Here is a 57,671-nt window from a genome sequence, read left to right on the forward strand (position 1 = left end):
AGTTCCGCGAAAACTCTGGTGATTTCATACATCGGTATGAAGACTCAAGAAGTGGTAATCAAACCGAGCGTAAAAGTGGTTATGATGCCTGATACAGAGATACTTGATGAAGTAACAGTAGTGGCTTATGGCACTAAACGCAAACAAGATTTGGTGGGCTCTATCAGCAGTGTAAAGAATGAGATTATCAGTAATTCACAAGCTACATCCGTGTCCAATGCACTAGAAGGAGCTGTGGCCGGTTTGCAGGTTGTAAGCTCTTCCGGCCAGCCGGGACAAGATGCCAATATCGTATTGCGCGGTATCGGTTCTATTTCAGCCAGCAACAATGCGCTGATTGTAGTAGATGGTGTGCCCTTCAACGGTAAGTTGTCGGACATCAACCCTACGGACATTGCTTCAGTGAACGTGTCGAAAGATGCTGTATCCAACTCTTTGTATGGTTCCCGCGCAGCTGGTGGTGTGGTCATGATTACTACCAAGACCGGACGCAAAGACAAGGTGGCCATCAACTTTAACGGTACCTGGGGTGTGGCACAGCGTGCGTACAAAGATTATGATATGGCTACTGATCCGGAAGAGTTCTATCGTTTGTCTTGGTATGGTCTTCGTAATACCTATTGGGCGGCTGGAAAATCCATTGAAGACTCTAATTTAGCAGCCAGTCAGGATTTACTGGGCGAACTGGGTAATTACAATGCATATATCATCCCGCAAGGAGAATATTTAGTAACACCTGATGGAAAACTTAACCCCAATGCACGTTTGCGTTATAATGATTCGTTTGCCGATGCCTTGTTCGACAATGCCTTCCGCCAAGAATACAATGTATCTGCATCGGGTGGTAATGACCGTACAGATTTTTATGTATCTATGGGCTTTCTGGATAATGACTCTTATGTGTTAGGTTCTTCTTATGAGCGTTTTACAGCTCGTGCCAACGTTAACTCCCAGTTGAAATCCTGGTTGAAGGTAGGTACCAATGTAGGATATTCCAAAGCAACTCAGAATGGTGTACAAGAGAATGCCGGAGCTGCCTCCAATCCTTTCGAAGTAGCACGTTCTTGGGCTCCTATCTTTCCGGTTCATGCCTATGATGCAGAAGGTAACATGAAATATTATGAGGATGGAAGCCCCATGTATGATGCCGGAAATGGTGAAACAGACGGTACATCTAAACGTCCTACGGCTACTAACCAGAATGTGATAGCCAATATGAAAGAGGATATTCGTGAAACTGTGTACAATAATCTGACTTCACGCTCGTATCTGGAAATCTCGTTCTTGAAGAATTTCAAGTTTACAGCAAACTATAGTTATGATTTCACGAACAGTAGCCAGACAGTATTCTACACTCCGCTCATCGGTGACGGACAGTCTTTCGGTGGTCGTGGTACAAAAGGAAGCTACAACACTACGACTACCAACTTCAACCAGATTCTGGCTTACAGCAATGTATTTGGCGATAACCACCACCTGTCGGCCAAGATAGGTCACGAGTACTACAAGTATGAATATCAGTATTTGGCAGGACAGAAGACCAACTTCTTTAATCCGAACAATCCGGAACTGGACAACGGTGGACAAATGCAATACATCAATAGCTACACGGCAAACCATAACATCGAGGGTTATTTCGGTATGGCAGACTACGACTATAGCAATAAATATTACGTTTCTGCCGCTTTCCGTCGCGACGGTACTTCCCGCTTTTTGGACCGTTGGGGTAATTTCTGGTCGGTAGGTGCTGCTTGGCGTATTTCCAACGAAGCATTCATGGAAGGTACAAATTCTTGGTTGAACGACTTGAAACTGCGTGCATCTTATGGTACCCAGGGTAATGAAAGCATCCTTTCGGAATATGACTATGCCTATGTGTACACGCCTTATCAAGACCAATACACAGTTACTTGGAATGGTTCAGAGCTGGGTTATTCACCGGAATTCTACGGTAATCCGGACTTGACCTGGGAAAAGCAGAAGACTTTTGACGTGGGAGTAGATTTCCGTCTCTTCGATAGAGTATACGGTTCATTCGAATATTTTTATCGTCGTACGGACGATATGCTTTTCAAGCGTCCCGTAGCTTTCTCTACAGCCGGACGGCCGTATAACTGGGAAAATCTGGGTGCGATGAAGAACACTGGTATAGAGTTTGAAGTGAATGTGGATATCTTCAATCAGTCTGACCTGAAGTGGACGGTATCGCTCGTAGGCTCCCACTACAAGAACCGTATTGTGACATTACCCGAAGAAAACCGTGAAAATGGTATCACTTCCGGTCCGTTCAACCTGCGCGAAGGTAAGAGCCGCTTTGAATACTATACTTATATGTATGCCGGCATGGACGAAAAAGGAAATGCCATGTGGTACATGGATGAGACAAACGAGAAAGGGGAAGTGACAGGCCGTACTACCACCACCACTTATGCAGACGCAACCCGCTACTTCATTGGAAAATCTGCGCTGCCCGATTTCAACGGTGGTTTGAGCACTACTTTCTCTTACAAGGGAATTGACCTTTCTATAGCAACGGCTTTCCAGATTGGTGGCTATGCTTATGACTACTCTTATCTGTCCGGCATGAGCTCTTCATTCTACGTAGGTCATAATAAGGATATGTGGAAAACATTCAACCCTGAGACCGGTCAAGGTTCACTTCCTATTTGGAATGCCGACAATGCTTCCAACTCTTTCACTCAGCAATCAGACCTCAATCTGGTAAAGGCCAGCTACTTCAGCATCCGTAACATCACTTTGGGCTACACATTGCCGAAGAACTTGATGCAGAAATTGGGTGTTGAGAAACTGCGTATCTATGCTACGGCAGATAATCTCGGCTTGTGGTCCAAACGTCAGGGATTTGACCCTCGTGTGGCAATGGCTGGTTCTGATAATGAATATGGAGGCTATTCTCCGATGCGTGTGATTTCCGGAGGTATCAACCTTACATTCTAAACTAAAAAATAAAATTGTATATGAAGATAATGAAATATATGATGCAGGTGCTTCTTGTCGGGGGCCTGCTTACATCTTGCATTGAAGATGCTGATGTTACCGCTTATTTGACTGAAGACCAACTGGGCAATGTGGCTCAGGAAGATCCTGATAAGGCTTTTTCAGCTGCTGTGGCAGGTATGTATACTGATATGCAACAGTATGTTGACGTCAATATGAGTCACAACTATTTCGGTCAAAAGAGTTTTGATTACTTAACATCGCTGATGGGCAACGATATGATTATGACCGGACGTTTCGCTATGAGTATGTATCATTATTTGCTGGATTACTGGCAACAGAACTATACTCCGACCAACAACCGTTGGAAAGAGTACTATCGTGTCATAGCCAATGCCAACAACATCCTCAAGCTGATTGACCCCAGCAGTGAAGATCCCGCCAATTTGAAATATCGTGCCATCGCCCTTGGTTTCCGTGGCTACGCCTACTTACAACTGACTTACTTATACCAGCATTCCTACTATACCGGTGCGGATGGAACGAAATGGGGCCGTGGAGAGAAATATGACTTCTCCCAGTCTCCGTGTGTACCGCTTATTACAGAGGATACGGAAGGTGACCAGCCACGTGCTACTGTAGCCCAAATCTATGAACAAATCAAGAGTGACCTTACCACTGCTTTCGACTTGTTCAAGAATTTGGATATGACGCGTACTTCCTCACCCACTGATATGGATGGCTGCGTGGTAGCTATGCATTTGGCTCGTGCGAACATGGTTATCCATGAATGGGATGAGGCGATAAAGTATGCGCAGGTGGTGATTGATAATTTCCCTATATTGCAGAGTGAAGACCAGATACTCCAAGGATTCAGTAATATCAGCTTGCCGGATGTAGTATTCGGTAGCGATGTTACAGCAGACAATAGTACAACTTATATGTCTTTCTTCTCGCAGATGGATACTTATGGCGATGGTTATGCCGGCATCGGTGTATGGCGCGCTGCCTTTAAGCCATTAGTAGACCGTATCGCGGATACTGATATCCGTCTGCAATGGTTCTGCTGCGACCGTTCTACAGGTGTAACAGATGATTCCGGTAATCGTATAACATTGATTCGTGACACTCAGTCTCCAGTTGCCGTGGAATACCAAGCCGTAAAATTTATCGGTACAGGTCGTGATAACATCAAGGCCGGTGTGTTCAGCGGATGGGAACTGGGAGATTATATTTACCTGCGTTCAGAAGAAGCTTACATGATAAAAATGGAAGCTTTGGCTCACAAGGGTTCTGCTGAAGCAGTGACTGAACTGAATAGCTTTATGAAGACCCGCCAGCCCGATTATAATTACACTTTCACGAACAAGGCTGACCTGATAGAGGAAATCATTTATCAGAAACGTGTAGAGTTCTGGGGTGAAGGTTTGGAATATATTGATAATCGTCGTTTGAATATTCCTGTAGATCGTACAGACGAAACTTGGGGTGCAGAAAATAATAATCACTTCTCTGCCGGTAAGTTCCGTTATAACCAGGAAGATAGGCCGTTCCTTTACCAATTACCTCTCTCTGAAATAGAGAATAATTCTCAGCTTTCTCCGAGCGACCAGAATTAATACTTCAAAGGACGTGTTATACGGAAAAATGACACAGAAGCGCTATCTGTACAGACTAATCAAGCTGCATTAGCCCAACAATAATAATGCGGCAATTATGATGATCCATCCGGTTGAACATACCGGAATTTCATAATAAAGTGTTTTTAAGAAGCCACTCATTGCGAAATGGGTGGCTTTTCTTCAATATCCCCCAATCTATCCGCTCAGGATTGTGTTTAATTTCCACCAATTCATAAAATGAAAAAATACAATATCGGTCTTTCATCCATTGACTTCAATAAAAGTGAGGTCTTACCGATGCGCCTTCTTCCTACTAAAACAGGCAATATAAACGGTTATTTTTTTCAATTGTTTGCATTATTCTTCATAGCTTAAAACAACTCGATAAATAGTAATTTTGTAACAAAGGCAAACCCGAGGAGGCAAGACGGCTGAACTGGGAACTGGAGAACATCAAGGCTCAGATCGGCAAGACGAAAGCCCAAAGCACCTACCGGGTGTCAATAGAGTCTGTTGCCGGTTTAATCCACGGCGCTTTCTCCACATCAGCAAGAGTAACCTTATATCCCGACACGTATGCGGCAATCATCCGCTTACGTTCCTCTTCAGACAAGTGCTTCATCAATTCTACAACCGACTTTCCACCCAGGCTGAATCCTGCCAGAATAAACGGACGAGCTTGGTTATAATTTATGAGGAAGTGGAGAAAGCTGCTGTTGCATCTTTGAAAGACACATCCATATATCTGCACGTCATGGTATCTTCATTGAGTGTAGCCTATAAATCAAGGGTAATATGCCTATAATGAGGAGAATAGAAGTTGTTTCCCAATGCCATATATTCAGCTACCTTGGCCATTTCGGTTTCCATGTGTACACGATGTTCGGGTAAAGACGGGTCTGCATAGTGAGAAACAAAGCTGTCAGATGTTTTCCAGTCAAACTTCCAAGCAGAAGGAATGTAAAACACATCAACGCCGTCGCCTTGGTCGTTGCGTTCGACATACCACATTTTCGATTCATTATAATCGGGAGCAGCCGGAACAAAGACTGCTACTTTCCTGCTTCCTGTATGTACCTTGTCACATCCGCAAACGAAGCAAACAAGAAGTAAAATGCACTGCAAATTACCTGTTTCATAGACTATTTCTTACGATCGTAAATATCGCGAAACTCTCCCTTAATATTCTCGCCTGCTTCCGGATCGAGGGTTTCATCCGAGTAGAGATATTTAAGACAGTTTCTTGCTTTATACAATTATATAAGATATATGAAATTAACAAATTTATTCTCCCGGATATTGACTGGGATGTGTTTGGCGGTCTGCTTAACAGCCTGTGAGAAGAATTATTATATTGAGGTTATGGAAGATGCTGATAACGAAGAAATTTCAATGAGAGATTTGCATGTAGAAGCATTATCGCAGAGTTGGGCCGCATTTAGGGGATATGATTATATCTCGCCACTTTTTGCTTATCCGGCTCCAAGTATCAGTAAATATTATAAAATGGGAAACCGGTTTGAAGATATGGTACTTGTCTTTGATAATCCGGCTGCCGGGCAAGAAATCCATGTGACAACGAAAGCTTCAGCCCTCAATGAAGAGAGAACGGTATCCATGCTGACAACTGGAGACGAGCGTATCGAAATGTTTTTTCCTATCAAATGGAAATATGAAAAATTTTCTTCCATAAAGTCAGCAATGCCTATTACGATGGAATGGGAGATCAGAATGAAAGGAAATATAATTTGTCAATATTCCAAACAATTTAATGTATCCCCCTTTCAAGAAGATATATACTCTTTTTATTGGGAGCTGGATAATCAAGATGATAAGGATTATGTTGCTTATTTGAAAACGTTCGATTGAGGTGAATATCCTATTAGAGAAGGTGATGAAATATGCTATTTGTCTTTTGAGCCTTTTTTCTTTGGTCATGTTTCACCCAATAATCCTATGGTAAATAAGCTGAAACTGGAAGCAATAAATGATATCCCAAACATAAGAGATGGATTTTTGGGTTATCAGTGGGGAAATGAATATGTCAAGGAGCAATTGGCTGCATTTTATTGGTTGATGAATAAATATGGAGTAGTATATTCTTTTGAGGGAACGCACCTGTCTACTTTTGCCGAAATGTTTAATAAAGGCCAGTTTTTTTGTACCACACAAACTTGTGCAATGGCAAGCCTTTGCCTGAGCGTAGGACTAAGTATTGAATTAGTAAAGATACCCGGGCACATGTATCTTGTGGTTCTCGATCAGGAAGGTAATCCTTTATATCCTATGGATTGTACTGCTATTTGGAAACTGGACAAAACTTTACCTTTTGACAAACAAATAGAGATGAGCCGTAAAGATTTTGAATATATGCTGGAACTGAGCACGGCAGTGTATGAAGAGAATTTTCCTTTTATAGAAGCGCAGAATTCTAGCTATTTTGTTCTTCCCATGACATCTATGGAATATAATAATAGTGGATTCCTTCCATTGACATGCCTTACATTTCCGGCAATGCACGTGGCATTAACGAGAATGTTCGTGTGACTTGCCACAAAGCAGTGGATCGTCCGGCAATCCCCATTGGAGTAAAGAGAGTTTGTTTCCCATAAAGCTTGCTTATGATTACGCACAAGGTACCAATGATGTTCTTTGGGACAGACGCTCAAACAACGGCGCTCCGGATGGTGCCATGCAGCGTATTGTCAATCGTAATGACCAGCTGAATACACAAACCCAGCTCTCTTACATCAACTCTTTCGAAACCCGGACCTGAAATGGGAAAAGAACAAAACATGGAATATCGGTCTCGACTTTTCATTCATTGACCGTATCTCCGTAACATTCGACTACTATCAGCGCAAAACCAGTGACCTTATATACGACCTCCCCGTATCACAAGTCGGCAGATATTATGATGGCGATTACGGATATACCACTCCGCAAAACATCGGTTCACTGAAGAACTATGGTTTTGAGTTGACCATTACATCATGAGAGGGGAAGATATCCAATATGAATATAACGGTGGAAGTGGAAGAGCAAACTTCTACTACTATATGGAATATACAACTGCCGACAATTTCACCACCTCAACAGCCGTATGGCAGATGACTTATGTAGTCATAGCACGCACCAACCGTCTGATTCAGGCAGCAGAAAGTGGCAACCTGACCGACGCGGCAGACATCCGTAACGACATATAAGCGCTCCCGTTGATTCCCGTCGGTGAAATCAATGCCAATCCGAACATGGAACAAAATCCAGGCTATTAATCAATAGTAGCCTAAAGAAACTTGGGAATTCTCCCAATGTGTTTTTATAAATAAAGTGTTTAGAGGAGGTGTGCCAGTGATGGTATGCCTCCTTCTTTCAATATATCCACCAATATCGGTTTCACTCCGCTGACAAAACACTCAACGGCAATAACCATCAAGATAAGTCCCATCAAGCGCATCATCACATTGTTTCCCGTCTCACCCAAGATTTTGACCAACCGCGTGGAAGCACGCAATATGAAAAAGGTAATCAGATAAATAAAGGCAATCATTCCTATAAGAACTCCTTTCATCTGAATGGTATGGGCATCCTGCATCAGCACAATGGCATTGGCTATGGCACCGGGACCACAAAGCATCGGAATTCCAAGAGGAGTAATGGAAATATCATCGGCATAAGTCTTGATTTCCTCGTCTTTCAGCTTCATTGGGGTATAACGGGCTTGCAGCATATCGAAGCCAATCTTAAAGATAATAACTCCACCGGCAATACGGAAACCATTGGTAGAGATACCGAAGAACTTAAAGAGGAACTGCCCTGCAAACGTAAAGACCATAATTGTTATAAAGGCAACCAACGTGGCGCGCGATACTACCGACTGCCGTTCACGGTCCGTCATTCCATGCGTCATGGTCAAAAACACCGGCATGGTGCCGAGAGGGTTTGTCAACGTAAAGAAGGAGGTAAAACAAAGTAGAGCGAAAGGTAAGATTGTGTCCATAGCTGTATAATATACGTTTCTGCAGACAAAAGTACAATTAAAAATTTCAATGTCACAAAATCTGCATCAATTCTTTCAGATTACTGATATGATAAGTCGGTTGAAAAGGCAGTTCTTCCTTCCCGGTTACATTATAAAACACTTGGTGCATACCCACTCCTTTGGCTCCTGCCACATCATTCTCCCAACTATCGCCTATCATCAAAGAATCACGTACCTCGGATTGTGTGGCAGAAAGTGCAAAATGAAAGATTTCGGGCCAGGGCTTCAAGATACCGATGTCATCAGAGAGAACAATCTTCTTAAAAAAGCGGTCGATACCTGCCGAACGCATCTTATGACATTGCAGCTCCTGGAAGCCGTTGGAAAGAATATAGAGGTTATATTTCCCCGCCAAATATTCCAGCACCTCATAAGCATGCGGCATCAGCCGACTTTTTGTGGGAATGACCGAAAAGAAATCATCAGAAAAAGCCTCGGCCAAAGCAGCATCCCCCGCCCCTACTGCCTCCAGAGGATATAGAAAACGCTGGCGGTTCAACTCTTCCTTGCTGACCTGCCCTCTGCCGTATTCTTCCCACAGCTCTACATTGCGATGCTGATAAAGCGTATAGAAATGCTGGAAAGACCGGAAGAAACGGTCATAATCATACTTGTGATACATCTCTTCGAATGTATCGCGTGCATTAAGGGAAAATGCCCAAAGCGTATCGTCCAGGTCAAAAAACAGGTTCTTATATTGGGATGCCATAATTTAAAGGAAAGGGATATATAAAAATAGACGCAGATTATCAATTCCAATAACCTGCGTCCGTTCTGTATCAGTCTATAACAGTGTTATTTTACCTGAATTACCAAATACTTGGACACACTCCAGAAGTCTTTCGGATTTGTAATCTTCAAAGTCAGCTGTCCTTTATCATCCTTCTCCAACGCATAAGAGCCAGCAGGATGAGTGGTCAAGATATCAGCATCTTTGGAGTATAGTTTAATCTCTTTTGTCGTACGGATATCCACTTGTGTAAAGTAGTCCTTGTTGATATCAGAATCTTTCAGCACCTGGCCTTTTTTGAAAAGCCCGGTATTTGTCAATATCTTCTGGTCTTTCAGCTCCTTCTTTGTGCCAAACACAAACCAAGCTGTGTTAAGTGCCTTATCTTGCTCGGCAACGGTTTTGGCCTTCGCCTCATTTTCGGCAGTCAATTCCTCCTTCTCACTAGACAAGCCGGTCACGGCAGCATCCAGTTCCTGGATACGGATATTCTTGGAAGCCAGCTCAACCTGCAATTCTTCAATACGCTGGGTCTTTGCCACCAACTCCTGAGTCAAAGATTCTACAGCTCTCTTCAACTGGACAGAGTTGTTTTTACTGTTCTTCAACATAGATTGCAGTTTGGCAATCTGCTCCTTGTTCTCTTCCATCTGTTTACGGATAAATTCAATGTCCGACGCAATCTGCTGCTTGGCATTCAAAGAGCCTTCTGCCACAGCGCCACGTTGCAAATCCACACGGCTCTCCGCTGCATTAATTTGGCGGAATCCCTCTGAAATATCATTGAAAGTACCCATCATCTCGTCCAATTCAGCATTACGCTGAGTCAGTTCCATCAATAAAGAATCATTTTCAGCTTTTAGCTGGTTCTTACTGCCACCAGAGAAGCTGTCACACGAAGCCATTACAGCCGCGCATACAATTAAAACTGCTAACTTTTTCATACGCTTTCGTTTTACGTTTGGTTAATGAAGTTATTTAATCGTCTATTCCTGCTACTACAATCACAATTTCACCGCGCGGTTCGTTCGCCGTGAAATGTTCTATTAATTCTGTAAGCGTTCCACGCACCGTTTCTTCGTGCACCTTTGAGATTTCCCGCGAAACAGATGCCTGACGTCCGGCACCGAAATGTTCGGCAAACTGCGTCAAAGCTTTTACCAATCTGTGGGGAGACTCATAGAACACCATGGTACGACGCTCCTCGGCCAACGCCTTCAGGCGGGTCATCCTTCCTTTCTTCTGTGGAAGAAAACCTTCAAAACAGAACTTCTCATTCGGCAGTCCGGAAGCCACCAATGCCGGTACAAAGGCTGTCGCTCCCGGCAGGCATTGCACTTCGATACCGTTGCGCACACACTCTCTGACCACCAGAAAGCCCGGGTCGGATATACCCGGTGTACCTGCATCCGAAATCAAAGCTACAGTTTCTCCCCCCTTTATTCTATTAACAACACTTTCAACCGTTTTATGTTCATTAAATTTATGGTGAGATTGCATCACATTCTTTATTTCGAAGTGTTTCAGCAATATGCCGGAAGTACGTGTATCCTCAGCCAATATTAAATCCACTTCTTTCAGAATCCGGATAGCACGGAATGTCATATCTTCCAAATTCCCTACCGGGGTAGGCACTACATAAAGTTTTCCCATACTTATCGGTTGTTTAGCTGAAATATTTTTTGAGGAGTTCCATAAAATCGACGGCGGCTTCATTCTCTTCATCCGGCTGCACTTCCGAAACGAAAATATCCATAGCCTTGTCCAAAGAAGGGGCCTCACCCAAACGTCGTACCACTTCATTCATCCGTGCAGTATCGCCTGCGAACAGCTCGCGGACAAAACGGAATGAATCGTTCAGACTGATGGCATGTCTCAAATCCTTGGCAGGCTTGATACGTTCTGCCAAAATAGGAGATGCCGAAGTTACAACAGTCTGGAGCGCTTCAGCCGTATGAACTGTTTCCGGTTCCTCACATACCATCTTCATTGTATCAGGGACGACCGGTACAACCGGAGAAACCGGTCCGGCCAAAGGAGCAGTAACAGCAGGGATTTCCTCCAGGGGCGGCACAACAGCCGTTGGCGCCTCCTCAAGCAGTTCTTGCAACGCCTCCAAGCGTACCTTCATCTGCTGGATATTCCGTTTTGCCACAATCCTCAATGTCGGATTGGTATCACTTGAAATGGCTTGCATCAAACATTTCAATTCCTGAATATCTAATTCTATGTCATTTAATAAGGTTTGCATATCCTTTACACAGTCCGTGTTAACGCTACAAATGTAGAAATAAATAATGAAAAAATATCGGAAAGCAAACAAAAGTGTTACTTTTGCGCTTAAATATAACACTCGAAAGCATGGTATTATTCTCAGAAGATCATATACAGGAAACCAAACGCAGGGGAAGAATTGAGGTCATTTGCGGTTCTATGTTCTCCGGCAAAACCGAAGAGCTGATAAGGAGACTGAAACGGGCAAAATTTGCCAAACAACGCGTAGAGATATTCAAGCCCGCCATAGACACCCGTTATTCCGAAGCCGATGTAGTATCGCATGACAGTCATTCTATAGCCTCCACTCCCATCGACTCGTCTGCCAGCATTCTGCTCTTCACTTCAGAGATAGATGTAGTGGGCATTGACGAAGCCCAGTTCTTTGACAGCGGCCTGATTGATGTATGCAACCAGCTTGCCAACAATGGTATACGCGTCATTGTAGCCGGACTGGATATGGACTTCCGCGGTATTCCATTCGGTCCTATGCCGGGACTGTGTGCCATTGCAGACGAAGTTTCCAAAGTACATGCCATCTGTGTGAAATGCGGACAACTCGCCTCTTTCTCCCACCGCACCGTCAAGAACGACAAACAAGTACTGCTGGGGGAAACCGAAGAGTATGAACCGCTATGCCGGGAGTGCTATCAGCAAGCCATCCAAGCCGACCAAAAGGAAAGCGGTCATTAACGAATACAAAAAACAGAGCATTATGGAACGCAAAAAGATTACATTCGACAGTTTTATCCGCGGTGTCATACTCGGTGTCATTATTATCGGCATCCTTATGCTCTTCAAGCGTCTGAGCGGCGTATTGCTGCCATTCTTCATCGCATGGCTCATAGCCTATCTGATATACCCCCTGGTCACCTTCTTCCAGTACAGATTAAGACTCAAGAACCGGGTCATATCCATCTTCTGCGCCTTGTTCAGTATTCTGATTGCAGGAGGAGCCGCGTTCTATCTGCTCGTGCCTCCCATGATGGACGAATTCGTCAGGGTAAAAGATTTGGTAATAGACTACTTTTCCAACGGAACCCACGACGGCAATGTGCCCAAAACACTCTCTGAATTCCTTCGTGAGAACATAGACACCCAGTTCGTCACCCAATTGTTCAAGGAAGAGAATATGCTGAACGCCATCAAGGAAACCGTTCCCCGGCTCTGGTCCTTGTTGTCAGAATCCGTCAATCTGCTGTTCAGTTTCTTCACTTTCTTCCTCATTCTTCTCTATATAGTTTTCATATTGCTGGATTACGAAAGCATTTCCGAAGGGTGGACCCACCTGGTACCACAGAAATACCGGCCCTTCGTAATCAATGTAATGAACGATGTGAAAGACGGCATGAACAGATACTTCCGCGGACAAGCATTCGTGGCATTGTGTGTCGGTATTCTGTTCAGTATAGGCTTTCTGATTATTGATTTCCCACTGGCCATTGGACTCGGCTTGTTCATCGGCGCTTTAAACCTAGTACCTTATTTGCAGATTATCGGCTTTATACCTACCATCGTGCTGGCCATACTGAAAGCAGCGGATACGGGAGGAAACTTCTGGATTATCATTGCATCGGCCCTTGCGGTATTCATCATAGCACAAGCCATTCAAGACGGATTCATCGTACCGCGTGTCATGGGGAAAATTACGGGCCTGAACCCTGCCATCATCCTACTGTCTTTATCGATTTGGGGCTCATTGATGGGGATGCTGGGTATGATTATAGCACTTCCGCTCACCACCCTTATGCTCTCCTACTATCAACGTTTCATCATAAACAGAGAAAAAATTCATAAGTTTGAACAGACTGATAATCAACGAGAAGAGTAAAAACAAAAGTCGTTATCAAAACTTTTTTCCCTTAATCCATTTGTTTTTTAAACAAAAGTATCTATCTTTGCACCCGCTTAACAGCAATAAGGTCTGAATCGCTAGCTCAGCAGGTAGAGCACAACACTTTTAATGTTGGGGTCTTGGGTTCGAGCCCCAAGCGGTTCACCAAAGAAAAGCAGTTATCTGAAATAGATAATTGCTTTTTTCTTTTAAAGGCATCTGCTACGTAATGAGTTGGTTGGAAAGTTTATAATCATACCGATACTTCAGAACACAAAACAGAAGCACAATGAAAATGATTGGTTTTACCCAGTCATCTTATCCGGTATTTTTACGCCCCTCCGATGAGGATTACAAAACTCTTTTGGTTTTCTAATTCGCGTGCAAAAGAGAAACTTATTTTTCAAGTATCCCAATATTCATGATTTCTTTCACTGAAAAACTGTAAGACATGAACATTATCCACTGCCATATCACTCTTTTGAAGGTACATACACAGCCAATGAAAGACTATTTATCAGTTTTTCATCACTCAAATATAGTTTTTTAGTCCACTGAGTAAATGACAGTTAGATATGCGCACTATTGTGGTACTGCTTCTCCACAAGCATGAAGAAGCCGTACCACAATAGTGAAGAAACTGCATCACAACCGTGCACAATAGTCATTAATAAGCTTTTAGTAGAAGAAAGAGCCGTTCTTTGCGGAAAGAAGACCAGCCATTTGCACAAGAAAAAACAGCATGCAAGCAAAGTTTGCCTACATACTTGCATAGCGTCTGCTTACATACCGTAAAACGCGGTATAACAAACAATTAGAAAGCGCCATGCAAGCATGTAAGCAAAATGTGTGGTAAACCTATTGTATATCTTTTCATTTTGCGACGACTCCATAGTAAACCATGTTATCAATACGCTTCTGATAAATCTGGTTATTCTGCAGCAGATACCCCAAGGCCAAACACAAATCCACATCCCTGAACTTCGTCAGTTTCTGTAATTCAAAGATTGTACACTTCTTAAGATTGCACAGAATGGAATATACCATTTTCATATTATTGGTCGCCTTCTCAATATTCTTCATATTATTATCTTATTATTAGTTCCTTTCTTAAAATGATATCCTATATTATCTACTCAAATATAAGATAAAGACAGAGCAATGACAAACATTGCCCATTCTTTTCATTTCAGATAACATTCTTTGAACTACATATACCTAAAATCTGCAAAAAATATAGAACTTTATAAATATCAGCACTTTATAGAAAGGTATATTCACATTATACTATATCCGGAAACGATTATGCTGGTATAATCAAGGTACTATTATATGCTTGCCTTCGGGAGTGACTACTACCGAGCCCATTTTGATGTAATGTTTCCCTTCCGGCGAAACTATTACCTTTGTTTCGCTACTCTTGTCGGAAGATTCTTTTTTCTCGTCCATGAAACTCTTGTCCCGTGAAGTGGTAACCGGATAAGTATCATCCAGATAGCTCTTCATTTCGTCCACTTTTCCGTCTTTGAACCACACCTTGACAGCCGACCACCCCGCAGGAGTATAAGCACGGAATGTCCAAGCCTCTCCCTCCTTATTCAAATCTCTAAATGCAGGCTCTCCTAAAATGGTACACACCTCTTTAAAGCTCATACCACGTTCAATGCTGCTCAACTGCTTATAATCAAACCCGTAGCTCTCATAAATGCCACAGCCCGTCACCAAGACAGCGAGTAACAAGCCTAAAACAACTGACATCTTTTTCATAATAGAAAGTTTTAGTATTTATCCATACAGCAAATGTAGTATGATAAAAACCTCCTTTTCCGTGATTCTCTCTATTTATACATAGGGATTTCCCTATCTTCGAAGTTTATTCCTATCTTTACAACCTATGTACAAAGAATATCATCCCAGCCCCCTGCTCTCCCCCTATATTGACAAATATTGGGAGTTTAAAGGACAACCCGGATACGGCATGCATATCAACATCCTGCCGGACGGATGCACAGACTTTATATTCACGTTGGGTGAAGCCCCTAAGGCCGTACACGACAGCCTCGTTATGCAGCCCTACCATACCTACTTCATTGGAGCCATGACCAAATATTCCGAATTAGTGACCCATACGGTAACAGTCCATATGCTGGGAATCCGTTTTCTGCCTTGCGGAATACTTCGTTTCATGGACCTCCCTTTGCAGGAGCTCACCAACTTGCGGTTAAACGCCGATGAGCTTACAAGCCTCTTTACCCACTCTTTTGCAGAGAGACTGGGCGAACTGGGAACCATTCAAGAGCACCTGGTCTTTATTGAAAACTTCCTGTTTCAAGCCTTATGCCGATACAGTCCAAAAGCAGAACGGAGCATGCTGTTCGCCATACAACAAATCAACCGATGCAAGGGTGACTTGTCACTCCTCCGGTTAGCGGAGGAGACTTGCCTATGCCAACGCCATTTCGAACGGAAATTCAAGCAGCACACCGGACTTACACCCAAAGAGTACAGTCGGATTATGAAGTTCAAACATGTTGTAGACTTGTTGCGGAGTACCTCTTTCGACAATCTGCTGTCCGTTGCCATCAAAGCAGGATATTATGATGTCTCCCATCTCTCAAAAGAAATCAAGAAGATGTCCGGCAACACGCCAAGCCAGCTTCTCACTTCCGCTCCATTGGAAGAAGGGACTTTGAGTTATGTGAAAACATAAAAGTCGATTTTTTACAATAGCTCTTCCTATTACCATGCCTATATTTGCAGCAATCAAATCAATAAAAACATCCAATATGGCAACATTAATCGAGAAAGCAGCAGAAATCTTGGCAAGATGCGAAACCGTCGTCATCACTTCCATCAACCAAGAGGGATATCCCCGCCCCGTTCCAATGAGCAACATCAAGTCGGAAGGGGCCACCACCGTATGGTTGGCAACCGGCAAAGATAGTCTTAAAACAAAGGAGTTTGCAGCCAATCCGAAAGCTGGTTTGTGCTTTCAGGAAAAAGGAAACAGCGTAGTGCTCACCGGTGAAGTGGAGATTATAGAAGACGAAGCCACCAAGCAGGAAATGTGGCAAGAGTGGTTCAGCGCACACTTCAGCAAAGGCCCGACAGATCCCAATTATGTATTACTGAAATTCAAAGGGCACCATGCCACCATTTGGATTGACGGACATTTTGTACGCAGAAATCTTTAAGAAGAGCATTCTGTTCCTCATCTGATGTCTTGCATGGGGGAATTAGAACTATAACCCCTTCGTTATCACCGGCAATCCGAAAGCTCCTTTCTGCAAAGTCAAGACTTTCGGTTTGTCTTTTCGTGCTTTGTTGTATGTGGCTGTGGAAACATGCAAGGTCTCTATCGCTCCATCCTCGAAAGCCACCTTTAAGTAATACTCCTTACGTACTCCGTCCGACACATAACGATGCTTGCCTACTTTACGTCTCTTTTCATGTTCTTTTATCAGCTTCTCAAGTACGGTGACCGTCACCTCCTTTGTCGAAGCAGGAGCCGCCATCTGATAATTTCCTACCAGAAAAAGCGAACAACTGATGACACCCACGCACACCACATGACACAATATATTCACTGCCTTTTGCTCCATCGTTGTCAGCCATATCCATTTTTTATATAGAGGAAGTGTAACGACTGCCACCACAAGTCCTACCCCTACGGGTATCCACACAGCAGCCAACGTATCTTCATAGATGTTATATCCGATGCAGCCCAAAGCTACGACCAGTACAAACATCAGAAAACGGAGTATTTTTATAAACAATTCTTTCATTGCCGCGTTTATATTTTTTGCAAATATAGGAAAAATATCATTCGACCGACTGTCAAATCTGTTCAATCTACATGAACTAACTTGCTTGATAGAATGTTATAACTACAATAACTAAAACAGAAAATATCATGGAAAAGAGCTTAATTCATAGTAATGAACTGCATTTTATCAGTAAGAAACGCATTCATCAAGCAGTAGAGAAAATGGTTGAGTCATTGGATTTGGCTGCGGGTTCCACAACCGGCTTCAACATCTATGCAGTAGTGGAGAGCTATTTCACGGATTTGGAAAAACGAAAAGAAATCAATCAGCTGCTCAACCTGGAACAAGATGTCTGCGAAGAAATAGAGGCAGAATTAAGTTATAAATAAACTACGGAGTTACCGACTACTATTAAGTTACGGGCTACAAGTTGTCCTGCAGTATGATAATGCAGGACAACTTGTAGCCCGTAACTTATAGTGGCTGATAGCTAATAAATTGAAACTTGTAGCCCACTCAGTCTTTCGCCTGATGCACCGTCAACTGCGGGAATGGGAAGTCGATACCTTCCTCGTTGAATACGGAGTAAATCTTCTTGTTCATATCAAAATAAACGCCCCAGTAGTCTCCGCTCTTCACCCAAACACGAATCACCACATTCACACTGCTGGCATCCAGGGCATGAAGAGCCACAAACGGCTCGGGAGTATTCAAGATACGGCTGTCTTCGGAGATGATACGACGCACGGTGCTCTCTACCTTGTCATAATTCTCACCATATTCTACACCGATCACCCAATCTACACGACGCGTATCCTCACGGCTGTAATTAGTCACTGTACCACTGCTCAACGCACCGTTAGGTATATAGATTACCTTATTGTCGGCTGTGGTCAGAATCGTATGGAAGATTTGAATCTCACGTACCGTTCCGGACACTCCCTGGCTTTCAATCCAGTCGCCTACCTTGAAAGGACGGAACAACAGTACAATCAATCCACCCGCAAAGTTCTGCAAGTTTCCGGAAAGTGCCATACCGATAGCCACACCGGCAGATGCCAACAAAGCTGCAAATGAAGTAGTTTCCACTCCCAATTTGCCGATAACGGCAATAATCAGCAGAATGGTCAGCAAGATATTGACTAAACTTTTCACAAAGCTCTGGATACTGGCATCCACATGTCTTTTTGCCAATAACCTCGCCAGCATTTTCCTAAGAAAGGAAATCAAGAACCGTCCTACCACAAAGATGATGACAGCTCCAATAATACGTCCACCGGCACTTACGCCCCAATCTATCAATTGCTGAAGGAATATCTGCAGTTTGCTGAAACCATCGTCAGCAACTTGGGCAGCAAAGGCTGCCATGAATAAAGATGATAACATAACTATATTCTTTTTTTAAAATTAATGCTACAAAATTAACAAATAACTCTGAGTTTCGTTCACTTAACTTGCCACTTTCGACGAAAACTCCTACCTTTGCCCCGATTTCAACTAAGGGGTGCCCTAATACGACGGGCTGAGATCATACCCATTAACCTGATCCGGGTAATGCCGGCGGAGGGAAAAGAAGAAAAGTTCCCCTTTTCTGTATTCATCTAAACGAAACAATTGCAAATGAAGAGACATGCAATGGCGGTCTGCCTCCTGACGGCAGCACTGGGTGTCTGTGCGCAGGCACAAGAACAAGACAGCCTGCGGGTGATAAACCTGCAGGAAGTGGAAGTTATCTCCACACGTGCCACAAGCAGCACACCGGTGGCATTCACCAATATAGGCAAAGAACAACTGAAAAAACAGAATTTCGGACAAGATCTGCCGTATCTGTTGAGCATGACACCCTCCGCCATTACTACCAGCGATGCCGGTGCCGGGGTGGGTTACACCACGCTGAGAGTCCGCGGAACAGACGGCACACGCATCAACGTCACCGCCAACGGTATTCCCATCAACGACGCGGAGAGTCACACGGTATTCTGGGTCAACCTGCCGGACTTCGCCTCCTCCGTCAAGGACATGCAGGTACAACGCGGAGCTGGTACCTCAACGAACGGTGCAGGAGCTTTCGGTGCCAGCATCAACATGCAGACGGGTGATTTCTCCATGAAACCCTATGCAGAATTCAACGGTTCCTACGGCTCCTTCCATACGCACAAGGAGACGGTGAAAGTGGGAACGGGACTCATCAACAATCATTGGTCGTTCGATGCGCGGCTCTCCAACATCAGTACGGACGGGTATATAGACCGGGCATCTGTGGGACTGAACTCCTATTATCTGCAAGGAGGATACTACAATGACAATACCTCCGTCAAACTGATAACCTTTGCCGGCAAAGAGCGCACTTACCACGCATGGAACTATGCCAGCAAGGAGGAGATGGAACGTTACGGACGGCGTTACAATTCCTGCGGATTCATGTACGCCACCGACCGGGACGGCCATGTATACAGCAAAGAATATTATAAAGACGACAACGGCGAGAAGCATTACCTCACGGACGAAGGAGGTGCACTGCATTTCTATGACGACCAGACCGACAACTATACGCAGAAGAATTACCAGTTGCTGTTCAACCACAATTTCACCTCGCAATGGAATCTGAATATCGGCCTGCACTACACCAAAGGCGACGGGTACTACCAGGAATATAAAGGCGAACGCTCGTTGGCAGAGTACGGCATGTCGCCTTTCGAATACAACGGCGGCAAGATAGAAGTAAGCGACCTTATCCGCAAGAAGGCAATGGACAACTGGTTTGGCGGCGGAATCTTCTCCGTAAGCTACAAAGCCGACCGTCTGCATGCCTCGCTAGGCGGTGCACTGAACCGCTATGACGGCGACCACTTCGGAAAAGTGCTTTGGGTAAAGAACTATATCGGCGAACTGAACCCCGACCACGACTACTACCGCAACAACGCCACAAAGAACGACGGAAATATTTATCTGAAAGCCAATTATGAACTGGTAAGCGGCCTCAGCGCCTACCTCGACCTGCAATACCGCCACATCAACTACAAGATAAACGGACTGAACGACAAGTACAACTGGACTGCCACCACTCCGGGAATGCAAAAATTGGACATTGACGAAGACTTCGACTTCTTCAACCCGAAAGCCGGACTGTCCTGGCAAATCGACCGCAACCACCGCCTATACGGTTCGTTCAGCGTAGCCCATAAAGAGCCTACGCGCAACAACTACACCGACGGCTACTTCACCGAACATCCCAAGGCTGAGCGCTTGTTCGACTACGAACTGGGATATACCTTCGCCAACTCATGGCTCCATGCGGGTGCCAACTTCTACTATATGGACTATAAAGACCAGCTGGTACTGACGGGAGAGCTGAACGAGATAGGCGAAGCCATGGCCAGCAACGTGCCCGACAGCTACCGTACGGGTATTGAACTGATGGCTGGCATCAAACTGGACTGCGGCTTCCAATGGGATATCAATGCCACACTCAGCAAGAACCGTGTGCAGAACTTTACCGAGACACTTTTTGAAAACGAGGAGGCAGGGTCGGAAGCATGGGTCATCGAACACGGAGATACCCCCATCGCATTCTCTCCCGACTTCATACTGAACAACCGCTTCGGCTATACGTTCAAGGGATTCGAAGCCTCGTTACAGTCACAATATATCAGCAAGCAATACATGAGTAACGCCAAGCAAGAGGAGTGCACGCTGGATGCTTATTTCGTAAGCAACCTGAATCTGTCCTATACCTTCAAGTTGCCTAAAGTAAAGTCGATAACCATAGGGTGCACTATCTATAATCTGTTCAATGAAGAATACGAGAATAACGGATACGCAGGCAGCGGATACTATCTCGACGATAACGGAGGAAAAGTCCGTTACAACTATGCCGGCTACGCTGCCCAGGCGGGAACGAATGTATTGGGACATATAGCAATCAATTTCTGATGGAACATATTCTTGAGATTATAGGCACTGTGGTCGGGATTCTCTATCTCTGGTTGGAGTACCGGGCAAGCATTTATCTTTGGATAGCGGGCATCATTATGCCTGCCGTCTATATTTTTGTCTACTATGATGCGGGGTTGTATGCAGATTTCGGCATCAACATCTATTATCTGGGTGCTGCCATCTACGGCTGGATGATGTGGAAGTACGGAGCATTTCTGCGCCGGACTATCTTGCGGCGGAAAGGTGCAGGACAGAAAGGAGAGGACACAAGAACAGAAGAACAAAAACTGGAACTTCCTATCACCCATATGCCGGCGCGCTACTTGCTGCCGCTTACCGCCGTATTCATCGCCGCTCTGCTTGGCATTGCCTGGATATTGATAAACTTCACGGACAGCAATGTGCCCTGGCTGGACTCCTTCACCACCGCACTGAGCATAGCCGGCATGTGGATGCTGGCACGGAAATATGTAGAGCAATGGTGGGCATGGATTGCGGTAGATGCCGTTAGCGCCGGACTGTACATCTACAAAGGACTTGATTTTACAGCCGGACTATATGCCCTTTACACAATTATAGCTATCTTTGGCTACTTCAAATGGAGAAAGATGATGAGCAAAGACGAAGGATTAGAGATTAGGGATTAAGAAAGATATGAAAAACGAACTATCAACGAGCAACGAGCAATTATCAACTATTGATGCCGTAGTTTTAGCGAATGGGGAATATCCTGCCGGTCCCCTGCCTTTGAAGATATTGGCGGAAGCGCCATACGTGGTTTGCTGCGACGGCGGAGCGAACGAATACATCCGCCGGGGTCATACTCCCGACATAATCATCGGCGACGGCGACTCCCTCAGTGATGAAAACCGCCGGAAGTTCGGACATATCCTGCACCGTATCAGCGACCAGGAAACCAACGACCAGACCAAAGCCGTCAACTTCCTGCTGGCGCAAGGCAAACGCCGCATCGCCATCATCGGTGCCACGGGCAAACGTGAAGACCATACACTGGGAAATATCAGCCTGCTCATCGACTATCTCCGTGCCGGAGCCGATGTACGTACCTATACCGATTACGGCATCTTCATCCCCTGCCGGGGTACCCGCACCTTCCCAAGCCATCCCGGACAGCAAGTATCCATCATCAATTTCACTGCACACGGTCTGCATGGCAAAGGACTGGTCTATCCTCTCAGCGACTTCACCAACTGGTGGCAAGGCACACTTAACGAATGCACCGGTACGGAATTCACCATCGAGGCGGAAGGGGAATACCTGGTATTCGTCACTACTTCTTCGCTTCCGCCACTTCAACAAAGTACACGCTGATACAAATCATGGCAATGGCAGCGGCTTGCGTCCAACTGAAACGGTCTTGCCCCAAGGTGAGGGAAACAACGGTAGTCACCACCAATATCAGATAGCTGTACATGGATACAACCGTCGTCTTGAGATACTTCAAGCCCACCGGAACCAGAAAGTAACTGAGGTAAGTAGGGAAAACCAGCACAAACGCCAACACCGCCCACGGCACCCAGTGCCACTTCCCATGCAAGGCATCCGTAAGCAAGGGTGCATCCCAGCCTATAATGGACGACACAATCAATCCCGTTACTGCCGCACCGCCAAAGATGTACTTCATCATCGTCACTACCCCGACCTCTTCCAGCAGTTTCTTGCTCACAATCAAGTAAACGGTAAAGACCAGCGAGCTCACCATGCAGAGCATGTTGCCCGTAAACGCATCGTGCGCCAAGTCATCACTGCCTTGCGTAAGGATGCACAGCAACGCACCGCCAAAACCCAGCGCTATGCCGATTATCTTCATCAGCGTAGCCTTTTCGTGCAGGAAAAAGACAGATATCAGAAAGACCCAAATGGGCTGCATGGAGTTGAAGATGGCACTGGAAACCGGAGTCGTCTTACTGATGCCCAGCAGATAGCAGAACATGAACCCGTAGAGTCCGAAAGCCCCCAGGCAGAACAGCCCTATCCGTTGCCGCCTTGTGGCCGGTGCCTCCTTTACAAACCAGCCTGTTATCCAAAATGCCACGGCAGCAAAGACACAACGCACCGTGACACCCGTCAATGCACCCAGCCACAAAGGGAGCAGAAATTTCAATCCATTCATATTCAACCCCGCCATGACGCGCGATGCAACCATACTGAGATTGGCTTCCAGTTTCTTATCTTTCATCAGCTTCGTATTTTTCCCCTCAAACAATTCATTACTTTGAAATGTTTTAGGAGAAAAAGGAGATAACACTATGGCAAAAGTTAAAGAAGAACAATCGTCTCAGCAAACAAAGCAAGTCCTCGCATTCTCCACCCGGCTACGCCATGACCTTAAGAAAGCCTGCCGGCAACTGGATGAGGGAGAAGGACAAGAGGACGTCACAATCAGTAAGGAGGTGAAGGCATGGCTAAACAAATAATATGGTCGCCCCTCGCCAAAGAGGCGCTGAAGGGCCTGCTGATTTCCTCGCAAGAAAGAGATGGCAACAAACGGTGTGGCGGGGTTCTGTACTCCTTATTCCAAAATGCATTGTACCGCATCACGCTGAATCCGTTTATCGGACAGCCCACCGAAGCAGAGAACATACGGTACATCATCCCGCATCCCGACTATACGCTTCTTTACCGGCACAGTCTCCGGAAGATAGAAGTGCTTGTACTATGGAACAACCATCATAAGTTGGGCAGCATGATAGACCTCATCCGGGAAGAACCCGATACAGAATAAAGCAGCCAATCTTGTCAAGAGCAGATTTATGGAAGATTAACGGAACAGACGCATTATCGTCCGTTCATATAGCCGGAACAAACCATGTATCCGTCCCGAACATATCATCTGTTTATCCTCGACACACCATCTGTCGGCGCTGAACATATCATCCGAAACATCCGAGCTTTTCGTCAAAACCACTGGGATTTTCCAAGCAAATGCCCGCTATTCCGCTTGCTGAAGTGGAGGATTAAATCTGTAAAGCACTGGTTCAGGAGAGTAAACCCTAAGGTTTAGCAAATGAAGTGACGGAAGAACACAACAAAAAAGGAGAAGCGACGCCTCTCCTTTTTATGCTAATTTAAAATTGAATCTGAACTAAGATTGCAGTTACAAAGATACAACATCCGAAAGGCAATGTCAAGCAATCCGGTGTTTTTCTTTACTGACGTCCCATTCTTTATACATGCATCAGATATTGCTTGAAGTCCGCGAAATCCTTCGACATCGGCAGGCTCTTCTTCTCACCGCGCATAAAGGCCTGCAGCTTGGCTGGTATTTCTACGGCTTCACCGATAATCTTCTCGACTGTATCCTTGAACTTCGCCGGATGAGCCGTTTCAAGGAACACGCCCGTTTCACCGAGTTTCAGTCCTTCGACCAAAGCGCGGAAGCCGCAGGCTCCGTGCGGGTCGAGCAGGTAATGGTCCTTCTTCCACACTTCCCGCATAGTTTCGGCAATCTGCTCATCGGTATAAGTGGCACCGCTGATTTCGGCAGAGATGGCGGCATGGCTGCCTCCGTAAAGGTCGAGTATGCGAGCAAAGTTGCTCGGGTCGCCCACATCCATCGCGTTAGCAATGGTAGCGATACTGGGACGCGGTGTATAAATGCCCGTCTGCAAATATTGGAAGAAGATATCATTGCGGTTGTTGGAAGCGATAAAGCGTTCCACGGGTAGTCCCATACGCTTGCCGAAAAGGCCGGCAGTGATATTGCCGAAGTTACCACTGGGTACACAAATGACGGCATTGTCTCCCTTACCGGCACGCTTCAGTTGAGCATAGGCATAAAAGTAATAGAATGCCTGCGGCAAGAAACGCGCCACGTTGATGGAATTGGCGCTGGTCAGTTGCAGGTGCTCGTTTAGTTCCCCGTCCATAAAAGCGGATTTAACCAGAGCCTGGCAATCGTCGAACGTACCGTCAACCTCAATGGCCGTGATATTCTGCCCTAAGGTAGTGAACTGTTTCTCCTGGATTTCACTGACTTTTCCCTTCGGGTAGAGCACATAGACGTGTATGCCTTCCACACCGAGGAAACCATTGGCAACGGCACTCCCCGTATCACCGGAAGTAGCCACAAGCACATTGACTTGCTTCTTGCCCTCTTTCTTGATAAAGTACCCCAGCAAACGCGCCATGAAGCGACCGCCTACATCCTTAAAGGCAAGTGTCGGACCATGGAACAGCTCAAGCGAATAAATATTCTCCGTCACCCGGACCAGAGGGACATCGAAACTGAGTGTGTCATAAACAATCTGTTTCAGCGTATCGGCAGGAACATCCTCACCAAAGAAAGCATCTGCCACGCGATAGGCTATCTCCTGAAAGCTGAGTGTATCGATGCTATCGTAAAACTCTTGTGGCAGAGTTTTGATTGTAAAGGGCATGAAAAGCCCCTTGTCTGCGGCAAGCCCCTTTACCACGGCCTCTTCAAGAGTGACTTCGGAAGCTTGTTTGTTGGTGCTATAATATTTCATATTAAATTAAAAATTAAAGAATTCATTGATAAACTCGTCTTCTTTCATCAGTCCGTAACTGCCTTCACAGGCTGCCACTTCATCAAATGTCCGTACTTCGTCAGCCTCGATACCCGGATGCCAGATGAGGAATGGAACAGGTTCGGCCGTATGCGTACGGAGCTCGCAGGGAGTGGGATGGTCAGGCAATACGGAGATGGCAACGGGTTCCTCCCAATCCTTCACAGCCTCGTAGATAGGACCTACAGCACGGCTGTCCAGATTCTCAATCGTCATAATCTTCAAGGGGACGTTTCCTTCATGACCGGCCTCATCACTGGCTTCGATATGCAGGTAGACAAAATCATCCGTCCGCAATGCATCGAGGGCGGCAGCCACCTTATTCTCATAGTTGGTATCATAAAGCCCCGTCGCACCTTCTACGGTGATACGCCGCAGCCCCGCATAGTAGCCGATACCGTTAATCAAATCCACGGCAGAAATCACGGCGCCGCGCCTCACCTGCGGAAACTTGTCTGAAAGGCGCTCCATCTGCGGACGATAACCGGGACTCCACGGCCAGATGCTATTGGCAGGGTCCTTACCCTCGGACTTCCGCTTCATGTTGACCGGATGGTTTTCCAGCAACACTTGCGAACGGATAATCAAATCGTTAATCAAATCGGCAGTCTGCTTCGGAGTAAGCTCTGCACCGCCTTCGGGGACCGAAATATTCTCCGTCCCCTCCATCGGCTTCACCATCAACGGACGGAAAGGCCTCAAAGGGACATCGTGGGGCGGCGTACAGTCAATGCGCTTGTCCCCTCCTTTTATTACCAGCAGATGGCGGTATTGCACGCCCGTATGGAAACGCACGCGGTCGTCGCCCAGATGCTCTTGAAGGTATTTCACCAACACATCCGCTTCCTCTGTAGTGATGTGCCCGGCAGAATGATTCTTGATATTGTCTCCCTCGATGCAGATAATATTGCAGCGCATCGCCATCTCACCTGGCTGCAAGTCCACACCGATGCTCGCCGCCTCCAACGGACCGCGACCTTCGTACACCTTCGGCAGGTTATAGCCCAGAACGGACATATTCGCCACCTCACTGCCGGGATGAAATCCCTCGGCCACCGTCACCAGCCTTCCCACACGTCCCATGCGTGCCAGCTTGTCCATATAGGGAGTTGCAGCCGCCTGCAGCAAGGTTTTGCCTCCCAGAGCCTTCACGGGCCAGTCGGCCATACCATCACCCAATATAATGATGTGTTTCATCTTTTTATATTACGATTTGGATTAAACGTTTGCAATGCTCATAATATCCGCAAATACCCCCGCAGCCGTTACACCCGCACCGGCTCCGTATCCTTGTATCATCATCGGATATTCCTTATAACGTGCCGTGGTCAGCAGGATGATGTTATTGCTGCCTTCCAGACCGTAAAACGGATGGTTAGCGCCGACTTCCTGCAAGCCGACAGATGCTTTGCCGTTTTCCAGCTTGGCTACGAAACGCCAATGCTTGTTCTCGGCTTCCAACACCTTGCGACGGGCCTCGAAATCGGCATCGAGGCTCGGCACTTTCTTCCAGAAGTCATCCAGGGAGCCTTCAAAGAAGTCATCGGGCACAAAGAGGTTCTTCTCAACATCGCTCTGTTCCAAACAGTAACCGGCCTCGCGTGCCAGAATCACCAGTTTGCGGATAACATCCTTTCCGCTGAGGTCGATACGCGGATCGGGTTCGGAGTAACGTTCCTCCTGTGCCATCTTAATGGTCTTGCTGAAAGGAATGTCGGCACTGATTTTATTGAAAATATAGTTCAACGTACCGCTCAGCACGGCTTCAATCTTCAATATCTTATCACCGCTATGAATAAGGTCGTTAATGGTATTGATGATGGGGAGTCCGGCACCTACATTTGTTTCAAACAAGTACTTCACACCGCGTTGGCGGGCAATCTGTTTCAGTTCACGATAGTTCTCGTATTCAGAAGAAGCGGCAATCTTGTTGGCAGCCACTACCGAAACATTGTGCAGCAGCAAGTCCTTGTAAAGGGAAGCCACGCCTGCACTTGCCGTACAGTCCACAAAGACAGAGTTAAAGATGTTCATACCGATAATCTCATTACGCAGCGTTTCCAGAGAGCTGTCCTTTCCCTTCTCCTGCAGTTCTTCACGGAAACGTCCCAAATCGAAACCTTCGCGGCTGAACATGGCTTTGTTTGCATCGGCAATGCCCACTACATTCAATTGCAGGCCGTTCTCCTGCATCAGCTTCTGGCGCTGGCTGTGGATTTGCTCTATCAGGCTACCGCCTACGGTTCCTATGCCACAGATAAAGAGATTCAGTACCTGATATTCCGACAAGAAGAAAGAATCATGGATGACATTCAGCGATTTGCGCAATGATTTGCTGTCCACTACAAACGAGATGTTGGTTTCCGAAGCACCCTGAGCACAAGCAATCACATTGATACCGTTACGCCCCAACGTACCGAACAGCTTTCCGGCAATACCCGGCGTATGCTTCATGTTCTCGCCTACGATGGCCACGGTAGCCAGGTTCTTTTCTGCCTGAATAGGAGAAATTTCTCCCATCTCTATTTCTTTGGCAAACTCCTCGTTCAGCACCTCGCAAGCCAGGTCAGCATCCGCATTGCGCACACCGATAGACGTTGAATTCTCCGAAGAAGCCTGGGACACAAGGAACACACTGATGCCATTCTTTGCCAGCGCCTTGAAGATACGGTAGTTCACACCGATAACACCTACCATACCAAGGCCTTGCACTGTAATCAAACTCGTATCATTGATGGATGAAATACCCTTGATGGCCTTGCTTTGCGGGTCGGAAACCTCTCGCTTGATGACAGTTCCCGCCCCCTCCGGGTTGAAGGTATTCTTTACCAAAATGGGAATGTTCTTGTGGCAAACCGGATAGATTGTAGGCGGATAGACCACTTTCGCACCGAAGTTACAAAGCTCCGTAGCTTCCACATAGCTCAATTCATTGATAGTGTATGCCCTGGAAATCACACGCGGGTCAGCTGTCATGAACCCGTCTACATCCGTCCAAATTTCCAGACTGTCGGCATCCAGTGCGGCAGCAATGATTGCCGCTGTATAGTCGGAACCACCTCTACCCAGGTTCGTTACCTCTCCCGTCATTTTGTCTGTGGAGATAAACCCCGGAACCAATACGCGTTTGGGCAGGCTGCTGAATGTTTCGCGCACCAACGAATTTGTCAGCTCCGTATCCAGCACATGCTTGGAATGTTTCTTCTCCGTCTTGATAAACTTACGTGAATCAAACCATTCAGCTCTCGTCAGTTGTGCCACGATGATAGATGAAAGCCGTTCGCCATAGCTCACAATCGTATCGGACGTCTTCTGCGAAAGGTCCTTTATCAGATAAATACCCTGAAAAATATCTTTCAGCTCATTAAGCAGTTCGCCAATCTGACGTTGCAAGGCAACCTGCTCCTCGCCTGCCGGAATCACTTCCTTAATCATTTCCACATGACGGTAAACAATCTCCCGGAACTCATTCTCGTAAGAAGCATCACCGGCTGCCGCCATTCTGGAGGTGTTAATCAACTTGTCCGTGATGCCACCCAATGCGGACACTACCACGATAACCGGTTCATCGACTGCTTCTACAATTCTCTTGACGCTCAAAATACTGTTCACGGAACCTACGGACGTTCCGCCGAATTTCATTACTTTCATTTCTCTTTATATTGTTGAGATGGTTGATACAATGTGTCGGAAACAAGCTGATACGGCTTGCATTGACTTTTATTAAATGGAAAAACTGCTTGAAAATGGTGTAACACGTAGAAACACAAAATACTATCCCTAACCCCTAAGGGTCATGGTCCACATGGATGTGACTGTATGCTGATAGTACTTGTTCATTGTCTCTTGTTTCTATCGTTTATGATAAGTGTTGCAAAAGTAACAATAAAAACATTCAATCTATCACTTTTTACGACTTTTTTGCGATAAAAATACAGAAAGCCTTTAAAAAGGCAAGAAATATGCGCAACTTACGGCTTACACTTTCACACTTTCCATACCTTTTTTCTGTATATCCGTTTATTCTTTTCTAACATTTTGCTATCATTCTCAATATATATCATTATATTTGCATGGAAAACATGAAAGAAAAGTGCGCATGAACCCAGAAAACACTTCCGTTTTGCTAATATACACCGGTGGAACTATCGGAATGATAGAGAATGCAGAAACCGGCGCCCTGGAAAACTTCAACTTCGAGCAGTTGCAGAAACATGTTCCCGAGCTTCAGAGATTTGCGTTCCGTATCGACACTTATCAATTCGACCCGCCCATGGATTCCTCGGACATGGACCCCGATGCCTGGCGCAAACTGGTACGCATCATCAGCAACAACTACAACCAATATACAGGCTTCGTCATCCTGCATGGCACAGACACCATGGCCTACACAGCTTCCGCACTCAGCTTCATGCTTGAAGGGCTGAACAAGCCCGTCATCCTAACCGGCTCGCAACTGCCCATTGGCGTGCTCCGCACAGACGGCAAGGAAAACCTGCTGACCAGCATCGAAATAGCCACCGACCGCCACTCCAACGGACAGCCCATCGTACCCGAAGTCTGCATCTTCTTCGAAAATCACCTGATGCGCGGCAACCGTACCACCAAAATGAACGCGGAGAACTTCAATGCTTTCCGCTCCTTCAATTATCCGGTACTCGCTTCTGCCGGTATACATATTAAATATAATAATGTGCAGATTCATACACACGGCACTCCCCGCGAACTGGAGCCTCATTATCTGCTCGATACCAACATCGCCATACTGAAGCTTTTTCCAGGTATTCAGGAAAATGTCGTGGCAGCCATACTTGCCACTAAAGGACTGAAGGCCGTAGTCCTCGAAACCTACGGTTCCGGCAACGCTCCCCGAAAGGAATGGTTTCTACGCCGCCTGCATGATGCCTGCGAACAAGGCATCATCATTGTCAACGTCACCCAATGCAGTGCCGGCACCGTTGAAATGGAGCGCTATGAAACCGGTTACCACCTGATGCAGGCAGGAGTTGTCTGCGGATATGACAGCACAACGGAATCTGCCGTAACCAAGCTGATGTTCCTTCTGGGGCACGATTATCCACCTGCCGAAATACGCGAACTGATGGGACGACCGCTGGCAGGGGAAATTACCGTGTGAAGCACAACTATCACTGCACCGGGGTCAATTCTCCCGTCACAGAATCTATTATGAAACCGCTGACATTGACATCATCCGGTATCAGCGGATGGTTGACAATGGCTTCCACCGTACCTTTTACCGATTTCTCCGTATCTTCGAACCCATATAGCCAGGACTCGAAATCCACTCCGCAGAAACGAATCATATCAATCGTCTCCTGCTTGATACCCCGGGTCTTCATATGCTCTATCATCTGGGCACTGCTCATATGGCACGCACCACAATCGGAGTGGGCAATAACCATAACTTCCGTCACTCCCAACTCATAGATGGCCACCATCAGACTACGGATGACGCTACCGAACGGATGTGAAATGATTCCACCCGCATTTTTTATCATCTTCACATCACCGTTCTTGATACCTAAGGCCGCCGGCAGTAAAGCGGTCAAACGGGTATCCATACAAGAGAGGATGGCAATCTTCTTATCCGGGTATTTATTCGTGATGTATTTCTCATATCCCTTCTCGGCAACAAAACGCTTGTTGTATGCAAGAATATCTTCTATCATGGCTTTTATAACATGTTATTGTTTTCTACTCACAAAAATAAAAAAACTCTATGGGAGTCTGCAAGCCCTGCATTGAAAAATTGTACCTTTGGGCAATCATTTTAGAAGGAATGCGCAACTATGGCTAAAGAAAAGACGGTTTATGTATGCAGCAACTGCGGACAAGACTCTCCCAAATGGGTAGGCAAGTGTCCGTCGTGCGGAATGTGGAACACGTATGTGGAAGAGGTGGTACGGAAAGAAGTGGTGAACAAGCGTCCCGTATCGGGCATAGAAACCGCCAAAGCCAAACCCGTAACCCTCCATGAGATTGTAGCCGATGACGAACCGCGCATCGACCTCCATGATGCCGAGCTGAACCGGGTACTGGGTGGTGGTCTTGTACAAGGTTCTCTTGTTTTGATTGGCGGCGAACCGGGTATTGGGAAATCCACCCTGGTGCTACAGACCGTACTCCGCATACCGGAAAAACGTATTCTCTATGTATCCGGCGAAGAAAGCACCCGCCAATTGAAACTGCGTGCCGACCGCTTGACAAGCACCTCCAGTGACTGCCTCATCGTGTGCGAAACTTCCCTGGAACAGATTTACGTCCACATCAAAAATATTCGCCCGGATATAGTCATCATCGACTCCATACAGACAATTTCTACCGAAACCCTTGAATCGTCGCCTGGGAGCATCGCCCAGGTACGGGAATGTTCCGCCTCCATCCTGCGCTTTGCCAAGGAAATGCATACGGCGGTCATCCTCATCGGGCATATCAATAAGGAAGGAAGCATAGCCGGCCCCAAGGTACTGGAACATATCGTGGATACCGTACTCCAGTTCGAGGGCGACCAACACTACATGTACCGTATCCTGCGCAGCATCAAGAACCGTTTCGGAAGTACTGCCGAACTGGGGATTTACGAAATGCGGCAAGATGGATTGCGCCAGGTGAGCAACCCATCCGAACTGCTGCTGAACCAGGACCATGAAGGTATGAGCGGCATAGCCATCGCCTCCGCGATAGAAGGCATCAGACCGTTCCTCATCGAAACGCAGGCATTGGTCAGCAGTGCCGTATATGGTAACCCGCAACGCTCTGCCACAGGGTTCGACATCCGCCGCATGAATATGCTGCTGGCCGTATTGGAAAAACGTGTAGGCTTCAAGCTGGCACAGAAAGACGTCTTTCTCAACATTGCCGGCGGATTGAAAGTGAACGACCCGGCAATAGACCTTGCCGTCATCAGTTCTATCCTCTCCAGCAACATGGACACGGCCATAGAGCCGGAGGTGTGCATGGCGGGAGAAATAGGTCTGTCAGGTGAAATCCGCCCAGTGAACCGCATAGAGCAACGTATCGGAGAAGCAGAGAAACTTGGATTCAAGCGATTCATACTTCCCAAGTATAATATGCAAGGACTGAACACGAAGAAGATTAAAATGGAATTGATACCGGTACGGAAGGTGGAAGAAGCATTCCGTGCCCTATTCGGATAATCATTATGATACAAGAATACCAACTGCGCGTATTGCCCGAAGTAGCGGCAAACGAGCAACGCCTGAAAGAGTACTTAATACATGAGAAAGGACTGAATGCGCGGGAGATAACAGCAACGCGCATCTTGAAGCGCAGTATCGATGCCCGCCAACGGACCATCTATATCAACCTCAACGTACGGGCATATCTGAACGAAATGCCGAAAGAGGACGAATATCAACATACCTTATATAATAATGTAGAAGGAAAACCCCAAGTAGTAGTGGTAGGCGCCGGTCCCGGAGGACTCTTCGCCGCTCTGCGCCTGATAGAACTCGGTCTACGCCCCGTCATTGTGGAACGTGGAAAGGACGTACGGGAACGCAAGAAAGACTTGGCGCAAATCAGCCGCCAGCAACTCGTCAACCCGGAGTCCAATTACAGCTTCGGAGAGGGAGGTGCCGGAGCTTACTCGGATGGCAAGCTGTACACACGCAGCAAGAAGCGCGGCAATGTAGACAAGATTCTGAACGTCTTCTGCCAACATGGAGCCTCCACTTCCATTCTGGTAGATGCACATCCGCACATAGGTACGGACAAACTGCCGCGTGTCATCGAAAACATGCGGAACACTATCATCCAGTGCGGTGGCGAAGTCCACTTTGAAACACGCATGGACGCCCTGCTCATAGAGAAGGATGAAGTCAAAGGCATTGAAACAAATACCGGCAAGACTTTCCTTGGCCCGGTGATACTTGCCACCGGTCACTCTGCCCGGGATGTATACCGCTGGCTTGCCGCCAACAATGTAGAGATTGAAGCTAAAGGCATTGCGGTAGGCGTACGACTGGAACATCCCGCCACCTTAATAGACCAAATACAATATCACAACCGGAACGGACGGGGAAAATATCTGCCTGCCGCCGAATATAGCTTTGTAAACCAGGTAGACGGACGAGGAGTATATAGCTTCTGCATGTGTCCCGGTGGTTTTGTTGTGCCCGCCGCCAGCGGTCCCGAGCAGATTGTAGTCAACGGGATGAGTCCCAGCAACCGCGGTTCCCGTTGGAGCAATTCGGGAATGGTGGTAGAGCTACGCCCGGAAGACATAGAGCAATTTACTATTGACAATCTACAATTTACAATTTCTATGCAGCACGACAGCGCGGCTAATTGTCAATTGCCAACCGTCAATTCCCCATTAAGCATGATGTACTTTCAAGAATATCTGGAGCGCCTCTGCTGGCAACAAGGCAATATGAAGCAGACAGCACCGGCACAGAGAATGGCAGACTTCACTAAGAAAAAACTAAGTTACGACCTGCCGGAAACTTCGTATGCACCGGGATTGGTCTCCTCGCCTCTCCACTTCTGGATGCCTTCTTTCATTGCAGAACGCCTGAGCAAAGGTTTTCAGTTATTCGGGAAATACAGCCGGGAGTTCTTGACGAATGAGGCGGTCATGATTGGAGTGGAAACCCGTACATCGGCTCCGGTACGCATAACAAGAGATAAGGAGACACTACAACATGTACGCGTAAAAGGACTATTCCCCTGCGGAGAAGGCGCCGGATACGCTGGCGGCATTGTTTCTGCCGGAATTGACGGCGAACGATGTGCGGAAGCGGCAAAGGCATTCTTTAATTAAGCTATAATATTTACATTCAAATTTTTATTTTATCGTTTAATTTGTAAACAATTATCACATATACATTGTTTTATTGTATTTATAGAAATATTTATATGAGATTCATCAGAAACATTGTATGCTTTCTATTTTTCTTACCTTTCATTGCCACAGCGCAAACCTATAAATACATCGGAGTGGAAAACGGATTAAGTAACCGCAGAATCTTCGACATTCAAAAGGATTCAATAGGTTACATGTGGTTCCTCACCAACGAAGGCATAGACCGGTACAATGGAAAAGACATCAAACATTACAAATTAATTGAAGAAGATAAAAAGTCAAACTCCCCCATCCATCTTGGCTGGCTATATTTTGAAGACCAAGGGAAATTATGGGTAATAGGCAAATCCGGATGCATTTTTCAATATAACCAAGAACGCGATTCGTTCAACAGGATATATAAACTGCCCAAAGCATCGGTCAATATCAGCTGCAGCTATATGGATCACAATAATAGAATTTGGCTATGTAGCAAATACAGTATCATTCTCTATGACACAAAGACCGGAGAAACCCATCAAATGCCCAATGAATTAAAAAGGAGCATTACAAGTATCGAACAAATAGACAATAACCACTTCTTCATGGGCACCAGCAAGGGAGCGCGATACGTCAAACTCGAAAACAAAACATTGCAGATTGTCCCTCTTGAACCTCTTGACAAAATCCGGGCCCAAATCAGTGCACTCTATTTCCACCAAGAGTCACAAAGACTTTTCATCGGTACTTTTGAAAAAGGAGTCTTTGCCTACGACATACGGCAACAACGAATTATACACTCCAATACAGATTTGAGCGATGTAAACATCGCCCGAATCAGACCTCTGAACCGGACAGAACTATTGATAGCGACAGAAGGTATGGGCATACACAAAATCAATGTGAACTCGTGCATCTCGGAACCGTACATCACCTCCAACTACAAAAGTTACAATGAGATGAACAGCAATAACATCAATGACATTTATATTGATGAAGAAAAGCGGATATGGATAGCCAACTACCCGGAAGGGATTACCATTATAGACAACCGGTACAAAAACTACAACTGGATAAAGCATTCCATCGGAAACAGACAATCGCTGGTCAACGACCAGGTGCACTCTGTCATTGAAGACAGTGACGGAGACCTATGGTTCGGAACAAGCAACGGAATCAGCCTTTATCAATCAAAAACCGGGCAGTGGCATTCATTCCTGAGCTCTTTCGACCATCAACTGAAAGACAAGAACCACATCTTCATTACGCTATGCGAGGTATCACCCGGCATTATTTGGGCAGGAGGATATACTTCGGGAGTATACAAAATAAATAAAAGGACACTCTCGGTAGAATATTTCTCCCCTTACCTGCTCAATCCGGACAACATTCGTCCTGACAAGTATATCCGCGACATTGTAAAAGACTCCAAAGGATATATCTGGTCCGGAGGGTTCTACAATCTGAAGTGCTTCGATTTGTCCCTGAATTCTGTCCGTCTGTATCCCGGAATAAATTCCATCACCGCCATTACAGAAAAGGACGACGGACACATGTGGATTGGGACAAGTACCGGACTATATCTGTTGGACAGAGAGTCAGGCAGATTCCAATATATCGCCTTGCAGGAAGAGGCGACCTATATCAACACACTTTACCAAGCGGAAGACCTCTCTCTATATATAGGAACAAACGGCTCCGGAGTGGTTGTATACAACGCAAAGGACAGTACGTTCAAGCATTATCATAAGGACAATTGTGCCTTGATTTCAAACAACATCTACACCATACTCCCCGAGTCGGACGGGCATATCCTGATGAGCACTGAAAACGGGATCAGCTGTTTCCACCCTGCGGAGAAGATATTCCACAACTGGACCAAAGAGCAAGGGCTGATGTCCTCCTGCTTCAGCGCCTCTTCCGGAACGCTACGCAAGAACAAGGGTTTTGTCTTTGGCAGCACAGACGGAGCCATCGAATTCCCCGAAGGAACCCGTCTTCCCAAGTACATCTACTCCCCCATGATACTCAGCGATTTTCAGATATTCTATCAGACAGTCTTTCCCGGCAGTATGAATTCCCCCTTGAAGGAAAACATCAACCAGACAGACCGGTTAAAGCTGAAATATAACCAGAACACTTTCTCTCTCAACATTTCATCCATTAATTATGACGCACCGGACAATGTCACTTTCTACTGGAAATTGGAAGGATTTTACGATGACTGGAACCGACTGAGTGAAGAAGGGCATCTCCGCTTCACCAATCTTGCCTCGGGCGATTACAAGCTTTGCATACGGGCGGTATCCAAGGAAGAGCCGTATCTCTATTTTGAAGAGCGAAGTATCGACATCAGCATTGCGCGTCCCGTCTGGTTCAGTTTTTGGGCTATAGCTTGCTATGTTTTATTGGCGGCATTGATGTTCATTACCGGTTTTCGTATCATAGCACTGAGAAAACAAAAAAAGATATCCGATGAGAAAACCCGCTTCTTTGTCAATACCGCACATGATATCCGCACGCCATTGACACTGATAAAGGCACCTCTGGAAGAAATGCTTGAAAACAAGACATTGAACGAAGCCGAGACCAACAATATGCACATGGCACTGAGAAATGTCAATTCACTCCTGCACATGACCACCAATCTGATAAACTTCGAACGGGCAGAAGTATATTCCTCCCATCTGTACATAGCAGAATATGAACTGAATACTTATATAAAGGAGATATACAATATTTTCCGTACATACGCTGCCATAAAGCACATTTCTTTCAGATATGAAAGTAACTTCAGTTACATGAATGTGTGGTTCGATAAAGAGAAAATGGACTCCATCCTGAAGAACGTCATATCCAATGCCTTGAAATATACTCCTGAAAAAGGTGACATACTCATTTCCGTATATGACATTGGAAATACGTGGAGACTGGAGATCAAAGACAATGGCATAGGGATTCCAGCCAAAGAACAAAGGAAATTATTCAAGATGCACTTCCGTGGTACAAACGCCATTAACTCCAAGACCACGGGGAGTGGCATCGGTTTAATGCTGGTACGGAAACTGGTAAACCTGCACAATGGCAAAATACACATTGAAAGTACCGAACATCAAGGCACTACTATCAGAATCACCCTGCCCAAAGATAAAGAACAGTTCAAGCACTTCACATTGGCAATCAAAGAGAAGAAGTCTGCCTATGAACTGGACGTTCCCATTACTCCTTCGGAACGTACCGACTCTTTCCTGACCGAAGACAAGGACAAACTGCAACGTATCTTGATTGTAGAGGACAATGACGAGCTACGAAACTATCTGCTCCAGTCATTCTCCCCCAATTACAACGTGCAAGTATGCGGTAACGGCAAAGAAGCGCTTGCTATTGTAAAACAATTCTGGCCAGAACTGATTCTTTCCGACATCATGATGCCGGAAATGCGAGGAGACGAATTATGTACAGCCATCAAGAGCGACATCGAAACTTCCCATATCCCGATACTACTGCTGACGGCACTGGGAGATGAAAAAAACATTCTTGAAGGTCTCCAGATCGGTGCTGACGAATATATTGTAAAACCCTTCAGCATAAACATACTGAAAGCCAGTATAGCCAATCTGCTTGCCAACCGTGCATTGCTACGTAAGAAGTATGCAGATTTGGAAATCAATGCAGCAGAAGAGGAACCTCCTACAGCTACTTGTTCCAATAGCCTTGATTGGATATTCATGTCCAATGTAAAGAAGAACATCGAAGATAACATAGATAATCCCGATTTCACAGTAGACACCTTATGTTCTCTCCTGAACATGAGTCGCACCAGTTTCTACAACAAGCTGAAAGCGCTAACCGCCCAGGCCCCGGCAGATTTCGTACGGAATATTCGTTTGAAACACGCTGCCAATTTACTAAAAGAGGGAAAATATTCTATTACCGAAGTCGCAGAAAGAACCGGTTTCTGCGATGGGAAATACTTCCGGGAAGTCTTTAAGAAGTATTTCAATGTCAGCCCCAGCCAATATGCGAAAGGAGACACTCCCCGCTCCCCCAAAGGAGAGGGAGAATAGTTCTGCATAGGAGAATTTTTCATTTTGCAGCCCCACACAGCCAAACCCTAAAAAATTATCCGTATTTTTGCAGAAACAAAAAACGAGAATGACTCCTGAAATAGCAATCGTCGACTCCAACACCCTCTCCTGCCTGGGACTGCAGAACTTGCTGGAGGAAATCATCCCGACAGCCGTCATCCGCTCTTTCCGTTCCTTTGGTGAGCTGATGGATGATACGCCTGACATGTATGTGCATTACTTCATCTCCTCGCAGATTTACTTCGAGCATACCGCTTTCTTTCTGGAGCGCAAACCCAAAACCATTGTGCTGGTCAACGGTGAAACCGTTCCCCAATTGTCGAGCGTGCCGACGTTGAACATCTATCAGGACGAACAGAACCTGGCAAAGAACATTCTGCAGCTGCGTCAATACGGAGACCAATACCACCTGCACCAAGGCAGACCGGAGTCTGCCGGACACGCAAACATGGCACCAGACACCACCAGCCACGACCTTTCCGCCCGAGAAATAGAAGTGCTGGTGCTGATTACCAAAGGCCTCATCAACAAGGAGATTGCCGACAAACTGAACATCAGCCTGACCACCGTCATCTCACACCGCAAGAATATCACCGAGAAGCTGGGCATCAAGTCCGTATCCGGGCTGACTATCTATGCAGTCATGCACGGATATGTGGAAGCCGACAGAATATAATCCTGCAACCGGAACACATCAGAAGCGGAGTTTTTCAGAAAGGCTCCGCCCTAATCTGTGTACTTGTATGCCAAAGTTTAATCGTTCCATCGTGGAGTAAAAATCGTTCCACCATGGTGGAACGATTTTTACTCCACGATGGAACGATATTTTCCACATGATAGAACGATTTAAGATTAGCACTCCAAGAACGAAATCCTAATAAATGAGGATTGTCCCTTCCGCAAGAATCCCCTTACTTTGCAGGTACAAAAAAACAGTTTATGAACAGATATAGAATTTTAGCCGGCATCTTCTGCCTTTTGGCAACCGGCAATGTACTTGCCGAAGAGGCAGACACTTTGAAAGTGGTAGACGTAGAGGAAATAACCGTCATTGCTACCCCAAAAGAAAACCGGAAACTGCGCGAGCAGCCCACTGCCGTCACCCTGCTTTCGCAACAGGACATGCAGAACGCACAAGTAAACTCCATCAAGAATCTGACATCCGTAGTGCCCAATATATTTATCCCCGACTACGGATCTCGACTGACTTCGGCTGTCTATATCCGCGGCATAGGTTCACGCATCAACACTCCCTCCGTAGGACTTTATGTAGACAATATACCTTATATAGACAAGTCAGCCTTCGACTTCAGCTATGCCGACGTAGAGCGCATCGACGTGCTACGCGGTCCGCAAGGCACGCTCTACGGGCGCAATGCTATGGGCGGATTGATTAAGGTACACACCAAATCTCCCTTCTCCTACCAGGGAACGGACTTCCGCATGGGGGCAGGTACGCACAATGCCTATAATACCTCGCTGACCCACTATCATCGGCTTTCGGAACGGTTCGCCTTTTCCACCGGAGGGTTTTACGATTATCAAGGAGGATTCTTCCGCAACACGGTGAGGGACGAGAAAGCGGACAAGGGGCAATCGGCAGGCGGACGCATCCGCGCCATTTACCTCCCTTCGGACAACTGGAAGGTGGACCTGAACATCAACTACGAATACAGCGACCAGAGAGGATACCCGTATTTCTATCAAGGTAGCCTGGCCCCCGAAGCACAGAGCGAGGCGATGAAACCCTACATTGGAAAGGTCTCCAACAATGCCCGAAGCAACTATTACCGCAACCTGCTGAACACCGGTCTGAACCTGGAATACCAGGCACAGCACTTCACGTTGAGCATGGTCACCGGCTACCAGTTTCTAAAGGACTGCATGGACATAGACCAAGACTTCACCGCCAACGACATCTATACCTTGCAACAGAAACAATGCTCCCACGCACTGAGCGAGGAAATCATCTTGAAGAGTAAAAGCGGCAACCGCTGGCAATGGACCACCGGTGCCTTCGGCTTCTACCAATGGCTGAATACGGAAGCTCCCGTAACCTTCAAAGAAGCCGGAATGGGGATGCTGAACCAGATGTTGGGTAGTGTCATTCCATCACAAATACAAGTAGAGATGGGTCCGTCCATGAGCATGAATATCCTGCCCTCACTGGGCATCATCAGCCGGGCTATGCCCATCGAAGGCAGTTTCGACACTCCGCTGCTGAATGGGGCGCTCTTTCATCAATCCACCTTCAGAGATTTATTCGGGCTGAAAGGAGTGTCCTTCACCGCCGGGCTACGTTTGGATTATGAACGTATGAACATGGATTACAACTCCGGCACCAGCCTGGAGTACAAGGTGGGCATCAAGGGAGAAATGAAGCGAGGCGATGTCGTCATCCGCGAAATAGAGATGATGCCGGAGACAGCGCTGACCATAGAGTCTCGCTACCTGGGAAGTATCGACAAAGATTATCTTCAGCTGTTGCCCAAGTTTGCTTTGCAGTATGACTTTGCGCGAAACAGAGGAAACATTTACGCTACGGTCAGCAAAGGTTACCGTTCGGGAGGCTACAACGTGCAGATGTTCTCCGACTTGCTGCAATCCAGTTTGAAAAACGACATGATGCGGCAAAGCAAAGAGGCGATTATGTCCAACGTACTGGATGCCTACAAAGAGTTGGTGAGCAAATACTTCCCCGATGCAGGAGAGAATCCGGATGCAAAATCTGCCACTGTCTATAAACCCGAACAAACCTGGAACTACGAAATAGGAACTCACCTGAATCTGTTTGACGGACGTCTGCATGCCGACGCCTCCATCTTCTGGCTGGAAACCCGCGACCAACAGATTTCACGTTTCGCCCCAAGTGGACTGGGACGTGAAACGGCAAATGCCGGTAAAAGCCGCAGCCAAGGGGCAGAGATTGCCTTGACAGCTGCCGTTACTACGGATTTCACGCTGAATGCAAGTTATGGCTATACTCGTGCCATCTTTAAGGACTACATCACCAACGAAAAAGTAAATGGTGAGCTTCAGGAAATCAGCTACAATGGCAAGTATGTACCTTTTGTTCCCAAGCATACCATGAACGTGGGCGGTCAGTACATCTTCCGCATCCGTCCGGGGTACTGGCTGGACCGCATCCAGCTGAATGCTAACTACACCGGTGCCGGGCGCATCTACTGGACCGAGAAAAATACCGTGAGCCAAGCCTTCTACGGCACGCTGAACGGACGCATCAGCTTCCAGAAAGGACATGGACAAATTGACTTCTGGGTGCGCAATGCCCTCAACAAGGATTACGCCTCCTTCTACTTCAAGAGTATGGGAAACGGATTTATGCAGAAAGGACGTCCCGTGCAAGCAGGGATAGAACTACGATGCAGATTCTGATTTCCTTATTCATTGATAGCTCCGCAATGCGGGCAGACTCCCTTCTCCCTTAATTTCTGCCCGCATCTGCCGCAACGATAGCGTGAAGCCAGCAGCGAAATACGAAGCCTTTTGAGGAATACCCATACAAAAGCAGCCAAAAACAAGTATCCGACGTAGATAGATGTAGTAAGGATAAAGAAGAAATAACAGAAGATGCAGCAGGAGGCCAGCCCCAACAGATAGAATACGGCCGCCGCCGGACTTAACTGGCGGAACAAATCGTCGAGTACCGCCAGCAACACCACGATAAACAGCCAGAATCCCATCAGAAAAGCAGAAAGCACAAACGGTACCTTGAACGGCGACAAGGTAGGATTAAAATAGAAGTGTTGCCACGTCTCCGGCGCAAACACTTGTATAGATTCGTAAATAGTGGCACAGAACGCCATCAACAGACATAGCAACAACGGATAGAGACTGTCTATATCATTAAAGTACACCATCCTTAGCTGCTTGCGCCGAAAAGCCCGGAACAGCCAGACTGTCACAAACAAGGCAAAAATAATGATAAAATAAGAGGCATGGGTATCACTGAACAAGTAGATGGCCTGCGAAATGCTGTCTGTAGGAACAAAGGCATGCATCATTTCGGACTCCCGCAACCAGCCCTGCACTTCCTGCGAATGGGCAAGCTTCACCCATACACTATCCACACTGTCGGCAGGATGGATGGCGAACTCGGCAACCACCACGCGGTCTCCCCGATAAAGCATATTATAACAGTCCTTCACGGGCAGACAAGCCAAATTCACAGAATCTGCCAGCACTTCCAGATTGGTATTCCAAGTATAATGCCGTTCAAAAAGATAGGTCAGCGAATCACGCGTCTCCTTAGACAGATGTTCATCTTCAAGATTAGGACGGGAATAATGACAGGAAACTAAAGCAATGAAGCATAAAAAATAAAGAATGCAGAATAGGAGGGAACGCAGTGAACGCAAAGGATGTTTGTCCCTGCCCGCTTCCCGGTACCGGTCATTTGCCAGCCTTTCATTATGTGCCCGTTCCTCACTCCTCATTTTCAAGTCTTTATTAGTAATTCCTCATTCTTCGTCCTTCATTAAAGCGGCTCTTCATGAGCAATGACTTTCATCTGGCAATTCTTACAATCAAACGACAAGCGGAAACGCTTGCCGTCCGTCCCAACCAAATAATAAGGTTCCCTATAGGAAGAATGTCCTTTCTGATAGGTGGGACACCATCCCATACTGAAACGCAGGCAATGTTTGCAGAACATGAGCACAGCCTCTGGAACCGCTTGTGCCTCATAGGCAGGCGCTATAGACGAGAGTCCATGCTCACGGTAAAAACTCCGGGCAGCACTGTTCATCACATTGCCCAGATAGGTCAGCGAAGTAGCTGGGAAAGCATGGCTGGTCGGTTTCCAAACAGCCAGCTCACGACGATAAGTAACACGCCGAGCCTCAATCAGCTTATCTATCACCTGCCGGCGCCAGTCTGCCACCACAGAAGCAGGAATGAACCAATTCGCAGAAAGATTGAGCCTGATACCCGACGCCTCTTCTGATAAATGCCCGGCTACCTCGAAAGGTGTATTTCCCAACTTAGCCAGTTGGCTGCGCAGGTTATCCGCCTGCGGTGTACGTGCCAACTCCTTCGGATAAGGGAAAGAAAGTGTCACGCGGTTATCATCTTCGTCCGCAGCCGTCAGGCTAAATCCGAAAGAATTATCTGCCAACTCCCAACAAACACCGATTTTGCGTTCGGAGGATTTACGGGTAAGGATACGTTCAAATTCCTGGTCGAAGTTACGATAAAGCCGGGTACGTGGTTTAATACGGGGCACTTCCCCTGCCGGATAGAGCTTGTTGCCATCCACCCGGTTGATACGGAAACCTTGCAAACGTCCTTGCTCATCCAAGAAGCAGACACCGTCTCCGTTGTGGAAAGGCTTTATGCCTGCCACCGTGAGATAGCCCCCGCGCTGTTCCTTCAAAGTGCCCATCTCCTCTCCCAAAGATTTGGGCGTATCGAACGAAGTGATCTCCCCTCCCCTTCCTTGCAGGAAGTAATGAGTGAAACCACGACTGAAACTCTTGTCCAACTGTGGCTGAAAATCGAAACGGCAAGTGCCCGAAGAGGCACGGGCATATTCCTTGCGACGGGCAAAAATGGCATCGAGTCGCCTACGGTAAGCCGCCGTCACATTCTTCACGTACGTCACATCCTTCAAGCGGCCTTCTATCTTCAAGGAAGTGGCTCCGGCATCCAGCAGTTCTTCCAACACCTCACTTTGGTTGAGGTCTTTCAAAGAAAGCAAATGCTTATTACGCACAATGGTCTTGCCATCGGCATCTACCAGACTGAAGGGTAAACGGCAGAATTGCGCACATTCCCCCCGGTTGGCACTCCGTCCGAAACAAGCCTGGCTGACATAGCACTGCCCGCTATAACTGACGCAAAGAGCCCCGTGTACAAAGACTTCGAGCGGCACGTCGGGACACGCCTCATGGATACCGCGTATCTCCTGCAAAGAAAGTTCGCGTGCCAACACCACCTGACGGAAACCGGCATCGGCAAGGAAACGTACTTTCTCCGGCGTACGGTTATCCATCTGTGTACTGCCATGCAACGGGATGGGCGGCAAATTCAGCCGCGTAATCCCCATGTCCTGTACAATCAGCGCATCCACACCGATACGGTACAATTCCCAAATCATCCTCTCTGTCTCTTTCAGCTCTTCTTCTTTCAGAATGGTATTGACCGTCACATAGATACGGGCATTATACAGATGGGCATACTCCACCAAAGCGGCAATATCCTCCAAAGAGTTGACAGCAGCAGCACGCGCACCGAACTTGGGTGCACCGATGTAGACCGCATCCGCTCCATGATTCACAGCTTCTATGCCACACTCCAAATTCTTGGCAGGAGCCAGCAGCTCTATTTTACGTTGTTTTATCATTGTTCAATTACGAGTGACAAGTGACACGCTACTCACTCTATATCATTAATATTATACGGTGTCTCCTGATATACAAAATAATTCAGCCAATTGGAGAACAACAGATTGGCATGGGCACGCCAACGCACCAACACTCCTTTGTCCGGGTCATCGTCCACATAGTAGTTACGGGGTATCTCGATGGGCAGGCCCTTATTCAAGTCACGGCGATACTCTGTGTCCAGCGTCAACGGAGAGTATTCCGAATGGCCGGTCACGAAGAACTCACGCCCTCCACGGGCCACCGCCATATATACACCGGCATCCTCCGACTCGGAAAGCAGCGTCAATTCCGGAACCTTCTGTATATCTTCCCGGCGCACTTCCGTGTGGCGGCTATGCGGCACATAGAATATATCATCAAATCCACGGAAAATGGGATGCAACGGTTGCAAGGTACGATGTTCAAAGATACCGAACATCTTCTTATCCAGTGCATACTTCGGCACTCCATAATGATGATAGAGCCCTGCCTGCGCCGCCCAGCAGATGTAGAGCGTAGAGGTGACATGCGTACGCGCCCAGTCGAAGATTTCAATAATCTCATCCCAATAAGTCACCTCCTCAAAATCCATCTGCTCTACCGGAGCACCGGTGATAATCATGCCATCGTACTTTTCACCGCGCATCTTGTCGAAATCCGTATAGAATGTTTTCATGTGTTCTATCGGAGTGTTCTTGGAAGTATGGCTTTTTATCTTCATGAACGAGATTTCCACCTGAAGCGGAGTATTGGAAAGCAGACGCACCAAGTCCGTTTCCGTTGTAATCTTTAGCGGCATCAAGTTCAGAATCACGATACGCAGCGGACGGATATCCTGCTGGGTTGCCCGGGAATTATCAATGACAAAAATATTCTCCTCTTTCAGCAACTCGATAGCGGGTAGTTTATCGGGTAAATTTAAAGGCATGAGTTTATATCTATGGTTTAACTTATTACTGTCTACTATTTTAGCGTGTAAAGTTAGGCAAAAAATCAGAGTGTGATAAATAAATTATAAAAGTTTTATCGATTTATCCCTCTTCATTTAACACGTTTAATTACATTTGTACCCGAAACCTATTAAAAGTTATTAAAAAATAAGGTTAAAAAGCACTGCGGCATCAAGCGTGATACTGATAATTAGCATCCAAAAGCGTAAAAGACTTTTCCATACCGGTTATAGCTCTGCTAAATCTACATTTTTAAGACAAGGTTCATTGAGTATAACTGGGAAAGCGGAAAAACCGTTGCCCCGCAATAATAATATAATGAAAAAACTTATTCTTGCAAGAGGAGTCTTAGCTGCCTCTTTATTCTGCTGCGTGTCCTTAGGGAATACAGCTTGTGTGAACCGGATTGACGAAGAATCAGAAGCGGAAATCGAGGAAGGGACGACGCCTATCACGTTCTCTATCAAAATAGAAAAGGCCAGTACCAAGGTCACAAACACCGCCTTTGAAAAAGGAGACAAAATGGGCTTGTTTGCAACCACTTCCTCCGGCTCTATCAAGGGGAAACGGTATATTGACAATCTGGCTCTGGAATATACGGAAGGCTCTACACTGATTCCCCAAAAGACAGTATTCTATCCGGAAGGAGATGTGCCACTGGACTTTATCAGTTACCACCCTTACCAAACCGAAGGGGTAGTTGCCGGTACACCCGTTCTTCCCGTATCTGTACAGATAGACCAAAGCAATGAGAAAAACCGCGCACAAAGTGACTTCTTGGTAGCTAAAGCGCAAGGAATCACCAATAAAACCAAATCTGTAACCCTGGAGTTCCAACACAAGCTGTCCAAACTGGCAATCTCTCTGACACCCGACACAAGCAACTCTGCCAATGATTTGCTGAAAGCCAATCCGCGTATCATCGCAACCGGGCTCAAGACCTCGGCCGATTATAATCTGGAAGACGGGACTTTCAGTAATCTTACGGGGACACAAGACATCATAGCCTCCGGTGAATGGAGTGTCAAAGACAACAAACTTACCGGCAAGGAATTCATTATCATACCCCAAACGATAAATGATGGCAAGCAATCCTTCATTATGGAGTGGAGCGGACGTATATACAGTTGTGCAATACCCGAAGTGGAAATGAGTAGCAGCACGCAATGTATCATCAACATATCAGCCATGCAGAGCAACAGCAACGTCCTGAGTAGCTTTGCCGGCAAAATCAAGGAATGGAGCAGCCTCCCTCCCATCGACACCGACAATATGGAAGATTACACTGCCATACATATTTCCGCTCTCTCCTTTTCTCTTTCAAATGTGTACAGAATTTATCACGAAGGGATACCCATTGCAGAAGTCTGCAAGGAATATCTCAAATCAGCGTCATTGACTTCCAGAGCCGTTATAGCCTATCCCATAGGTAAAAATGAAAAGGCCGACCTGAGCAATGGCGTCATCCTACAGCTTGCGGACCGTAAAGACACCATCTGCGGAGGAAGAATAAGCTGGAATACAGACGACTATGGATTTACCTACACTAAAGGGGAATATACCGGCATAGACAAGCTCTATATAGACAACAGCCATAAACTACTTCTGGAAAAGCCGGAAAACGCCATCAAGGTGAATGTGGCATGCTACACCCTTCGAGACATCAGAAAAGGAGTGTCTACCGAATACCCCATTGTCAAGATTGGAGCCCAATACTGGATGGGTAAAGAACTCCATGCCACCACCTACCGTGACGGAACTCCCTTGAAAAAACAGATTGATTTGGGAACAGACAAAGCCGGATATTACAAGCCGGATAAGTATGATATTTATTTTTACAATGGAGAAGCCATACTGGCAGGAGAGCTGGTACCCGAAGGCTGGAAAATACCATCGGATGCAGACTGGGAACAGCTGAAAAGCTATACCGGCAACGACAGCTCCATACTAAAAGCCGGAGAATGGCAGACAATGGTATCCGGTGAAGTAGCCCCCGTCAACAACTATACCCGGTTCAATGCTTTTCCCGTAGGAATGTGGTACAACAAGGGGCACAACAGTCCAAACAAAATGACCGCCTTCTGGAGTTGGGATCATACAAAGCATACCCTTTCGGAAAGCACCATTTATTTTCTCGGCGAAAGCGACGAGTTTGTCTCAAGCGCCGCCCATGTCACCGGCAAGCCCTACTATAAAGCTCTTTCCATCCGCTGTATAAAAGAATAGCCGGCAATTTCGACATTTCTCATTTCTTTTTTGTATTTTTGTTCCCAATGTGCAAGATTTTTGCCAATCGGACAAAGATAACGAAAGAGAAATGAGAGTAATCGACCTGATAAACAGTAACGAAAAAACAGCTTTTTCCTTTGAAATATTGCCACCACTGAAAGGTACGGGCATCGAAAAGCTGTATCAGACCATAGATACGTTACGGGAATTCGACCCCAAATACATCAACATCACCACGCACCGCAGCGAGTACGTGTACAAAGACCTCGGCAACGGATTGTTCCAGCGAAACCGCCTGCGCCGCCGCCCCGGCACCGTAGCCGTAGCTGCTGCCATCCAGAACAAGTACAACATCACCATGGTGCCGCACATCCTTTGCAGCGGCTTCACCCGCGAGGAGACGGAGTACGTGCTGCTCGACCTGCAGTTCCTCGGCATCACCGACCTGCTGGTGCTTCGTGGCGACAAGGCAAAGCACGAATCTTCGTTTATCCCCGTAGGCAACGGTTACCACCACGCCGTCGAACTACAAGAACAAATCAACAACTTCAATAAAGGCATCTTTGTGGACGGCTCCGAGATGAAAGTTACCAATACCCCGTTTTCGTACGGCGTAGCCTGCTATCCGGAAAAGCATGAAGAAGCCCCCAACATGGATACAGACATCTACTGGCTGAAGAAGAAAATGGAAATGGGTGCAGAGTATGCCGTGACCCAGCTCTTCTACGACAACCGGAAATATTTCGACTTCGTGGAACGCGCCCGCCAAGCCGGTGTCACCATCCCGATTATCCCGGGCATCAAGCCCTTCAAGAAGCTGTCACAACTCAGCATGATACCCAAGACGTTCAAAGTAGATTTGCCCAAGGAACTGACCCAAGAGGTTCTGAAGTGCAACACCGACGCAGAAGCTCAGCAAGTGGGTATCGAATGGTGCGTGCAGCAGTGCAAAGAGCTGATAGCCCATGGCGTCCCAAGCCTCCACTTCTACTCGGTAGGAGCTACAGACAGCATCAAGGAAGTAGCCAAACAAATCTACTAAACAATGGACAATCAACAGTTGACAATTGACAACAGGCAGTGTCACAAGTAATAACTTATAACTAATTACCCCGTGTTCAGTTTCAAGGACATAATAGGCCAAGAGCCAGCCAAGCAAAGGCTGATACAAGAAGTGCAGGAAGGACGTATCCCCCACGCACAACTCTTCTGCGGCCCTGCCGGAGTAGGAAAACTCCCATTGGCACTTGCCTATGCCCGCTACATCTGCTGTCCCAACCGGACGGAAACCGATGCCTGCGGTACTTGTCCCTCCTGCGTGAAATGGAACAAGCTGGTGCACCCGGACGTACACTTCGTATACCCTATCGTCAAGAGTGCCAAAGGGAAAAAGGAAGTCTGCGACGACTATATCGCCAACTGGCGGCACCTGCTGCTGAACAGCCCCTACTTCGGACTGAATCATTGGCTGAACGAGATGGATGCCGAAAACGGGCAAGCCATCATTTATGCCAAAGAAAGCGACGAGATAACCCGCAAGCTCAGTCTGAAATCCAGCGAAGGAGGTTACAAAGTCACCATCGTATGGCTGCCCGAAAAAATGCACGAAGTCTGCGCCAACAAGCTGCTGAAGCTGCTGGAAGAGCCGCCCGAGAAAACGATATTCCTCCTCATTTCCGAAGCTCCGGAAATGATACTGCCCACCATCCTCAGCCGCACGCAACGCTTCAACATCCCCAAGATTGAAGAAGTTGACATAGCAGGAGCCTTACAGCAGAAGTACGGAGTGCAGCCCCGCGACAGCGAGACCATAGCCCACCTGGCAAACGGAGACTTTATCAAAGCATTGGAGACCATCCATCTGAACGAGGAGAACGAACTGTTCTTCAATCTCTTTGTCAGCCTGATGCGACTCTCCTACCAGCGCAAGATACGGGAAATGAAACAATGGAGCGAGCAGCTTGCCGCCATGGGACGCGAACGGCAGAAGAACTTCCTGGACTACTGCCAGCGCATGACCCGCGAGAACTTCATCTACAACCTGCACCGCAAGGAGATGAACTACATGACGCTGCCCGAACAGAACTTCGCCACCCGTTTCGCCCCCTTTGTCAACGAACGGAACGTCATGGGTATCATGGACGAACTAAGTGAAGCGCAACGCCACATCGAGCAGAACGTAAACGCCCGCATGGTGTTTTTCGACTTCTCTCTCAAAATGATTGTTTTATTGAAACAATGAAAAGTGGCAAAATAATGAAATGCAAAGTATCAAATCGTAAATAGTAAATAGTAAATAAATAGATGATGGAATTTAAACTACATAACGGAAGCGGAGGTCTCTGCTGCAAGAGTTGCGGCAGGCAGGACAAGCAACTGAACACCTACGACTGGCTGGCAGACATTCCGGGCAATGCCGATGAGAGCGAGCTGGTAGAGGTTCAGTTCAAGAATACCCGCAAGGGATATTTCCGCAACAGCAACAAGATACCTCTGGAGAAAGGCGACATCGTAGCCGTAGAAGCCACCCCCGGACATGATATCGGTGTGGTGACCCTGACCGGACGTCTCGTGCCGCTGCAAATGAAGAAAGCCAATATCAAGTCTGAGGCAGACATCAAACGCATCTACCGCAAGGCGAAGCCTGTGGATATGGAGAAGTACAACGAGGCAAAAGCCCGTGAACACTCCACCATGATACGCTCGCGTCAGATAGCCCTGGACCTCAACCTCAACATGAAGATTGGAGACGTGGAATATCAGGGAGACGGCAACAAGGCCATCTTCTACTACATAGCCGACGAACGGGTGGACTTCCGCCAGCTCATCAAGGTACTTGCCGACGCTTTCCGCGTGCGTATCGAGATGAAACAGATTGGTGCCCGCCAGGAAGCCGGACGCATCGGCGGTATCGGTCCCTGCGGACGCGAGCTGTGCTGCGCCACCTGGATGACCTCCTTCGTATCGGTATCCACCAGCGCGGCGCGCTTCCAGGACATTTCACTGAATCCGCAGAAGCTTGCCGGACAATGCGCCAAACTGAAGTGCTGCCTCAACTACGAAGTAGACTGCTACGTGGAAGCACAGAAACGCCTGCCCTCACGCGAGATTACCCTGGAAACCAAAGACGGCGAGTTCTTCTTCTTCAAAGCCGACATTCTGAGCAACCAGATAACCTACTCAAGCGACAAGAACATCCCTGCCAACCTGGTGACCATCAGCGGCAGACGCGCCTTCGAGATTATCGGTTTGAACAAACGTGGCATCAAGCCCGACAGCCTGATAGAAGAAGCCCATCGCTCCGAACCCAAAAAGCCGGTGGACTTGCTGGAACAAGAGAGCCTCACACGCTTTGACCGCAGCCGGAAAGGCAAGAGTGGCGGTGACGGCAACGGTAACGAGAACAGCAACAACAGCCGTAACAAGAGAAAGAAAAAGAGTGGGAACGGTCGTCCGCAAGGAGGTGAGCAGGGTGCTCCCCAATCCAACAACCAGAGAGAACAATCCAGGCAAGACCGGCAACCGAGACAGAAACAAGACCGGCAAGTACCCAAACAAGGTGAACAGCAACAAGGCGAACGTCAACAACGGAACAATAACAACCGTCGTCCGCCCCGTAACAATAAGCCCAAACCTCAAGGTGAAAGACCTGCCCAAAATGACAAACCGGCTCAAGAATAGGAATCTCTGCCTGAAAGGTATCATACTACTGTTTGTCGCAAGCCTGCTGAGCGCTTGCGACAAACAGACCGTATACCATTCCTTCCAATCCCTCCCCACCGAAGGCTGGCCGCGCGAAGACACGCTCTCTTTCGACGTGAAGGTCACCGACTCACTGACCTACTACAAACTGTCTCTGGAAATTCGTAACCGAAGCAACTACCCCTATCAGAATCTACCTCTATCCATCTGCTACACCACCGCAGATTCCATCCCTTCCCCCGCAGACACCATACAGCTAATCCTGGCGGACAAAGAAGGGATCTGGAAAGGTGACGGCTGGGGAGGTCTCTATCAGACTACCGTCTCCGCAGGAAGCGTTCAAATCGGCAAACCCGGCACCTACCTCTTTAAAGTGGCCTATACGCTACCGGACGAAAGGCTGCAAGGAATCAATGACATCGGCATCAAACTGAAGAGATAGGAACTCCCTATTGTTCTTTATCACCTTCTTCTAACAACCATCTCAGTCTCCCACTCACGTCTCCTTGAAGCGGAAACGGGCGGGGTATCATAACTTGCCCTCTTACCTCATAGCGTTACGTCTTTTACGCCAGAATGTATCGGCCGTTACACCAGCATGTAAAGGTCGTTACAATACAGCGTAAAGGACGTTACAATGCGATGTAACAGCCTTTACATTACGATGTCAACAATGTGCAAATGCAATGTAATGATAATCAAGTCCATTCGTATGTCCCACAAGGAAACGGTCATAACTAAATTCGGCGATTACGTCCCGCATCAATCCGCAGGAAAATAAACAGCAGGATTGTGAATCCCCAAAGAGAAGAACCTCCGTAACTGAAGAAAGGCAACGGGATACCGATGACGGGGGTCAGTCCCAGCACCATGCCTATATTGATGAATAGATGGAACAAGAATATACTAAGCACAGAGTAACCATACACCCGGCCAAAGGGAGATTGCTGCCGCTCGGCCACGGCAATCAGCCGTAAAATAAGAATAAGGAACAGTAACAGTACAGCCGTAGACCCTACGAATCCTTCCTCCTCACCCACGGTGCAAAAAATGAAGTCCGTATCTTGCTCCGGCACATACTTCAGCTTTGTCTGCGTACCGTTCAAGAAACCTTTGCCGGTCAGCCCCCCGGAACCGATGGCTATCTTCGACTGGTTCACGTTATAGCCGGCACCAGCAAGGTCCTCTTCCATACCGAGCACCACCTTGATACGTATCTGTTGATGGGGCTCCAGCACTTTATTGAAGAAGTAGTCGCTGGAGTAGAGGAAACCTATCGAACCCAAAGCAAACAGCCCAATCAGAAAATAAGATAAATGGCGCTCGCTTAAAGAAAGAAAGACAAGATACCCGACAACAAGTGCACAAAGCCCCCACTGCACCCACACCAAGTTGAAGGGTACCACGTATTCCGAAATCAGATAAGCCACGAGCAGCACTCCCAGCGAACCGCCGATAATATTCCGCGTGGGTTCCCAACGCTTTTTATAAACCCATACCATTCCTCCGGCAAAAAGCAGTACCATCAGCAACACGGCAAATTCTCCGATAGGCGTCGGCGTATCGGCAATCATCACCGCATCAAAACGGATGCCCACCACAAAGTAGACCACTGCACATATACCCGAGAACAGTACCACGCCCGGCATTCCCTCCCGATAAAGCATCAGGAAAAATGCAGAGTACACCAATGCCGAACCCGTCTCCCGCTGCAGGATAATCAGCAACATGGGGAAGAGAATCAGGAAAGCCAGCATAAGGGAACTTTTCCAGTTCTTCATCGTAAACGAGTAGGCGCTCATATACTTGGCAAGCGCCAGCGCCGTGGCAAACTTGGCAAACTCCGCCGGCTGCAAACTGACCGGCCCCAGGATGAGCCACGACCGCGACCCTTTCGTGTCGGGCGCAATGAATATCGTGACAATCAGCAACAGCATCAGCCCTATATATATAAGGTAGGAGAACATGTCATAGAGGGAATCGTCCAGCATCAGCAGCACAAACCCCAACCCGAAAGAACATATAATCCAGACAAACTGCTTGCCGGCACGCGTAGAGAAGTCCAGAAAGTCACGGTCACCATAATCATAACTTGCTCCACAAACACTGAACCAGCCGAATACAATCAGCAGCAGGTAAACGACAATCGTCACCCAGTCCAATGATTTCCATATGCTATCTCTCCTCGTCACCAATTTATTTACAATTTTACGATTTACTATTTACTATTGAAGTCACTCACCGTTCATCCCTAACCCCTAATCATCATCTCTCCTCATCTCCGTAAAGTATCACCCGGTTACTGAATTCTTCCGCCCGTATCTCATTCTCGGGCGACAGCTTTCCATGCAGATACTGGTCCATCATCATGGCACCGATAGGTACGCCATACGTGGCACCGAAACCACCGTTCTCCACATAGACGGCAATGGCTATCTTAGGGTTGTCCATCGGGGCAAAGCCCATAAAGACAGAATGGTCCTTGCCGCGGTTCTGTGCCGTACCCGTCTTTCCGCAGACCTCCACACCCGGCAGGATGGCTCCCGCCATGCGGCAAGTGGCGCTACCCGTACTTCCGTCTACAGCGGCACGCATACCTTTCACCACCATTTCATAATATTCGCGGTCGATGGTGGGATAACGGGGATTGCGATAGATGCTGTCCAGTTCATTGTCTTCTATCTCCTTCACGATGTGCGGAGTAATGAAATGCCCCCGGTTGGCAATGGTGGCACCCAGATTGGCTATCTGCAAGGGTGTAGCAAGAATCTCTCCCTGCCCGATAGCGATACTGATAACCGTCAGACCGTTCCACGAGCCCCGATAGGGCTTGTCGTAGAACTTGGCATTCGGTATGAGGCCACGCTGCTCGCCAGGTAGGTCGGTACCGAGCCGATAGCCGAAGCCCTGCGACACCATGTGGTCTTTCCATACGGTAATGGCATTCTGCGGCGAACCGTATTTTTTATCACCGAACATGCGGTACAATCCCCAACAGAAATAGGAATTACAAGAGGTAGCTATGGCAGGAATCAGAGACAGAGGCGAACCATGTCCGTGACATCCCACATGAAGGCCTTTATGATTGAAACCATGCGCACAAGGGAAAGTCGGATAATCTTCGTGGATAATCTCTTCCTGAAGGAAAGTCAGTGCCTGTGCCGTCTTGAAGGTGGAGCCCGGCGGATAAGCTCCCATGATGGCACGGTTCAACAAAGGCTTCCGCTTGTCCATCTGCAGCAGGCGGTGGTTCTTTCCCCGCTGGCGCCCTATCATCAGATGAGGGTCAAAGGTAGGCGAGGAAACCATGCATAGTATCTCACCCGTAGCCGGTTCGATGGCCACAATGGCACCGATTTTGTGTTGAAGCAGTCGTTCTCCCAACATCTGAAGATCAATGTCGATGCCCAACGTCAGGTTCTTGCCGGGTACGGAGGAACGGTCCAACTGTCCGTCCATGTAGTGTCCCTGGATGCGCCCGTGAGCGTCACGAAGCAGAATCTCCACCCCCTTCTCTCCACGCAGATACTTTTCATAGGATTTCTCAATGCCTTGCTTGCCTATATAGTCTCCACGAATATAATAGTCATCGTTCTCAATGTCTTTCTTGGACACTTCGCCGATGTCCCCCAGCAAATGGCCGGCAGAGTTATAGGTATATTGGCGGATAGTACGCCGCTGAATATAGAAACCTGGAAATTTGAACAGCTTCTCCTGAAACACACCGCACTCTTCGGCAGAAAGCTGCGTCATGAACACCTGATGGGTGTATTTGGAATAACCGGGGTTCATCCAGCGGTTCTTGACGTCCTTCATCCGTTTGTCAAACTGTTCACGGGTAATGTTCAAGGCACTGCAAAGGTCGAGTGTATCCAGCTGCGTCACCTCCCGAGGCACAAACGTAATATCATAGGCAGGCTGATTAAACACGAGCAACTTACCGTTACGGTCGTAGATAGCCCCCCGTGATGGATATTGTATCTTGTTCAGAAAAGCGTTGCTGTCCGCGTTCTTCTTGTAGTCATCAGTCATGATTTGCAGGTCGAACAGCCGGAACACGTAAATAAGAACGATGACAATAGCCGCCGCTCCAATTACATATTTCCGCTTTTCCAGTGTATAGTCTTTCATCAATTCCTAATCCTTAATCCCTTTATCCTTTCTTTCTTATTCCCTCAACAGCCATAATACAAGTCACAGTAAGCAGGGTACTTGCCGCAATTCTCAACAACAGCGTACCGATATGGGCAAAAGAGAAGAATTCGAGGGTAAGCAACAAGCCGTGATGTATCAGCACACTCACAACCAGATATTTCAGGAAAGGAAGAATCCCCATTGTACGGATGGCCGGAACCAGTGTATCCAGCGTGTCACGAGGCACGAACAGCCGCAGGAAAGTGGGGCGCAAGAAAGCCAGCAACACCGTAGCGGCAGCGTTCATCCCCGGTGTGTCGGAAAAGACGTCGACAGCCAGCCCTAAAAAGAATGCCCACAACATCAACGCATTGCGGGGAGTGTCCGACTCAAACTTCAGTATCAAGTAGATATACAGAAATGGAGTGGCATATCCTGCAATATGCACATTGTTCAATATCAGCACCTGCAACAGTACCAAGCCTATGAACCATCCTATTTTATGCAGATAATTAATTAACAACGCTAATGAGTTATAAGTTACGAGTTACAAGTTATTGAGTGTATAAGTTATAAGATATAAAGATGATTAATCCCTAATCCTTAACCCTTAACCCCTAATCCCTAATTTCTTAGTCACTTCTCGTCTGCCCTCGACTCCAATGCCTTTTGTTCATCCTGCCCGTTGCGGGAAATGACGCGCACATTGCTCACCTTTCCAAAGTCCGTAGCCAGCTTTATCTTCAACAGATACGAAAGCCCGTCGTGCGAGTCAGACATGTCATCCACCGTCCCCACCATGACACCTTCTGGAAACACGGTGGAATAGCCGCTGGTCACTACTGTATCTCCCAGATTGAATTCGGCATGCCGGGGCAAATCCTTCAGATAGGCAAAACGGGAATTACCTCCCTCCCACTTCAAATAACCGAAATAATCACTGCCCACAATCTTACAGCTGATGCTCGACTTGCTGTTCAGCAACGGAATGACCAACGAGTAATGGGGAGAGGTCTTATACACAATACCCACCACGCCATTGGCATCTACAACTCCCATCTCAGGACGGATACCTTCTGTTGTTCCACGGTCTAAAGTGATATAATTGTCAGCCTTGTTCAAGCTGTTCTTTATGACATTCGCCTTGAATATCTGATACTCCGTAGGAGCAAGCCGTTCCATGCTGTACAACCTGGCAGAGTCCAATCCTTTCTCCTTCAAGACATTTTCCAGAAACGAAAGCCGCTGCTCCAGCCACATGTTGCGGTCGAGCAGGTCTTCGTTGGCCGTCTTCAAGTGGAAATAGGAAGTGATGCCACCCGATATTTCATAAACCTTCCCCGCCACGCCATTGGCAGAGGTGAAATACACACTCTGCTGGTAATGATTAAAGCGAAATAATAAAATAAAACTGGCAACCTCTAACAGAAGAAAGAGGAACCAGTAATTATATTTAATGAGAAAGTTTAATAAATTTCGCATTACCGCATCAAGAATGAGAAGCGGTCAACGTTCTTCAATGCCACGCCCGTACCTTTGGCAACGGCATGCAAGGGGTCTTCCGCAATGTGGAACGGTATGTTTATTTTATCAGTCAGACGCTTATCCAGTCCACGAAGCAATGCACCGCCACCGGCAAGAT

At 47.0% G+C, this 57,671-nt stretch carries 50 protein-coding genes, 1 tRNA gene, 1 pseudogene and 1 riboswitch (1 of these 53 running past the window's edge); of the genes and pseudogenes, 28 read left to right on the forward strand and 24 right to left on the reverse strand.

What is annotated here, in order from left to right:
* The first annotated feature begins 15 nt into the window (after positions 1-15).
* The gene (locus tag DWY57_RS16430) at positions 16-2,958 is read left to right on the forward strand and encodes a SusC/RagA family TonB-linked outer membrane protein (protein WP_117599255.1); all 2,943 of its coding nucleotides are present in this window, start codon (positions 16-18) and stop codon (positions 2,956-2,958) included.
* Positions 2,959-2,978: 20 nt separating this feature from the next.
* On the forward strand, positions 2,979-4,577 hold the full coding sequence (locus DWY57_RS16435; RefSeq protein WP_117599254.1) for a RagB/SusD family nutrient uptake outer membrane protein: 1,599 nt from the start codon (positions 2,979-2,981) through the stop codon (positions 4,575-4,577).
* 493 nt (positions 4,578-5,070) lie between these two features.
* Here DWY57_RS16435 and DWY57_RS16440 read toward each other — a convergent pair whose 3' ends face one another.
* Positions 5,071-5,331 (reverse strand): DUF3089 domain-containing protein, encoded by a 261-nt coding sequence (locus tag DWY57_RS16440; RefSeq protein ID WP_119962104.1) that lies wholly within the window; start codon positions 5,329-5,331, stop codon positions 5,071-5,073.
* A gap of 26 nt (positions 5,332-5,357) precedes the next feature.
* Positions 5,358-5,591: a hypothetical protein gene (locus DWY57_RS16445; RefSeq protein ID WP_120164408.1), complete on the reverse strand. Its 234-nt coding sequence runs from the start codon at positions 5,589-5,591 to the stop codon at positions 5,358-5,360.
* A gap of 258 nt (positions 5,592-5,849) precedes the next feature.
* On the opposite strand from DWY57_RS16445, the gene DWY57_RS16450 reads away from it, so the two are divergent.
* From DWY57_RS16450 to DWY57_RS16465, 4 genes and pseudogenes are all read left to right on the forward strand, one after another.
* Positions 5,850-6,449: a hypothetical protein gene (locus DWY57_RS16450; RefSeq protein WP_120164409.1), complete on the forward strand. Its 600-nt coding sequence runs from the start codon at positions 5,850-5,852 to the stop codon at positions 6,447-6,449.
* An 87-nt stretch (positions 6,450-6,536) separates the two neighbouring features.
* Positions 6,537-7,127, forward strand: a complete 591-nt coding sequence (locus DWY57_RS16455; RefSeq protein ID WP_120164410.1) for a hypothetical protein — start codon at positions 6,537-6,539, stop codon at positions 7,125-7,127.
* 64 nt (positions 7,128-7,191) lie between these two features.
* Positions 7,192-7,574: pseudogene (locus DWY57_RS16460) on the forward strand (TonB-dependent receptor); the annotation flags it as partial.
* Positions 7,574-7,786, forward strand: a complete 213-nt coding sequence (locus tag DWY57_RS16465) for a hypothetical protein (RefSeq protein WP_243634709.1) — start codon at positions 7,574-7,576, stop codon at positions 7,784-7,786. The pseudogene DWY57_RS16460 and the gene DWY57_RS16465, both read left to right, overlap by 1 nt.
* A gap of 128 nt (positions 7,787-7,914) precedes the next feature.
* Here the strand turns inward: DWY57_RS16465 and DWY57_RS16470 are convergent, their stop codons facing one another.
* The 5 genes from DWY57_RS16470 to DWY57_RS16490 all read right to left on the reverse strand — a co-directional run bounded on the left by DWY57_RS16470 (position 7,915) and on the right by DWY57_RS16490 (position 11,603).
* Positions 7,915-8,580, reverse strand: a complete 666-nt coding sequence (locus DWY57_RS16470; protein WP_008665785.1) for a MarC family protein — start codon at positions 8,578-8,580, stop codon at positions 7,915-7,917.
* A 52-nt stretch (positions 8,581-8,632) separates the two neighbouring features.
* The gene (locus DWY57_RS16475; RefSeq protein ID WP_119962108.1) at positions 8,633-9,331 is read right to left on the reverse strand and encodes a YjjG family noncanonical pyrimidine nucleotidase; all 699 of its coding nucleotides are present in this window, start codon (positions 9,329-9,331) and stop codon (positions 8,633-8,635) included.
* Between the two features lie 86 nt (positions 9,332-9,417).
* Positions 9,418-10,296: a hypothetical protein gene (locus DWY57_RS16480; RefSeq protein ID WP_119962109.1), complete on the reverse strand. Its 879-nt coding sequence runs from the start codon at positions 10,294-10,296 to the stop codon at positions 9,418-9,420.
* 34 nt (positions 10,297-10,330) lie between these two features.
* Entirely contained in the window at positions 10,331-11,005 is a 675-nt protein-coding gene (gene rsmI / locus DWY57_RS16485; protein ID WP_119962110.1) for a 16S rRNA (cytidine(1402)-2'-O)-methyltransferase, read from the reverse strand.
* Between the two features lie 13 nt (positions 11,006-11,018).
* A complete protein-coding gene (locus tag DWY57_RS16490; RefSeq protein WP_119962122.1) occupies positions 11,019-11,603 on the reverse strand; it encodes a hypothetical protein in 585 nt (194 codons plus the stop codon).
* A 110-nt stretch (positions 11,604-11,713) separates the two neighbouring features.
* Here DWY57_RS16490 and DWY57_RS16495 point away from each other — a divergent pair, with 110 nt between their 5' ends.
* From DWY57_RS16495 to DWY57_RS16505, 3 genes are all read left to right on the forward strand, one after another.
* Positions 11,714-12,319, forward strand: a complete 606-nt coding sequence (locus tag DWY57_RS16495) for a thymidine kinase (RefSeq protein WP_005828444.1) — start codon at positions 11,714-11,716, stop codon at positions 12,317-12,319.
* Positions 12,320-12,341: 22 nt separating this feature from the next.
* Positions 12,342-13,457, forward strand: a complete 1,116-nt coding sequence (locus DWY57_RS16500) for an AI-2E family transporter (protein WP_119962111.1) — start codon at positions 12,342-12,344, stop codon at positions 13,455-13,457.
* A 95-nt stretch (positions 13,458-13,552) separates the two neighbouring features.
* Positions 13,553-13,628, forward strand: a tRNA-Lys gene (locus DWY57_RS16505).
* Positions 13,629-14,333: 705 nt separating this feature from the next.
* Here DWY57_RS16505 and DWY57_RS16515 read toward each other — a convergent pair.
* Together DWY57_RS16515 and DWY57_RS16520 are read right to left on the reverse strand one after the other, a co-directional pair.
* Positions 14,334-14,543: a winged helix-turn-helix domain-containing protein gene (locus DWY57_RS16515; protein ID WP_005835016.1), complete on the reverse strand. Its 210-nt coding sequence runs from the start codon at positions 14,541-14,543 to the stop codon at positions 14,334-14,336.
* 234 nt (positions 14,544-14,777) lie between these two features.
* Entirely contained in the window at positions 14,778-15,227 is a 450-nt protein-coding gene (locus DWY57_RS16520) for a hypothetical protein (protein WP_117966358.1), read from the reverse strand.
* 127 nt (positions 15,228-15,354) lie between these two features.
* Here DWY57_RS16520 and DWY57_RS16525 point away from each other — a divergent pair, with 127 nt between their 5' ends.
* Both DWY57_RS16525 and DWY57_RS16530 read left to right on the forward strand, forming a co-directional pair.
* Complete coding sequence (locus DWY57_RS16525) at positions 15,355-16,170, forward strand: helix-turn-helix transcriptional regulator (protein ID WP_117599249.1); 816 nt, start codon at positions 15,355-15,357, stop codon at positions 16,168-16,170.
* 76 nt (positions 16,171-16,246) lie between these two features.
* Positions 16,247-16,654, forward strand: a complete 408-nt coding sequence (locus DWY57_RS16530; protein WP_005835009.1) for a pyridoxamine 5'-phosphate oxidase family protein — start codon at positions 16,247-16,249, stop codon at positions 16,652-16,654.
* A 48-nt stretch (positions 16,655-16,702) separates the two neighbouring features.
* Here DWY57_RS16530 and DWY57_RS16535 read toward each other — a convergent pair whose 3' ends face one another.
* Positions 16,703-17,245, reverse strand: coding sequence for a hypothetical protein (locus DWY57_RS16535; protein WP_117589786.1), 543 nt, complete (start codon positions 17,243-17,245; stop codon positions 16,703-16,705).
* 128 nt (positions 17,246-17,373) lie between these two features.
* Between DWY57_RS16535 and DWY57_RS16540 the strand changes: the two genes are divergently transcribed.
* On the forward strand, positions 17,374-17,616 hold the full coding sequence (locus tag DWY57_RS16540) for a hypothetical protein (RefSeq protein WP_005828479.1): 243 nt from the start codon (positions 17,374-17,376) through the stop codon (positions 17,614-17,616).
* A gap of 127 nt (positions 17,617-17,743) precedes the next feature.
* Here DWY57_RS16540 and DWY57_RS16545 read toward each other — a convergent pair whose 3' ends face one another.
* Positions 17,744-18,595, reverse strand: a complete 852-nt coding sequence (locus DWY57_RS16545) for a mechanosensitive ion channel domain-containing protein (protein ID WP_009037240.1) — start codon at positions 18,593-18,595, stop codon at positions 17,744-17,746.
* A 122-nt stretch (positions 18,596-18,717) separates the two neighbouring features.
* A riboswitch (TPP riboswitch) is annotated at positions 18,718-18,814 on the forward strand.
* Between the two features lie 33 nt (positions 18,815-18,847).
* On the opposite strand from DWY57_RS16545, the gene DWY57_RS16550 reads away from it, so the two are divergent.
* From DWY57_RS16550 to DWY57_RS16560, 3 genes are read left to right on the forward strand one after another with little or no spacing between them, the layout of a single operon-like run.
* The gene (locus DWY57_RS16550; protein ID WP_119962112.1) at positions 18,848-21,160 is read left to right on the forward strand and encodes a TonB-dependent receptor; all 2,313 of its coding nucleotides are present in this window, start codon (positions 18,848-18,850) and stop codon (positions 21,158-21,160) included.
* Positions 21,160-21,810, forward strand: a complete 651-nt coding sequence (gene pnuC, locus DWY57_RS16555; RefSeq protein WP_119962113.1) for a nicotinamide riboside transporter PnuC — start codon at positions 21,160-21,162, stop codon at positions 21,808-21,810. Before DWY57_RS16550 ends, pnuC begins: the two co-directional genes overlap by 1 nt.
* 7 nt (positions 21,811-21,817) lie before the next feature.
* On the forward strand, positions 21,818-22,495 hold the full coding sequence (locus DWY57_RS16560; protein ID WP_117599246.1) for a thiamine diphosphokinase: 678 nt from the start codon (positions 21,818-21,820) through the stop codon (positions 22,493-22,495).
* On the opposite strand, the gene DWY57_RS16565 is transcribed toward DWY57_RS16560, so the two are convergent.
* On the reverse strand, positions 22,455-23,363 hold the full coding sequence (locus DWY57_RS16565; protein WP_119962114.1) for a DMT family transporter: 909 nt from the start codon (positions 23,361-23,363) through the stop codon (positions 22,455-22,457). The genes DWY57_RS16560 and DWY57_RS16565 overlap by 41 nt on opposite strands.
* Before the next feature lie 70 nt (positions 23,364-23,433).
* Here DWY57_RS16565 and DWY57_RS20965 point away from each other — a divergent pair, with 70 nt between their 5' ends.
* Together DWY57_RS20965 and DWY57_RS16570 are read left to right on the forward strand one after the other, a co-directional pair.
* Complete coding sequence (locus tag DWY57_RS20965; protein WP_016274202.1) at positions 23,434-23,601, forward strand: hypothetical protein; 168 nt, start codon at positions 23,434-23,436, stop codon at positions 23,599-23,601.
* The gene (locus tag DWY57_RS16570; RefSeq protein ID WP_117966352.1) at positions 23,586-23,909 is read left to right on the forward strand and encodes a type II toxin-antitoxin system RelE/ParE family toxin; all 324 of its coding nucleotides are present in this window, start codon (positions 23,586-23,588) and stop codon (positions 23,907-23,909) included. The genes DWY57_RS20965 and DWY57_RS16570 overlap by 16 nt, the downstream gene beginning before the upstream one ends.
* A 442-nt stretch (positions 23,910-24,351) precedes the next feature.
* On the opposite strand, the gene thrC is transcribed toward DWY57_RS16570, so the two are convergent.
* Genes thrC through thrA form a run of 3 tightly spaced genes read right to left on the reverse strand, consistent with a single transcriptional unit; the run spans position 24,352 to position 29,364 of the window.
* Complete coding sequence (thrC, locus tag DWY57_RS16575) at positions 24,352-25,653, reverse strand: threonine synthase (protein WP_117599244.1); 1,302 nt, start codon at positions 25,651-25,653, stop codon at positions 24,352-24,354.
* Positions 25,654-25,659: 6 nt separating this feature from the next.
* Complete coding sequence (locus DWY57_RS16580) at positions 25,660-26,910, reverse strand: cofactor-independent phosphoglycerate mutase (RefSeq protein WP_117599243.1); 1,251 nt, start codon at positions 26,908-26,910, stop codon at positions 25,660-25,662.
* A 21-nt stretch (positions 26,911-26,931) separates the two neighbouring features.
* Complete coding sequence (gene thrA / locus DWY57_RS16585) at positions 26,932-29,364, reverse strand: bifunctional aspartate kinase/homoserine dehydrogenase I (protein WP_117599242.1); 2,433 nt, start codon at positions 29,362-29,364, stop codon at positions 26,932-26,934.
* A gap of 448 nt (positions 29,365-29,812) precedes the next feature.
* On the opposite strand from thrA, the gene DWY57_RS16595 reads away from it, so the two are divergent.
* The gene (locus DWY57_RS16595; protein WP_119962115.1) at positions 29,813-30,850 is read left to right on the forward strand and encodes an asparaginase; all 1,038 of its coding nucleotides are present in this window, start codon (positions 29,813-29,815) and stop codon (positions 30,848-30,850) included.
* 10 nt (positions 30,851-30,860) lie between these two features.
* On the opposite strand, the gene DWY57_RS16600 is transcribed toward DWY57_RS16595, so the two are convergent.
* Positions 30,861-31,403: a carbonic anhydrase gene (locus DWY57_RS16600; RefSeq protein WP_117599240.1), complete on the reverse strand. Its 543-nt coding sequence runs from the start codon at positions 31,401-31,403 to the stop codon at positions 30,861-30,863.
* A 120-nt stretch (positions 31,404-31,523) separates the two neighbouring features.
* Between DWY57_RS16600 and radA the strand changes: the two genes are divergently transcribed.
* The 5 genes from radA (at position 31,524) to DWY57_RS16625 (ending at position 42,024) form a co-directional block, all read left to right on the forward strand.
* Complete coding sequence (gene radA, locus DWY57_RS16605) at positions 31,524-32,891, forward strand: DNA repair protein RadA (RefSeq protein ID WP_119962116.1); 1,368 nt, start codon at positions 31,524-31,526, stop codon at positions 32,889-32,891.
* A gap of 5 nt (positions 32,892-32,896) precedes the next feature.
* Positions 32,897-34,519, forward strand: coding sequence for an FAD-dependent protein (locus DWY57_RS16610; RefSeq protein WP_117599238.1), 1,623 nt, complete (start codon positions 32,897-32,899; stop codon positions 34,517-34,519).
* A gap of 95 nt (positions 34,520-34,614) precedes the next feature.
* Positions 34,615-38,607, forward strand: a complete 3,993-nt coding sequence (locus tag DWY57_RS16615) for a hybrid sensor histidine kinase/response regulator transcription factor (RefSeq protein WP_117599237.1) — start codon at positions 34,615-34,617, stop codon at positions 38,605-38,607.
* An 88-nt stretch (positions 38,608-38,695) separates the two neighbouring features.
* Positions 38,696-39,304: a LuxR C-terminal-related transcriptional regulator gene (locus DWY57_RS16620; RefSeq protein WP_117599236.1), complete on the forward strand. Its 609-nt coding sequence runs from the start codon at positions 38,696-38,698 to the stop codon at positions 39,302-39,304.
* A 263-nt stretch (positions 39,305-39,567) separates the two neighbouring features.
* Positions 39,568-42,024 (forward strand): TonB-dependent receptor plug domain-containing protein, encoded by a 2,457-nt coding sequence (locus DWY57_RS16625; RefSeq protein ID WP_119962123.1) that lies wholly within the window; start codon positions 39,568-39,570, stop codon positions 42,022-42,024.
* 5 nt (positions 42,025-42,029) lie between these two features.
* Here the strand turns inward: DWY57_RS16625 and DWY57_RS16630 are convergent, their stop codons facing one another.
* Genes DWY57_RS16630 through metA form a run of 3 tightly spaced genes read right to left on the reverse strand, consistent with a single transcriptional unit; the run spans position 42,030 to position 45,942 of the window.
* Positions 42,030-43,085: a hypothetical protein gene (locus DWY57_RS16630; protein WP_117599234.1), complete on the reverse strand. Its 1,056-nt coding sequence runs from the start codon at positions 43,083-43,085 to the stop codon at positions 42,030-42,032.
* 41 nt (positions 43,086-43,126) lie between these two features.
* Entirely contained in the window at positions 43,127-44,992 is a 1,866-nt protein-coding gene (locus DWY57_RS16635) for a U32 family peptidase (RefSeq protein ID WP_119962117.1), read from the reverse strand.
* Between the two features lie 32 nt (positions 44,993-45,024).
* Positions 45,025-45,942, reverse strand: a complete 918-nt coding sequence (metA, locus tag DWY57_RS16640; protein ID WP_117599232.1) for a homoserine O-succinyltransferase — start codon at positions 45,940-45,942, stop codon at positions 45,025-45,027.
* A 340-nt stretch (positions 45,943-46,282) separates the two neighbouring features.
* Here metA and DWY57_RS16645 point away from each other — a divergent pair, with 340 nt between their 5' ends.
* From DWY57_RS16645 to DWY57_RS16665, 5 genes are all read left to right on the forward strand, one after another.
* The gene (locus DWY57_RS16645) at positions 46,283-48,190 is read left to right on the forward strand and encodes a fimbrillin family protein (RefSeq protein WP_117599231.1); all 1,908 of its coding nucleotides are present in this window, start codon (positions 46,283-46,285) and stop codon (positions 48,188-48,190) included.
* Between the two features lie 91 nt (positions 48,191-48,281).
* Positions 48,282-49,235, forward strand: a complete 954-nt coding sequence (gene metF / locus DWY57_RS16650) for a methylenetetrahydrofolate reductase [NAD(P)H] (RefSeq protein ID WP_117599230.1) — start codon at positions 48,282-48,284, stop codon at positions 49,233-49,235.
* Between the two features lie 72 nt (positions 49,236-49,307).
* Complete coding sequence (locus tag DWY57_RS16655; RefSeq protein WP_119962118.1) at positions 49,308-50,435, forward strand: DNA polymerase III subunit delta'; 1,128 nt, start codon at positions 49,308-49,310, stop codon at positions 50,433-50,435.
* 65 nt (positions 50,436-50,500) lie between these two features.
* Entirely contained in the window at positions 50,501-51,874 is a 1,374-nt protein-coding gene (gene ricT / locus DWY57_RS16660; RefSeq protein WP_207805195.1) for a regulatory iron-sulfur-containing complex subunit RicT, read from the forward strand.
* Entirely contained in the window at positions 51,852-52,337 is a 486-nt protein-coding gene (locus DWY57_RS16665) for a gliding motility lipoprotein GldH (protein ID WP_119962120.1), read from the forward strand. Before ricT ends, DWY57_RS16665 begins: the two co-directional genes overlap by 23 nt.
* A 295-nt stretch (positions 52,338-52,632) precedes the next feature.
* Here DWY57_RS16665 and rodA read toward each other — a convergent pair whose 3' ends face one another.
* The 5 genes from rodA to DWY57_RS16690 all read right to left on the reverse strand — a co-directional run.
* A complete protein-coding gene (gene rodA, locus DWY57_RS16670; protein WP_061412063.1) occupies positions 52,633-54,090 on the reverse strand; it encodes a rod shape-determining protein RodA in 1,458 nt (485 codons plus the stop codon).
* A gap of 70 nt (positions 54,091-54,160) precedes the next feature.
* Positions 54,161-56,029, reverse strand: a complete 1,869-nt coding sequence (mrdA, locus tag DWY57_RS16675; RefSeq protein ID WP_117966324.1) for a penicillin-binding protein 2 — start codon at positions 56,027-56,029, stop codon at positions 54,161-54,163.
* 19 nt (positions 56,030-56,048) lie between these two features.
* Positions 56,049-56,552: a rod shape-determining protein MreD gene (gene mreD / locus DWY57_RS16680; protein ID WP_005828540.1), complete on the reverse strand. Its 504-nt coding sequence runs from the start codon at positions 56,550-56,552 to the stop codon at positions 56,049-56,051.
* Between the two features lie 113 nt (positions 56,553-56,665).
* Positions 56,666-57,511, reverse strand: coding sequence for a rod shape-determining protein MreC (mreC, locus tag DWY57_RS16685; RefSeq protein ID WP_005828542.1), 846 nt, complete (start codon positions 57,509-57,511; stop codon positions 56,666-56,668).
* Positions 57,511-57,671, reverse strand: partial view of a rod shape-determining protein gene (locus DWY57_RS16690; RefSeq protein ID WP_005828544.1) — the 3' end only. It continues 862 nt past the right edge of the window; 161 of the gene's 1,023 nt are visible here — the last part of the coding sequence; the start codon falls outside the window, past its right edge — the gene reads right to left on this strand; the stop codon is at positions 57,511-57,513. Before DWY57_RS16690 ends, mreC begins: the two co-directional genes overlap by 1 nt.

This window comes from Bacteroides sp. AF25-5LB, from assembly GCF_003602965.1.
GTDB lineage: Bacteria > Bacteroidota > Bacteroidia > Bacteroidales > Bacteroidaceae > Bacteroides > Bacteroides uniformis.

Coding starts and splice junctions, on each gene's coding strand:
- DWY57_RS16435 (WP_117599254.1), top strand. CDS start 2,979: ATGAAGATAATGAAATATATGATGCAGGTGCTTCTTGTCGGGGGCCTG.
- DWY57_RS16445 (WP_120164408.1), bottom strand. CDS start 5,591: ATGTGGTATGTCGAACGCAACGACCAAGGCGACGGCGTTGATGTGTTT.
- DWY57_RS16450 (WP_120164409.1), top strand. CDS start 5,850: ATGAAATTAACAAATTTATTCTCCCGGATATTGACTGGGATGTGTTTG.
- DWY57_RS16455 (WP_120164410.1), top strand. CDS start 6,537: ATGGTAAATAAGCTGAAACTGGAAGCAATAAATGATATCCCAAACATA.
- DWY57_RS16465 (WP_243634709.1), top strand. CDS start 7,574: ATGAGAGGGGAAGATATCCAATATGAATATAACGGTGGAAGTGGAAGA.
- DWY57_RS16470 (WP_008665785.1), bottom strand. CDS start 8,580: ATGGACACAATCTTACCTTTCGCTCTACTTTGTTTTACCTCCTTCTTT.
- DWY57_RS16475 (WP_119962108.1), bottom strand. CDS start 9,331: ATGGCATCCCAATATAAGAACCTGTTTTTTGACCTGGACGATACGCTT.
- DWY57_RS16480 (WP_119962109.1), bottom strand. CDS start 10,296: ATGAAAAAGTTAGCAGTTTTAATTGTATGCGCGGCTGTAATGGCTTCG.
- rsmI (WP_119962110.1), bottom strand. CDS start 11,005: ATGGGAAAACTTTATGTAGTGCCTACCCCGGTAGGGAATTTGGAAGAT.
- DWY57_RS16490 (WP_119962122.1), bottom strand. CDS start 11,603: ATGCAAACCTTATTAAATGACATAGAATTAGATATTCAGGAATTGAAA.
- DWY57_RS16495 (WP_005828444.1), top strand. CDS start 11,714: ATGGTATTATTCTCAGAAGATCATATACAGGAAACCAAACGCAGGGGA.
- DWY57_RS16500 (WP_119962111.1), top strand. CDS start 12,342: ATGGAACGCAAAAAGATTACATTCGACAGTTTTATCCGCGGTGTCATA.
- DWY57_RS16515 (WP_005835016.1), bottom strand. CDS start 14,543: ATGAAGAATATTGAGAAGGCGACCAATAATATGAAAATGGTATATTCC.
- DWY57_RS16520 (WP_117966358.1), bottom strand. CDS start 15,227: ATGAAAAAGATGTCAGTTGTTTTAGGCTTGTTACTCGCTGTCTTGGTG.
- DWY57_RS16525 (WP_117599249.1), top strand. CDS start 15,355: ATGTACAAAGAATATCATCCCAGCCCCCTGCTCTCCCCCTATATTGAC.
- DWY57_RS16530 (WP_005835009.1), top strand. CDS start 16,247: ATGGCAACATTAATCGAGAAAGCAGCAGAAATCTTGGCAAGATGCGAA.
- DWY57_RS16535 (WP_117589786.1), bottom strand. CDS start 17,245: ATGAAAGAATTGTTTATAAAAATACTCCGTTTTCTGATGTTTGTACTG.
- DWY57_RS16540 (WP_005828479.1), top strand. CDS start 17,374: ATGGAAAAGAGCTTAATTCATAGTAATGAACTGCATTTTATCAGTAAG.
- DWY57_RS16545 (WP_009037240.1), bottom strand. CDS start 18,595: ATGGCAGCCTTTGCTGCCCAAGTTGCTGACGATGGTTTCAGCAAACTG.
- DWY57_RS16550 (WP_119962112.1), top strand. CDS start 18,848: ATGAAGAGACATGCAATGGCGGTCTGCCTCCTGACGGCAGCACTGGGT.
- pnuC (WP_119962113.1), top strand. CDS start 21,160: ATGGAACATATTCTTGAGATTATAGGCACTGTGGTCGGGATTCTCTAT.
- DWY57_RS16560 (WP_117599246.1), top strand. CDS start 21,818: ATGAAAAACGAACTATCAACGAGCAACGAGCAATTATCAACTATTGAT.
- DWY57_RS16565 (WP_119962114.1), bottom strand. CDS start 23,363: ATGAAAGATAAGAAACTGGAAGCCAATCTCAGTATGGTTGCATCGCGC.
- DWY57_RS20965 (WP_016274202.1), top strand. CDS start 23,434: ATGGCAAAAGTTAAAGAAGAACAATCGTCTCAGCAAACAAAGCAAGTC.
- DWY57_RS16570 (WP_117966352.1), top strand. CDS start 23,586: ATGGCTAAACAAATAATATGGTCGCCCCTCGCCAAAGAGGCGCTGAAG.
- thrC (WP_117599244.1), bottom strand. CDS start 25,653: ATGAAATATTATAGCACCAACAAACAAGCTTCCGAAGTCACTCTTGAA.
- DWY57_RS16580 (WP_117599243.1), bottom strand. CDS start 26,910: ATGAAACACATCATTATATTGGGTGATGGTATGGCCGACTGGCCCGTG.
- thrA (WP_117599242.1), bottom strand. CDS start 29,364: ATGAAAGTAATGAAATTCGGCGGAACGTCCGTAGGTTCCGTGAACAGT.
- DWY57_RS16595 (WP_119962115.1), top strand. CDS start 29,813: ATGAACCCAGAAAACACTTCCGTTTTGCTAATATACACCGGTGGAACT.
- DWY57_RS16600 (WP_117599240.1), bottom strand. CDS start 31,403: ATGATAGAAGATATTCTTGCATACAACAAGCGTTTTGTTGCCGAGAAG.
- radA (WP_119962116.1), top strand. CDS start 31,524: ATGGCTAAAGAAAAGACGGTTTATGTATGCAGCAACTGCGGACAAGAC.
- DWY57_RS16610 (WP_117599238.1), top strand. CDS start 32,897: ATGATACAAGAATACCAACTGCGCGTATTGCCCGAAGTAGCGGCAAAC.
- DWY57_RS16615 (WP_117599237.1), top strand. CDS start 34,615: ATGAGATTCATCAGAAACATTGTATGCTTTCTATTTTTCTTACCTTTC.
- DWY57_RS16620 (WP_117599236.1), top strand. CDS start 38,696: ATGACTCCTGAAATAGCAATCGTCGACTCCAACACCCTCTCCTGCCTG.
- DWY57_RS16625 (WP_119962123.1), top strand. CDS start 39,568: ATGAACAGATATAGAATTTTAGCCGGCATCTTCTGCCTTTTGGCAACC.
- DWY57_RS16630 (WP_117599234.1), bottom strand. CDS start 43,085: ATGAGGAGTGAGGAACGGGCACATAATGAAAGGCTGGCAAATGACCGG.
- DWY57_RS16635 (WP_119962117.1), bottom strand. CDS start 44,992: ATGATAAAACAACGTAAAATAGAGCTGCTGGCTCCTGCCAAGAATTTG.
- metA (WP_117599232.1), bottom strand. CDS start 45,942: ATGCCTTTAAATTTACCCGATAAACTACCCGCTATCGAGTTGCTGAAA.
- DWY57_RS16645 (WP_117599231.1), top strand. CDS start 46,283: ATGAAAAAACTTATTCTTGCAAGAGGAGTCTTAGCTGCCTCTTTATTC.
- metF (WP_117599230.1), top strand. CDS start 48,282: ATGAGAGTAATCGACCTGATAAACAGTAACGAAAAAACAGCTTTTTCC.
- ricT (WP_207805195.1), top strand. CDS start 50,501: ATGGAATTTAAACTACATAACGGAAGCGGAGGTCTCTGCTGCAAGAGT.
- DWY57_RS16665 (WP_119962120.1), top strand. CDS start 51,852: ATGACAAACCGGCTCAAGAATAGGAATCTCTGCCTGAAAGGTATCATA.
- mreC (WP_005828542.1), bottom strand. CDS start 57,511: ATGCGAAATTTATTAAACTTTCTCATTAAATATAATTACTGGTTCCTC.